Source organism: Enterovirga sp. GCM10030262, assembly GCF_042666435.1.
In the GTDB taxonomy this organism is placed as follows: Bacteria; Pseudomonadota; Alphaproteobacteria; order Sphingomonadales; family Sphingomonadaceae; genus Allosphingosinicella.
Window position 1 is genome coordinate 167,687 of sequence record NZ_JBHTDC010000001.1, and the last position, 57,671, is coordinate 225,357.

At 66.2% G+C, this 57,671-nt stretch carries 49 protein-coding genes, 3 tRNA genes and 1 pseudogene (2 of these 53 running past the window's edge); 26 read left to right on the forward strand and 27 right to left on the reverse strand.

From position 1 onward, the window contains the following. From ACFQRC_RS00810 to ACFQRC_RS00825, 4 genes are all read left to right on the forward strand, one after another. A protein-coding gene (locus ACFQRC_RS00810; protein WP_379956751.1) for a heme lyase CcmF/NrfE family subunit crosses the window boundary here: on the forward strand, positions 1-532 show its 3' portion. 1,292 nt of this gene lie to the left of the window's left edge; 532 of the gene's 1,824 nt are visible here — the last part of the coding sequence; the start codon falls outside the window, past its left edge; the stop codon is at positions 530-532. Continuing rightward, a complete protein-coding gene (locus ACFQRC_RS00815; protein WP_379956753.1) occupies positions 529-1,056 on the forward strand; it encodes a redoxin family protein in 528 nt (175 codons plus the stop codon). The genes ACFQRC_RS00810 and ACFQRC_RS00815 overlap by 4 nt, the downstream gene beginning before the upstream one ends. 122 nt (positions 1,057-1,178) lie before the next feature. Continuing rightward, positions 1,179-1,574: a cytochrome c-type biogenesis protein CcmH gene (locus tag ACFQRC_RS00820; RefSeq protein ID WP_379956755.1), complete on the forward strand. Its 396-nt coding sequence runs from the start codon at positions 1,179-1,181 to the stop codon at positions 1,572-1,574. Further along, positions 1,574-2,206, forward strand: a complete 633-nt coding sequence (locus ACFQRC_RS00825) for a tetratricopeptide repeat protein (RefSeq protein WP_379956757.1) — start codon at positions 1,574-1,576, stop codon at positions 2,204-2,206. Before ACFQRC_RS00820 ends, ACFQRC_RS00825 begins: the two co-directional genes overlap by 1 nt. Before the next feature lie 104 nt (positions 2,207-2,310). On the opposite strand, the gene ald is transcribed toward ACFQRC_RS00825, so the two are convergent. After that, positions 2,311-3,411 carry an alanine dehydrogenase gene (ald, locus tag ACFQRC_RS00830; RefSeq protein WP_379956759.1) on the reverse strand — a complete coding sequence of 367 codons (1,101 nt, stop codon included), beginning with the start codon at positions 3,409-3,411 and terminating at the stop codon, positions 2,311-2,313. Between the two features lie 159 nt (positions 3,412-3,570). Between ald and ACFQRC_RS00835 the strand changes: the two genes are divergently transcribed. Both ACFQRC_RS00835 and ACFQRC_RS00840 read left to right on the forward strand, forming a co-directional pair. Beyond that, positions 3,571-5,490: a potassium transporter Kup gene (locus ACFQRC_RS00835; RefSeq protein ID WP_379956761.1), complete on the forward strand. Its 1,920-nt coding sequence runs from the start codon at positions 3,571-3,573 to the stop codon at positions 5,488-5,490. 29 nt (positions 5,491-5,519) lie between these two features. Continuing rightward, positions 5,520-6,032 carry a 2'-5' RNA ligase family protein gene (locus ACFQRC_RS00840; protein ID WP_379956763.1) on the forward strand — a complete coding sequence of 171 codons (513 nt, stop codon included), beginning with the start codon at positions 5,520-5,522 and terminating at the stop codon, positions 6,030-6,032. A gap of 36 nt (positions 6,033-6,068) precedes the next feature. Here ACFQRC_RS00840 and ACFQRC_RS00845 read toward each other — a convergent pair whose 3' ends face one another. From ACFQRC_RS00845 to yaaA, 5 genes are all read right to left on the reverse strand, one after another. Then, positions 6,069-6,497, reverse strand: coding sequence for a hypothetical protein (locus ACFQRC_RS00845; RefSeq protein ID WP_379956765.1), 429 nt, complete (start codon positions 6,495-6,497; stop codon positions 6,069-6,071). A gap of 51 nt (positions 6,498-6,548) precedes the next feature. Continuing rightward, positions 6,549-6,926: a hypothetical protein gene (locus ACFQRC_RS00850; RefSeq protein ID WP_379956767.1), complete on the reverse strand. Its 378-nt coding sequence runs from the start codon at positions 6,924-6,926 to the stop codon at positions 6,549-6,551. Between the two features lie 82 nt (positions 6,927-7,008). Further along, positions 7,009-7,563, reverse strand: a complete 555-nt coding sequence (locus ACFQRC_RS00855; RefSeq protein ID WP_379956769.1) for a GbsR/MarR family transcriptional regulator — start codon at positions 7,561-7,563, stop codon at positions 7,009-7,011. A 93-nt stretch (positions 7,564-7,656) separates the two neighbouring features. After that, the gene (gyrA, locus tag ACFQRC_RS00860; protein WP_379956771.1) at positions 7,657-10,434 is read right to left on the reverse strand and encodes a DNA gyrase subunit A; all 2,778 of its coding nucleotides are present in this window, start codon (positions 10,432-10,434) and stop codon (positions 7,657-7,659) included. A 145-nt stretch (positions 10,435-10,579) separates the two neighbouring features. Further along, complete coding sequence (gene yaaA / locus ACFQRC_RS00865; protein WP_379956773.1) at positions 10,580-11,338, reverse strand: peroxide stress protein YaaA; 759 nt, start codon at positions 11,336-11,338, stop codon at positions 10,580-10,582. A 203-nt stretch (positions 11,339-11,541) separates the two neighbouring features. Here yaaA and ACFQRC_RS00870 point away from each other — a divergent pair, with 203 nt between their 5' ends. From ACFQRC_RS00870 to ACFQRC_RS00895, 6 genes are all read left to right on the forward strand, one after another. Further along, a complete protein-coding gene (locus tag ACFQRC_RS00870) occupies positions 11,542-12,762 on the forward strand; it encodes a hypothetical protein (RefSeq protein WP_379956775.1) in 1,221 nt (406 codons plus the stop codon). 37 nt (positions 12,763-12,799) lie between these two features. Beyond that, positions 12,800-14,035, forward strand: coding sequence for a tetratricopeptide repeat protein (locus ACFQRC_RS00875; RefSeq protein WP_379956777.1), 1,236 nt, complete (start codon positions 12,800-12,802; stop codon positions 14,033-14,035). Positions 14,036-14,224: 189 nt separating this feature from the next. Beyond that, positions 14,225-15,886, forward strand: a complete 1,662-nt coding sequence (locus ACFQRC_RS00880; protein ID WP_379956779.1) for a histidine kinase dimerization/phospho-acceptor domain-containing protein — start codon at positions 14,225-14,227, stop codon at positions 15,884-15,886. A gap of 8 nt (positions 15,887-15,894) precedes the next feature. Next, a complete protein-coding gene (locus ACFQRC_RS00885; RefSeq protein WP_379956781.1) occupies positions 15,895-16,938 on the forward strand; it encodes a polysaccharide deacetylase family protein in 1,044 nt (347 codons plus the stop codon). 48 nt (positions 16,939-16,986) lie between these two features. Beyond that, a tRNA-Ile gene (locus tag ACFQRC_RS00890) sits at positions 16,987-17,061 on the forward strand. Positions 17,062-17,218: 157 nt separating this feature from the next. Further along, positions 17,219-17,295, forward strand: a tRNA-Pro gene (locus tag ACFQRC_RS00895). A gap of 17 nt (positions 17,296-17,312) precedes the next feature. Here ACFQRC_RS00895 and ACFQRC_RS00900 read toward each other — a convergent pair. Beyond that, complete coding sequence (locus ACFQRC_RS00900; RefSeq protein ID WP_379956783.1) at positions 17,313-21,047, reverse strand: S8 family serine peptidase; 3,735 nt, start codon at positions 21,045-21,047, stop codon at positions 17,313-17,315. Positions 21,048-21,127: 80 nt separating this feature from the next. Further along, a complete protein-coding gene (locus ACFQRC_RS00905; protein WP_379956785.1) occupies positions 21,128-22,519 on the reverse strand; it encodes a M20/M25/M40 family metallo-hydrolase in 1,392 nt (463 codons plus the stop codon). A 102-nt stretch (positions 22,520-22,621) separates the two neighbouring features. On the opposite strand from ACFQRC_RS00905, the gene ettA reads away from it, so the two are divergent. Then, the gene (ettA, locus tag ACFQRC_RS00910) at positions 22,622-24,301 is read left to right on the forward strand and encodes an energy-dependent translational throttle protein EttA (protein WP_379956787.1); all 1,680 of its coding nucleotides are present in this window, start codon (positions 22,622-22,624) and stop codon (positions 24,299-24,301) included. A 580-nt stretch (positions 24,302-24,881) separates the two neighbouring features. Here ettA and ACFQRC_RS00915 read toward each other — a convergent pair. Next, positions 24,882-25,442, reverse strand: a complete 561-nt coding sequence (locus tag ACFQRC_RS00915) for a hypothetical protein (protein ID WP_379956789.1) — start codon at positions 25,440-25,442, stop codon at positions 24,882-24,884. 97 nt (positions 25,443-25,539) lie between these two features. Next, entirely contained in the window at positions 25,540-26,250 is a 711-nt protein-coding gene (locus ACFQRC_RS00920) for an NYN domain-containing protein (RefSeq protein ID WP_379956791.1), read from the reverse strand. Between the two features lie 161 nt (positions 26,251-26,411). Here ACFQRC_RS00920 and ACFQRC_RS00925 point away from each other — a divergent pair, with 161 nt between their 5' ends. Next, on the forward strand, positions 26,412-27,335 hold the full coding sequence (locus ACFQRC_RS00925) for a sulfotransferase domain-containing protein (protein ID WP_379956793.1): 924 nt from the start codon (positions 26,412-26,414) through the stop codon (positions 27,333-27,335). 6 nt (positions 27,336-27,341) lie between these two features. Here ACFQRC_RS00925 and ACFQRC_RS00930 read toward each other — a convergent pair whose 3' ends face one another. Then, on the reverse strand, positions 27,342-27,980 hold the full coding sequence (locus ACFQRC_RS00930; RefSeq protein WP_379956795.1) for a carbonic anhydrase: 639 nt from the start codon (positions 27,978-27,980) through the stop codon (positions 27,342-27,344). Positions 27,981-28,128: 148 nt separating this feature from the next. Here ACFQRC_RS00930 and lipA point away from each other — a divergent pair, with 148 nt between their 5' ends. Then, positions 28,129-29,049 (forward strand): lipoyl synthase, encoded by a 921-nt coding sequence (lipA, locus tag ACFQRC_RS00935; protein WP_379956797.1) that lies wholly within the window; start codon positions 28,129-28,131, stop codon positions 29,047-29,049. Between the two features lies 1 nt (position 29,050). Beyond that, entirely contained in the window at positions 29,051-29,527 is a 477-nt protein-coding gene (locus ACFQRC_RS00940) for a type II toxin-antitoxin system RatA family toxin (RefSeq protein ID WP_379956799.1), read from the forward strand. Here the strand turns inward: ACFQRC_RS00940 and ACFQRC_RS00945 are convergent. Together ACFQRC_RS00945 and ACFQRC_RS00950 are read right to left on the reverse strand one after the other, a co-directional pair. Continuing rightward, positions 29,473-30,000, reverse strand: a complete 528-nt coding sequence (locus ACFQRC_RS00945; RefSeq protein WP_379956801.1) for a CinA family protein — start codon at positions 29,998-30,000, stop codon at positions 29,473-29,475. The two genes, ACFQRC_RS00940 and ACFQRC_RS00945, sit on opposite strands and share 55 nt — an antisense overlap. Positions 30,001-30,027: 27 nt before the next feature. After that, a complete protein-coding gene (locus ACFQRC_RS00950) occupies positions 30,028-31,194 on the reverse strand; it encodes a bifunctional 2-C-methyl-D-erythritol 4-phosphate cytidylyltransferase/2-C-methyl-D-erythritol 2,4-cyclodiphosphate synthase (RefSeq protein ID WP_379956803.1) in 1,167 nt (388 codons plus the stop codon). A gap of 65 nt (positions 31,195-31,259) precedes the next feature. On the opposite strand from ACFQRC_RS00950, the gene dusB reads away from it, so the two are divergent. The 5 genes from dusB (at position 31,260) to hflX (ending at position 37,895) form a co-directional block, all read left to right on the forward strand. Beyond that, positions 31,260-32,258 (forward strand): tRNA dihydrouridine synthase DusB, encoded by a 999-nt coding sequence (dusB, locus tag ACFQRC_RS00955; protein WP_379956805.1) that lies wholly within the window; start codon positions 31,260-31,262, stop codon positions 32,256-32,258. 79 nt (positions 32,259-32,337) lie between these two features. Beyond that, complete coding sequence (locus ACFQRC_RS00960; protein WP_379956807.1) at positions 32,338-34,587, forward strand: ATP-binding protein; 2,250 nt, start codon at positions 32,338-32,340, stop codon at positions 34,585-34,587. A 4-nt stretch (positions 34,588-34,591) separates the two neighbouring features. Next, positions 34,592-35,980, forward strand: a complete 1,389-nt coding sequence (locus ACFQRC_RS00965; protein ID WP_379956809.1) for a sigma-54-dependent transcriptional regulator — start codon at positions 34,592-34,594, stop codon at positions 35,978-35,980. A 113-nt stretch (positions 35,981-36,093) separates the two neighbouring features. Next, entirely contained in the window at positions 36,094-36,591 is a 498-nt protein-coding gene (gene hfq / locus ACFQRC_RS00970) for an RNA chaperone Hfq (RefSeq protein WP_379956811.1), read from the forward strand. A gap of 65 nt (positions 36,592-36,656) precedes the next feature. Beyond that, a complete protein-coding gene (gene hflX, locus ACFQRC_RS00975; RefSeq protein ID WP_379956812.1) occupies positions 36,657-37,895 on the forward strand; it encodes a GTPase HflX in 1,239 nt (412 codons plus the stop codon). On the opposite strand, the gene mazG is transcribed toward hflX, so the two are convergent. From mazG to ACFQRC_RS01020, 9 genes are all read right to left on the reverse strand, one after another. After that, positions 37,892-38,659, reverse strand: coding sequence for a nucleoside triphosphate pyrophosphohydrolase (mazG, locus tag ACFQRC_RS00980; protein WP_379956814.1), 768 nt, complete (start codon positions 38,657-38,659; stop codon positions 37,892-37,894). The two genes, hflX and mazG, sit on opposite strands and share 4 nt — an antisense overlap. A gap of 37 nt (positions 38,660-38,696) precedes the next feature. Then, the gene (locus ACFQRC_RS00985) at positions 38,697-39,296 is read right to left on the reverse strand and encodes a TIGR02281 family clan AA aspartic protease (RefSeq protein ID WP_379956816.1); all 600 of its coding nucleotides are present in this window, start codon (positions 39,294-39,296) and stop codon (positions 38,697-38,699) included. Continuing rightward, positions 39,293-40,057, reverse strand: a complete 765-nt coding sequence (locus ACFQRC_RS00990; protein WP_379956818.1) for an MBL fold metallo-hydrolase — start codon at positions 40,055-40,057, stop codon at positions 39,293-39,295. Before ACFQRC_RS00990 ends, ACFQRC_RS00985 begins: the two co-directional genes overlap by 4 nt. Further along, positions 40,054-40,830, reverse strand: a complete 777-nt coding sequence (locus ACFQRC_RS00995; RefSeq protein WP_379956820.1) for a TatD family hydrolase — start codon at positions 40,828-40,830, stop codon at positions 40,054-40,056. Before ACFQRC_RS00995 ends, ACFQRC_RS00990 begins: the two co-directional genes overlap by 4 nt. A gap of 27 nt (positions 40,831-40,857) precedes the next feature. Further along, positions 40,858-42,417 (reverse strand): methionine--tRNA ligase, encoded by a 1,560-nt coding sequence (gene metG, locus ACFQRC_RS01000; RefSeq protein WP_379956822.1) that lies wholly within the window; start codon positions 42,415-42,417, stop codon positions 40,858-40,860. Then, a complete protein-coding gene (locus ACFQRC_RS01005; RefSeq protein ID WP_379956824.1) occupies positions 42,410-43,393 on the reverse strand; it encodes a DNA polymerase III subunit delta' in 984 nt (327 codons plus the stop codon). The genes metG and ACFQRC_RS01005 overlap by 8 nt, the downstream gene beginning before the upstream one ends. After that, entirely contained in the window at positions 43,390-44,013 is a 624-nt protein-coding gene (gene tmk / locus ACFQRC_RS01010) for a dTMP kinase (RefSeq protein ID WP_379956826.1), read from the reverse strand. Before tmk ends, ACFQRC_RS01005 begins: the two co-directional genes overlap by 4 nt. A gap of 1 nt (position 44,014) precedes the next feature. After that, positions 44,015-45,187: a D-alanyl-D-alanine carboxypeptidase family protein gene (locus ACFQRC_RS01015; RefSeq protein ID WP_379956828.1), complete on the reverse strand. Its 1,173-nt coding sequence runs from the start codon at positions 45,185-45,187 to the stop codon at positions 44,015-44,017. 90 nt (positions 45,188-45,277) lie between these two features. After that, positions 45,278-46,327 (reverse strand): lytic transglycosylase domain-containing protein, encoded by a 1,050-nt coding sequence (locus tag ACFQRC_RS01020; protein ID WP_379956830.1) that lies wholly within the window; start codon positions 46,325-46,327, stop codon positions 45,278-45,280. A 168-nt stretch (positions 46,328-46,495) separates the two neighbouring features. On the opposite strand from ACFQRC_RS01020, the gene ACFQRC_RS01025 reads away from it, so the two are divergent. Then, a tRNA-Ser gene (locus ACFQRC_RS01025) sits at positions 46,496-46,585 on the forward strand. Between the two features lie 21 nt (positions 46,586-46,606). Continuing rightward, positions 46,607-48,424 (forward strand): tetratricopeptide repeat-containing protein, encoded by a 1,818-nt coding sequence (locus ACFQRC_RS01030; RefSeq protein ID WP_379956832.1) that lies wholly within the window; start codon positions 46,607-46,609, stop codon positions 48,422-48,424. Between the two features lie 56 nt (positions 48,425-48,480). On the opposite strand, the gene ACFQRC_RS01035 is transcribed toward ACFQRC_RS01030, so the two are convergent. Beyond that, on the reverse strand, positions 48,481-50,457 hold the full coding sequence (locus tag ACFQRC_RS01035) for a tetratricopeptide repeat protein (RefSeq protein WP_379956834.1): 1,977 nt from the start codon (positions 50,455-50,457) through the stop codon (positions 48,481-48,483). Between the two features lie 95 nt (positions 50,458-50,552). On the opposite strand from ACFQRC_RS01035, the gene ACFQRC_RS01040 reads away from it, so the two are divergent. The 3 genes from ACFQRC_RS01040 (at position 50,553) to ACFQRC_RS01050 (ending at position 54,847) form a co-directional block, all read left to right on the forward strand. Further along, complete coding sequence (locus ACFQRC_RS01040; protein WP_379956836.1) at positions 50,553-52,322, forward strand: calcium-binding protein; 1,770 nt, start codon at positions 50,553-50,555, stop codon at positions 52,320-52,322. A gap of 99 nt (positions 52,323-52,421) precedes the next feature. Beyond that, positions 52,422-53,612, forward strand: a complete 1,191-nt coding sequence (locus ACFQRC_RS01045; RefSeq protein ID WP_379956838.1) for an acyl-CoA dehydrogenase — start codon at positions 52,422-52,424, stop codon at positions 53,610-53,612. Positions 53,613-53,707: 95 nt separating this feature from the next. Next, positions 53,708-54,847 (forward strand): CaiB/BaiF CoA transferase family protein, encoded by a 1,140-nt coding sequence (locus ACFQRC_RS01050; RefSeq protein ID WP_379956840.1) that lies wholly within the window; start codon positions 53,708-53,710, stop codon positions 54,845-54,847. Here ACFQRC_RS01050 and ACFQRC_RS01055 read toward each other — a convergent pair. The 4 genes and pseudogenes from ACFQRC_RS01055 to ACFQRC_RS01070 form a co-directional block, all read right to left on the reverse strand. Further along, complete coding sequence (locus tag ACFQRC_RS01055; protein ID WP_379956842.1) at positions 54,820-56,196, reverse strand: alginate export family protein; 1,377 nt, start codon at positions 56,194-56,196, stop codon at positions 54,820-54,822. The genes ACFQRC_RS01050 and ACFQRC_RS01055 overlap by 28 nt on opposite strands. After that, positions 56,196-56,956 (reverse strand): annotated as a pseudogene (locus ACFQRC_RS01060) (sulfite exporter TauE/SafE family protein). Before ACFQRC_RS01060 ends, ACFQRC_RS01055 begins: the two are co-directional and overlap by 1 nt. Positions 56,957-57,014: 58 nt before the next feature. Beyond that, on the reverse strand, positions 57,015-57,188 hold the full coding sequence (locus tag ACFQRC_RS01065; RefSeq protein ID WP_379956844.1) for a YezD family protein: 174 nt from the start codon (positions 57,186-57,188) through the stop codon (positions 57,015-57,017). 137 nt (positions 57,189-57,325) lie between these two features. Continuing rightward, positions 57,326-57,671 carry the 3' portion of a GNAT family N-acetyltransferase gene (locus ACFQRC_RS01070; protein WP_379956846.1) on the reverse strand. Its footprint extends 233 nt past the window's final position, so the window shows 346 of its 579 coding nt (coding positions 234-579); its start codon lies off the right edge, out of view — the gene reads right to left on this strand; the stop codon is at positions 57,326-57,328.

Sequence of the window (57,671 nt, forward strand, 5' to 3'; positions counted from 1 at the left end):
GGCCCCGCTCTGGAAACGCAACCTGCGCCGCACGCCGCTCTTCACATGGGGGATGGTGATCGCCCATCTCGGCATCGCCGTCAGCCTCGCCGGCATGGCGTCGGAGACCGCCTTCACCAAGGAGACGCTCGTCGCCGCCCGCGTCGGCGACACGGTGACCGTCGGGCCCTGGTCCGTCCGCTTTGATGCGGTGGAGCCGATCGCCGGGCCGAATTGGACGGCGATCCAAGCGAAGCTCACCGCCCGGCGCGGCGACGGCGAGCCGTTCGTCCTCGAACCGCAGGCGCGGATGTTCACCTCGCCGCCGACCGAGACGAGCGAAGCCGCCATCGCGACGCGGCTCGGCGGACAACTCTATACGGTGCTCGGCAAGGGAGACATGCGGGGGCGCTGGCAGCTGCGGCTGTGGTGGAAGCCGTTCGTGACCCTGATCTGGCTCGGGGGCGTCCTGATCGCGCTCGGCGGCCTGCTGTCGCTGCTCGGCCGGCTGCGGCGCGAGCGGAAGGCGAAGCCCCAGGAGGCGTGGGCGTGAAGCGATATATCCTGTGGGCGCCGCTCGCCGTCTTCGTCCTCTTCCTGGCGATCGTCGGCATCGGGCTCTACAGCCCGTCGGATCGGACGATCCGGTCGAAGATGGTCGGAAAGCCCGTTCCCGATTTCGTCTTGCCGGCGATGCTGCCCGGGCGGCCAGGACTCGACAGCGCGGAATATGGCAAGGGCGAGGCGAGGGTCATCAACATCTTCGCGAGCTGGTGCGTACCGTGCATCGCCGAGGCGCCGCAACTGGAGGCGATCGCCCAGCGGGGCGTCCCCATCGACGCGGTAGCGGTGCGCGACCGACCGGAGGATGTCGCGGAGTTCCTCCGGCGCTGGGGCGATCCCTACCGCCGCATCGGATCGGACGCCAACAGCCGGGCGCAGATGGCGCTGGGCGCCTCGGGCGTGCCCGAGACGTTCATCGTCGATGGCGAGGGGGTGATCCGCTATTATCATTTCGGCCCGATCAACGCGCCGGACGTGCCGGACATCGTCGCGGCTTACGAGGCGGTGAAGTGATCATCTTCCCTCTCATCCGTTCGTGTCGAGCGAAGTCGAGACATCCTGCCGAGCGCAGGCGAGGCAATGAACATCTCGGCTCCGCTCGATGGCGCCCCTCGACTTCGCTCGGGGCGAACGGTTTGCTGCTTGCTCTCCTTCTCGGGACATCTCCCGCCCTCGCCGACTCGCTTCTCCCGCCCGCCGAATATGCCTACACACAGCTCCCCGATCCGGAGCGGGAGGCGGCGGCGCTGGGGTTGATGGAGACGTTGCGCTGCCTTGTCTGCCAGGGCCAGTCGATCGCCGACAGCGACGCGGAGATGGCCGGCGACATGCGGGCGCTCGTCCGCCAGCGCATCGCCGCCGGCGAGGAACCCGAGGCGATCCGCGACTGGCTGATCGACCGCTACGGCAATTGGGTGAGCTACGATCCGCCCCTCGAGCCGGTGACATGGCCGCTCTGGGCTGCACCCATCTTGCTGCTCGCCGCCGGCGCCTGGCTGGCGCGCGGGCGCTTTCGGAGGAAGAAAGGCTGATGGGTTGGTTGCTGATCCTCGCGCTGGCGGCGCTGGTGTTCCTGGCGCTGTGGCGTCTGGGGCGCTTCGACAAGGGCGCGCTGCAATTCCTCGGCGCGGCCTTGCTCATTGCCTGCGCCGGCTATGCCTGGCAGGGCCGGCCGGGGCTTGAAGGCAAGCCGGTGCCGCCGCCGGCCCGCGAGAAGCTGCCCGACACCGCCTTCGCCGAGGTGCGTGGCGACATGCTCGGCGAGTTCGACACCGCCGGCCGCTGGCTGACCATCGCCGACAGCTATCATCGGAGGGGAAACACTCTGGACGGAGCCGGCGTTATCAACGCGGCGCTTCGCGAGCACCCGAACAATGCCGACCTGTGGGTGGGGCTCGGCAACGCCCTCGTCATCCATGCCGACGGTCTGATGACACCGGCTGCCGAGCTCGCCTTCCAGCGCGCCGCCGCCATCGCGCCGGATCATCCGGGGCCCAAATTCTTCTACGGCCTGGCGCTGGCCCAGGGCGGCAAGTTCGACGAGGCCGAGGCGATCTGGCGCGACATCCTCGTCACCGCGCCGCCGGGCGTGTCCTGGCGGCCGATGATCGAGGAGCGGCTGATGATGCTGGAGCAGGCCAAGGCGATGGGGATGGTGCGCTAGGTTCCCCTCCCGCGAGCGGGAGGGGCTGGGGGAGGGGTTGTGGACCAACCATTGGCGACAGGCCCTCCCCTCAATCCCCTCCCGCAAGCGGGAGGGGAGGTTAGTCAGAAGGCGACAAATTCCTCGCCGAGTGCTTCGGCTACGGCCTGATGCCGAATCTTGCCGGCCATCACATTGAGGCCATTGGCGAGATGCGGGTCGGCTTTCATCGCGGCTTCCGCGCCGTTGTTCGCCAGCTTCAGCACGAAGGGCAGGGTCGCGTTGTTGAGCGCGAAGGCGGAGGTGCGGGCGACCGCGCCGGGCATGTTGGCGACGCAATAATGGATGACGCCATCTATCTCGAAGACCGGATCCTCGTGGGTCGTCGCTCGCGACGTCTCGAAGCAACCGCCCTGGTCGATCGCGATATCGACCAGCACCGAGCCGCGCTTCATCGTCTTCAGCATATCGCGGGTGACCAGCTTGGGCGCAGCGGCGCCCGGCACCAGCACGGCGCCTATGACGAGATGCGCGTTCGACACCGCCGCCGCGATCGCCGCCTTCGAGGCATAGGCCGTCTTGATCTGGCTGCCGAAAACCATGTCGAGCTCGGCAAGGCGGGCGTTCGAGATGTCGTAGATGGTGACGTCGGCACGCATGCCGACCGCCATCTGGGCGGCGTTGACGCCGGAGACGCCGCCGCCAAGGATCGCCACCTTGGCCGGCGCGACACCGGGAACGCCGCCGAGGAGAACGCCGCGGCCGCCTTGCTCCTTTTCGAGATAATGGGCGCCGACCTGGACCGACATCCGGCCCGCGACCTCGCTCATCGGCTTGAGAAGCGGCAGCGAGCGGTCATGGGCCGTCACCGTCTCATAGGCGATGCAGGTCGCCCCGGATTTCATCAGTCCCCTGGCCTGCTCGGGATCGGGCGCGAGGTGCAGGTAGGTGAAGAGCAGGTGCCGCGCCTCCAGCATGGCGATCTCTCCGGCCTGCGGTTCCTTCACTTTCACGATCATATCGGAATCGCGGAAAACCGAGGCCGCGTCGGGCACGATCCGCGCGCCGGCGTCGATATAGTCCTCATCGTCGAAGTCGATGCCGCCACCGGCCTTCGTTTCGACGATGACTTCATGGCCCGCTGCCGTCAGCTCCGCCACCGAAGGCGGGGTGAGACCGACGCGATATTCGTGATTCTTGATTTCCTTGGGCACGCCGACGCGCATCTTCGACTCCGTGGAGAAGGTTGAACGGCGCGTCTATAGTCCGCGCGGAACCGTTTGTCGCCATTGCCGAGCGCTTGGCCGCCATGCTAAGCGCGGCGGCTCTGGCCGTGCCGGCGACGTTGAACAAGGGATTGCTGGGCGCTTCGCGTCCGCCTGGAAATGACCGACACCGCCGCAGCATCGGATCTCCCAGACTCGCGTCCAGCCGGTCATGGGCAGCATCAGGCCAGCCTCGCCAAGCTGACGCTGGGCGCGATGGCCGTCGTGTTCGGCGACATCGGCACCAGTCCCCTCTACGCCTTTCGCGAGACTTTCGCCGGCGCGCATCCGCTGACTCTCGACCGACTCCATATCTACGGCGTCCTCAGCCTCATCTTCTGGTCGATGATGCTGGTCGTGACGGTCAAATATATCATGATCCTCACCCGCGCCGACAATAAGGGCGAGGGCGGCAGCCTGGCGCTGCTGGCGCTGATCTCCCGCCAGATAGGGCGCGAGAAGCGCTGGACGGCGGGCATCGTCCTGCTGGGCGTCTTCGCCTGCGCGCTCTTCTACGGCGATTCCATGATCACGCCCGCTATCTCGGTGCTGTCGGCGGTCGAGGGTCTGACGGTGGTGCAGGATTCGCTGGAGCCGCTCGTCATACCGATCGCCATCGGCATATTGATCGCCCTGTTCCTGATCCAGCGCCACGGCACCGCCCGGGTGGGGGCATTGTTCGGGCCCGTCGTCAGCGTGTACTTCCTGACGCTGGCCGTGCTCGGCACGATGAGCGTGCTCCGCGACCCCACGATCTTCCTGGCCCTGAACCCCTGGTATGCCTTCAACTTCTTCCTGATGGACAAGTGGCTCGCCTTCCTGGCGCTGGGCTCGGTCGTGCTGGCCGTGACGGGCACCGAGGCGCTCTATACGGATATGGGCCATTTCGGCCGCAAGCCGATCCAGAGAGGGTGGTTCTATTTCGTGCTGCCGGCGCTGATGCTGAATTATCTGGGGCAGGGCGTCCTGTTGATCGGGGATCCGGAGGCGATCAGCAATCCGTTCTTCATGCTGGCGCCGGATTGGTTTCGTCTGCCGCTCGTCATCATCGCCACCCTGGCGACGATCATCGCCAGCCAGGCTGTGATTTCCGGCGCCTTCTCCGTCACCCAGCAGGCGATCCAGCTTGGCTTCGTCCCCCGTCTTCGCATCCTCCATACCAGCGCGTCCGCGGCCGGGCAGATCTATATCCCGATCGTCAATTGGGCGCTGATGGTGATGGTCATCGCCCTCGTTCTCACCTTCGGCAATTCCAGCAATCTCGCCGCCGCTTACGGTATCGCCGTCACCGGAGCGATGTTCATCGACACCTGTCTGCTCGCCATCGTGCTGCTGTCGTTGTGGAAATGGAAGCCGTGGCTGGCGATCCCGCTGCTGGCGGTGTTCTTCATCGTCGACGGCGCCTATTTCGCCGCCAACCTCACCAAGGTGCCGGACGGGGGTTGGTTCCCATTGCTCGTCGGCCTCGTCGTCTTCACCCTGTTGACCACCTGGGCGCGGGGGCGGCAATTGATGCTCGCCCGGATGCGCGAGGCTTCGATGCCGGTCGAGATATTCGTCAAATCGGCGGCGAGCAGCGCCACCCGCGTGCCGGGCACCGCCGTCTTCATGACCACCTCGCCCGACGGCGTGCCGCATTCGCTGCTCCACAATCTGAAGCACAACAAGGTGCTGCACGAACGGGTCATGCTGCTCACCGTTCGGATCGAGGACGAGCCGTTCGTGGCCGAGGCGGAGCGCGTCGAGCTGACCAGCCTCGGCAGCGGCTTCTACCGGCTGGTGCTGCGCTACGGTTTCATGCAGGATTCGGACGTGCCGGCGGCGCTGGCGCGGGTCGAGAGCTGCGGGCCGGAATTCAGGATGATGGACACCAGCTTCTTCCTTGCGCGCCAGACCCTGCTCACCTCGAACAAGCCGGGCATGGCGGTGTGGCGCGAGCGATTGTTCGCGTGGATGCTGCGCAACGCCGAAAGCGCGATGGAATTCTTCAAATTGCCGCCCAACCGGGTGGTCGAGCTCGGCAGCCAAGTGGAGATCTGAGTGGTGTCTGGTTACGGCCGGTGCGGGCTTTGACTGACAAAAACACTCCCATCCTCGTCACCGCTTTGTTCGGCGACGGCGACAATGGCTGGCTGCAGCATCTGCGCCGGACCCATTATCCGCCGGAGCGCAACCGCGTGCCCGCGCATCTGACCCTGTTCCATCACCTGCCGCCGAGCATCGAAGCGGAGCTTGGTGGCCGCCTTGCCGTCCATGCGGCGACGCCGCGACCGGCCGCGCAGCTGGCGGGGGTGATCGATCTCGGCGCCGGCACCGCCCTTCGCGTCGAGAGCGCGATGCTGGAGGATATCCGCGCCGATCTTGCCGAGGCCTTTCGGGGGCTGCTGACGCCGCAGGACCGGGCGCCGTGGCGGCCGCACGTCACCATCCAGAACAAGGTCGATCCGGGTGAGGCAAAGCAGCTCCAGACAAGTCTGCGCGCGATCTTCGAGCCGCGGCCGCTCAGCATCGTCGCGCTGGCGTCCTGGCGCTATCGGAACGGTCCGTGGGAGCCGATCCGGAAATACAGCTTTCGCGGTTGAGAACTGAAAGACCGAGCCAGTCCGGCGGGATAGATGTCAGAGCGCGGCATCCCAGTCGAGGGACGTCCGACACAGGCGCGCCGAGATCGCGGAGGCGATTGTCAAGCCGAATGCCAGTTCCGGCTCGGTGGGATAGACTTTGAAGACGAGAGCCAGCGCCATGCCTATGCCCGCACCGACGATCGTCCACACAAGCGGCGGGCGGGCGAACTCTACGCGCTCGGCGAGCGCCGTCATGAGAGCCGCGCCCACGCAATTGGGTACCAGCGCGATAATGAAGCCCAATGCTATCGCCGGGACAGCAACGAGCGCAAAAGCAATGATTTTGTTTGCGTCCAGAACCACCGGCGCCGGGATCGTCAGATAGAGCGATGCTGCGTAAGCGCTGACGATAAAGACCGGGCCCGCAACGATCGATGCCAGCATGACGCCGGTTCGGATCGATCCAGTTCTTTGCATGATCATGTTCTCCCGGAATGGTGAGAGGCGGGCGCGGGAAGCGCCCGCCCCGTATCACTATGAGGCGGGAACAGCCGCCTGTCGGTCGTCAAGCCAGCCGTTCACCTTCCGGCCGAAATGGGAGATCGCGGCCATGTTGAAGAAGTGCATTCCGCCCAGCACGAGGACCGCCGATCCGACCTTGCCGCTGAGGAAGCGGATGGCTTCGGGCATCGTCGTTGGCTCGGCGCCGATGCTCAGGGTAAGCGTGATGAAGCCGATATTGACGAGGTAAAAGCCGACCACGAGCAGGTGATTGGTCGAGCGCGCGAGCACTTCATCGTGGCCGAAGCACTGGACGAGGAAAACCTCGCCATTCTTGGAGAGCGTGCGGGCGACCCAGACGGTGATGGCGATGGTGATCGCGAGATAGAGAAGATAGGAAATCTCGGTCATTATACTACCTTTCGTTCCTGTTGTTTCTGTAAATCCAGAAGATATATGGCGCAATTCAGGGCGGACATGACATGGCGTCCTCCTAATCCTGCTTGGATTTGGCTCGGCCCGGGGCGACGAAGCGCGCGACCCTGCCGCCGAGTTTCATGAGAGTGACGAGGGTGGGCTTGGGCAGGCTCCGGACCTGCTCATACCAATTGCCGAGCGTGGAGATGAATTCGTACATGCGGGTGACCCGTTCGCGCACGTGTGGCGGGGCGGATTCATCCCGCGCCAGGCGCGTGGCCAACTCGCTCAGAAGCGCGATCGTCGGGTCGATCTCCCGGCGCTTGCGCTCGGCCGCGATGCGCAGAAGCATGTCCCAAAGATCGGTTTCCGCGACGAAATGGTCGCGCCTGTCGCCCTCCACATGGACGCGCCGGACGATGCCATAGCCCTGCAATTCCTTGAGCGCCGTCGAAACGTTGGACCGCGCGAGACCAAGCTGGTCGACGATGTCATCCGCAGGGATCGGGTGGTCGGACAAGTAGAGAAGAGCATGCACCTGCGAAACCGATCGGTTGACGCCCCATTGGGTGCCCATCTCTCCCCAGTGCAGTATGAACGCCTTGGCATCCGGATGATCGAGAAGCGACATTGCCGTCCTTTCTGTAATTACAGAAATAGCCGATGACAACGATCGATGTCAAGCTGCTTTGAGCGACAGCGCGGCCCCTGGGGCTTGGCCGGATCAGTCCTCGTCGCCCGGCTCCTCCTCGATCCGCTCGTCCAGAGTTTCCGGTCCGGTTCCATCGTCCAGCGCAACGCCCTCGGCGGGCCTGGTGCCTTCGCCGTCGCCCAACTCGGCCTCGGCCTCGGCCTCGCTCTCTTCGATACGGGCGGCGGAGACGACGTGTTCGCCTTCGGCGACGCGGAAGATGGTGACGCCCTGGGTGTTTCGGCCGAGCGGCGTCCGGCCGATGCTCCCGACGCTGGTGCGAATGAGCTTCGCCTGATCGGTCACCAGCATCAGCTGTTCGCCGGGATGCGCCGGAAAACTGGAAACGACCGGCCCGTTTCGATCCGAGGCAACGATGTTGGTGATGCCCTGGCCGCCCCGATTCGTCCGGCGGTATTCATAAGCCGAGGTACGCTTGCCATAGCCGTTCGCGGTGACGGTCAGAATGAACTCCTCGGCTTCGGCGAATGCCTGCATTCTTTCCGGGGGCAGAGTGGGCTCATTCTCATTCTCCTTCCACGGCGCGGCGCGCAGATAGGCTTCGCGCTCGTCCGGGGTGGCGGGAAATCCGCCCAGGATCGACAGGGAAATGACCTCGTCGCCGTCCTTGAGCGTAATGCCGCGCACGCCGGTCGACGTGCGGCTCTGGAACTCGCGGACCGCGGTCGATTCGAACCGGATCGCCTTGCCGTTGCGGGTGGCGAGGAGGACATCGTCCTCCTCGGTGAGCAAGGCGACGCCGATCAAGCGATCGGCCGCGTCCTCGTCGAAACGCATCGCGAACTTGCCGTTGGAGGGCACGTTGGCGAAAGCGTCCATGGAATTGCGGCGGACGCTGCCATGGGCGGTCGCGAACACGACGTGGAGATTCTTCCACTCGCTTTCATCCTCGGGCAGCGGCAGGACGGTGGAGATGGTCTCGCCGTCGGCGAGCGGCAGCAGATTGACCATCGGCCGGCCCCGCGCCTGCGGGGCGCCCTCGGGAAGACGCCAGACCTTGAGGCGATAGACCTTGCCGGCGGTCGAGAAGAACAGGACCGGCGTGTGGGTCGAGGTCACGAACAATTTGGTGACCGCGTCCTCCTCCTTGGTGCCCATGCCGGCGCGGCCCTTGCCGCCGCGATTCTGGGTGCGGAAGGCGTCGAGCGGGGTGCGCTTGATATAGCCGCCGTGAGTCACGGTCACGACCATGTCCTCGCGCTCGATCAGGTCCTCGTCGTCGATGCCGTCGGCGGCGGGCGCGATCTGGGTCTTGCGCGGGGTCGAGTAAGCGGCCTCGATCTGCTCGAACTCCTCGCGCATCACCTGATAGAGCCTGACCCGGTTGCCGAGGATTTCCAGCAATTCGCCGATCGAGGTGGCGAGCTGGCGCAATTCGCCGGCGATCTCGTCGCGGCCGAGCGCGGTGAGGCGGTGGAGCCGAAGCTCGAGGATGGCGCGGACCTGGATGTCGCTGAGCTGGTAGGTCGACCCTTCGACCTCATGTTCGACCGCTTCGACCAAAGCTATGTAGGCGGCGATCTCCGCCACCGGCCACTCGCGGGCGAGCAAAGCGGCGCGCGCCTCGGCGGGGGAGGCGGAGGCGCGGATGATCCGCACCACCTCGTCGAGATTGGTGACGGCGATGACCAGGCCGAGCAAGATGTGGGCGCGGTCGCGCGCCTTGGCGAGTTCGAACTTGGCGCGGCGGGTGATCACTTCCTCGCGGAACTTGACGAAGGCCTCGATGATGTCGCGAAGGTTGAGCGTCTCGGGCCGGCCGCCGCGGATGGCGAGCATGTTGGCGGGGAAGGAGGATTGCGCGGGCGTGTGCCGCCAGAGCTGGTTGAGCACGACCTCGGGGGTCGCGTCGCGCTTGAGCTCGATGACGACGCGGACGCCCTCGCGGCTCGATTCGTCGCGGATGTCGGAGACGCCCTCGATGCGCTTGTCCTTGGCCGCCTCGGCGATCTTCTCGACCAGGCCGTTCTTGCCGACCTGATAGGGAATCTCGGTGAGGACGATGGACCGGCGGTCTCCGCGGCCTTCCTCGACGACGTGGCGCGAGCGCATGATGATCGAGCCGCGACCGCTATGATAGGCCGAGCGCGCCCCGTGGCTGCCGAGGATCAGGCCCCCGGTGGGGAAATCGGGGCCGGGGATGATTTCGATCAGCTCGTCGACGGTGATGGCGGGATTGTCGATATAGGCGTTGCAGGCCCTGATCACCTCGCCGAGATTGTGCGGCGGTATGTTGGTAGCCATGCCCACGGCGATGCCGCCGGCGCCGTTGACCAGCAGGTTCGGGAAGCGGGCCGGCAGCACGGTCGGCTCTTCGCGCGAGCCGTCGTAATTGGGAGCGAAGTCGACCGTGTCCTTGTCGATATCCTCGAGCAGGCTCATCGCGACCTTGGCGAGCCGCGCCTCGGTGTAGCGCATCGATGCCGGAAGATCGGGGTCCATCGACCCGAAATTGCCCTGGCCGTCCATCAAGGTGACGCGCATCGCCCAATCCTGGGCCAAGCGAGCGAGCGCGAAATAGATCGAGGCGTCGCCATGGGGGTGGTAATTGCCCATCACGTCGCCGACGATCTTGGCGCATTTGCGATAGGGCCGGCCGGGAACGAAGCCGCCTTCGCTGCAGGCGTAGAGGATGCGGCGGTGGACCGGCTTCAGGCCGTCGCGCACGTCTGGCAAGGCGCGGCTGACGATCACGGACATCGCGTAATCGAGATAGGAGGTCTTCATCTCCTCCACGATCGAGATCGGGGTGATGTCGCTGTTTTCGATGGTCGGCGGTGCGCTGGCCAATGGGAATTCCTGAGCTGTCAGAATGGAGCGCTTCTCGCGCTTTGGGGGATGGCGAGTCTCTAGCCGATGGAACCGCCCAGCGCCACCCCCGCGCGGGCGCACACGCGCGTACGCGAGGACGCCGCTCGTTCATTCATGGCGAGGGTCAGGTTCGGCTGAAGCGCCAGCGTTTCGCGTCGCTGTGAACGGGGTCGTAGGCGTAGCCGTCGATGTCGAAGCCTTTGAGCGCCTCCGCATCGGACAGCCGGTTCTCGCAAATGTAGCGCGCCATCATGCCGCGGGCGCGCTTGGCCTCGAAGCTGTTGAAGCGGAGCCCGTTCGGCCCTTGCTCCCGAAAATCGATCTCGATGACGCCGATATTGGAATGGAGCCGGCCCTCCACCGCGCGCCAATATTCCTTGCTCGCCAGGTTGACGATGACACGATGCCCCGATTCCTCGAGATCCTGCTCCAGCCGCCGCGCGATGCGGTCTTTCCAATAGCCGTAGAGGTTCTTCGCCCGCCCGGGCGCCCAGCGTGTGCCCATCTCCAGCCGATAGGGCCGGATTGCATCGAGCGGTCGAAGCAGGCCGTAGAGGCCGGAGAGGATGCGGACATGGTCCTGGGCGAACAGAAGCGCCTCATCGTCCAGGCTGCGGACCTCGAAGCCGACATAGACGTCGCCGGCGAAGGCATGGATGGCCGGGCGTCGCGGCGCTTCCTTAAATCCGCGGAAGCGATCGACGTTGAGCCTGGCGAGCTTGTCCGAAATCCCCATCAGGGCGCGCAGCTTGTTCGCGCTCAGCTTCGCGGCGGACGCGGCGAGCGCGCCGGCGTCCGCGTCGAACGCCGGTTCGGTGACGGGGAGGAGCGGGAGCGGCCGTTCGTAATCGAGCGATTTGGCCGGCGACAGGATGGCGAGCATGGGCCTCGCCCGTTAGAGGCGGCGGCGGGCCGGGTCAAACCTTCCCCGGCGCGCCGGATTCTCCTGCCTCCGCCGATAGTTGCAGTTCAAGCCCCGTTCAGCGCAACGGCGCTAGAAAGGAGGTGCGATTGGCGATAGAAGCTCGCCTTCCCGGCGATACGGGCTCGCGCCCGATCCCGCGGCTAACAGGAGGCTCCACGCATATGAATTCGGTTCCCAGCATCGCGCTCGGCCTTGCCCTGGCGCTCGGCGGAGTATCGATAGGCGCGCCGGGTTTCGCCCAGCAGCCCGCCGAGATCAGCCTCGGCGAGCAGGAGCGCGAAGCGCTGCAGGCGCTCAAGACCGCGCTGGATGCGAGGAACTATCCCGCCGCGACCGCCGCGCTCGCCACCGCCCAGGCGGCCGCGCGATCGGGCTATAGCCGCTATCTCGCCTCCGCCCTCCAGCTCCGCCTCGGCGTCGAAACCGGCAGCTACGGCCTTCAGACCACCGCGATCGATTCGATGATCACGAGCGGTGCCGTGCCCGCGGCGGACATGCCGCAGCTCTACAAGAGCCAGGGTGCGCTGGCGATGAGCGCCGGCGAATATAAGGATGCCGAAGCCTCCTTCACGCGCTGGGTAGAGGCCGCCCCGAATGACCCCGAGGCGTTGCTGGCGCTGGCCGAAGCCAAGAACCTTCGCAAGAAGACGCCTGAGGCCGTCGCCCTCATCGGTCGCGCCATCGACCTGCGGACGGCCGCCAACCAGCCGGTTCCCGAGTCCTGGTACAGGCGCGGCCTCAAACATGCCTTCGACGCGCGGGCGGTGCCGCAGAGCATCGCGCTGAGCCGGGGTCTCGTCGCCACTTATCCGACCGCCGAGAATTGGCGCGACGCGTTGCTCATCCGCCGCGATCTGGGACAATTGGACCCCGCCGCCACCATCGACCTGCTGCGCCTGCTGCGTAGCGCCGGCGCGCTCGCCGGCGAACGCGACTATGAAACCGTGGCCCAGGCGCTTCTCGACGCCGGCTTGCCGGGCGAGGCCAAGGCCGTGCTCGACGAGGGTGTCGCGAAGAAGATGATCGATCCCGCCAAGGGCAGCTTCAAGGCGCTGATGGCGACCGCCTCCAAGAAGGCCGCCGCCGAGCGCGGGGCGCTGAAGGGGCTGGAAACCAAGGCCATGGCGGCCGCCACCGGCGCCGCCGCGCTGAGCGCCGGCGATGCTTTCCTGAGCTATGGCGACCATGCCAAGGCCGCCGAACTCTATCGCGCCGCGATCCAGAAGGGATCGATCGACGCCAACGTCGCCAACACCCGCCTCGGCATGGCGCTGGGAATGGCTGGCCGGAAGGTCGAGGCCGAAGCCGCTCTTCGCGCGGTGACCGGAGCGAGGGCCGACCTCGCTTCCCTCTGGCTGCTCTGGCTCGCGCAGCGCGGCTGATCCCGCTACACTCACGAACGCTACAGGAGAAAAACCCATGAAATCCATCTCGACCTTCGCGCTCGGCGTCGCGCTCGCCTTGGGCGGCGCCATGGCCGTCGCTCCTTCCACCGCGGCCGCCCAGGAAGAATCCGAGGCTTCGGCCCGCAAGTTCAAGTTCAGCAAGGAAGGGCAGCCGGCGCTCGCGGCGGTGCAGAAGGCTCTCAATGCGGGTGACGAAGCCGGCTACCAGACCGCCTTGGCGGCCGCGAAGGCGGCCGTGCAGAATACCGACGACCGCTACGTCCTTGCGCAGCTCCAGCTATCCCATGCGATCAAGGCCAATGACGACGCGCTGAAGCTCGCCGCGATCGACGCCATGATCCAGAGCGGCGGCGCGACCGCCGCGGAGCTCCCCGCGCTTTACCAGAATCTCGGCGGCATCCATTACAATGCCGGGAAATACGATCTCGCCGCGGCCGCCTTCAAGAAACTGGTCGAGCTGCAGCCGGGGAACAAGGACGCGGCGAACAATCTCGCGGCGGCGCTCGCGCAGAGCAATCCCGCCGAAGCTGCGGCGGTGCTCCAGCAGCAGATCGCCGCGGCCAAGGCCGCCAACCAGCCGGTCTCGGAGGAACTCTACAAGCAGGCGCTCGGCCTAGCCTATGATGCGCAGTCGCCGAACAGCATCGAACTCAGTCGCGAGTTGGTCGCCGCCTATCCCAGCGCCGAAAACTGGCGGAACGCTTTGACCATCTATCGCGAGATGAAGAATCCCGCCGGCGACGCGAACCTGGACGTCCTGCGGCTGATGCGCGTGACCAAGGCGTTGCAGGGTGAGCGCAACTATTTCGAACTCGCGGACGCGCTCAACGATGGCGGCCTGCCGGGTGAAACCAAGGCCGTGCTCGACGAGGGCGCCGCCGCCAGGCAGGTCAATCTGTCCGAGGCGGGCTTCAAGGAACTCCACGCTCTCGCCAGCGGCCGCATCACCGAGGACAAGGCATCGCTTCCGGGCCTCGAAAAATCCGCGATGGCGGCGGCCACCGGCAAGGCGGCGCTGACCACCGGTGACGCTTATTACGGCTATGGCGATTATGCCAAGGCGGCCGCCCTCTACCGCGCCGCGCTCCAGAAGGGATCGATCGACGCCAATCTGGCGAATACCCGGCTCGGCATGGCGCTCGCGCTCGCCGGGCAGAAGGCGGAGGCCGAAGCGGCCTTCAAGGCCGTTACCGGACCCCGCGCCGATATTGCGGGTTACTGGCTGGTCTGGCTCGGCCAGTCGGCCTGACCGAAGCAACACGCAAGGGAAGGGCGTCGACGAAAGTCGGCGCCCTTTTCACATGGTCGGTCGCGACGCGACGCGTCGTCCCATATTGCGACGCGCCCGTATTTCGCACTTCCTGATCCGGCCTCCGCGCGGTAACGACGATGCGTGAGATCCAGCCGGGGCCGGCGTCTCGCGGATTGGGGACGAGGCGTGCGTTTCGACGATAGAATCGAGACCGTGATGGCGCTGCCCGCGACCGGCGCCGCCGCGCGCGCCGTCAAATGGCGTCAGCTCGTCGATCTCCTCGCCCAGCGCCGCGAAGGCGAGGGGGGCAGGCCGCTTCACGAGGCCTTCGCTTGGCTCGCCGACCATCGCGACGATATCGACCCATCGGTTCGCCGAGATATTGCCCGGTCTCTCGCCGGGCGTGGCGTCTCGCCCGATCTGCTCGCCTTCTTCGCGAGCGACCATGCCTCGGTCGCGGCGCCGCTGATCGCCGGCGCCCGCCTCGATCGCGACGAGTGGCTCGATCTCCTCCCCATGCTGACGCCGACGGCGCGCGCTCTGGTCCGCCACCGCCGTGATCTCGACCCCCGGGTGATGCAGGCGCTGACCAGCTTCGGTTCCAGCGATTTTGTGATCGCCGGCGCCGTTTCGGCTCCCGCGGTCGGGGAAGGGCCGGCGCTGAATCCCGCCGCCGAGGAAGGCGAGGCGCAGATACGCGACCTAGTCGCCCGCATCGAGGCTTTCCGCAAGCATCGCGCGGCGACCGCGCCGCTGCCCGCGCCGGAGGCGTCAGGCCCGGTCGAGAGCTTCCGTTGGGAGACCGGCGCCGACGGCGTCATCATCTGGGTCGAGGCGGCGCCACGCGGGCCGCTTGTGGGCCAGAGCCTCTCCAGCATCGCCGGGCGAGGCGATCACGGCGTCGACGGGCAGGCCGCCGGCGCGTTCGAGAAGAGGTCGCCGTTCCGCGATGCGCGCTTCAGCGTCGCCGGCTCCGGACCGGCGGCGGGGGACTGGCGCATTTCGGGCGTCCCCTTCTTCGATCCCGCGACCGGCAGCTTTCTTGGCTATCGCGGCGGCGCCCGGCGGCCCCGGGTTGACGAGGTCGCCCGCACCCAATCGTCCCGGGCGGATGGCGGAGGCCTGTTCGGCACCGACCTACCCGCCGATTCCCTGCGCCAGCTCATCCACGAGCTGCGTACCCCGCTCAACGCCATTGTCGGCTTTGCCGAGATGATCGACGGCCAGTATATGGGACCGGCCGGAATCAGTTATCGATCGCGCGCCGGCGAGATCGTAGAGCAAGCGAGCCGCCTCCTTTCGGCGGTCGACGACCTCGACACCGCCGCGCGGATCGAGACGAGCCGCCTCAATCTGGAGGAGAGCTCGGTCGATGCGGTGGCTTTGCTCTGCCGTCTCCACGACGCCTATGAGCGCGTCGCGAGCCAGCGTCACTCTCGCATCGCCATCGAGATCGCGCGCGACCTGCCCCTGGCCCGGGTCGAACTGGACGCGGCCGAGCGCATGTTCGCGCGCATGCTCGCCGCCACGATCGGCCTTGCGCAGGAAGGCGAGACCATCTCCGCGACCATGACCATGGGTCGGCTCGGGCCCGCGTCGATGCTGTGCCTTTCGATCGATCGTCCGCGTACGATCGACGGGCTCGACGAAGCGGCCTTGCTCGATCCCGGCTACAGCCCGGACGGAGACTGGCCCGGGGCGCCGGCGCTCGGCCTCGGCTTCGCGCTCCGTCTGGTTCGCAACCTGGCGGAGGCGGTCGGGGGCGGACTTGTCATCGGCCGCGAACTTTTCTCGCTCTATCTCCCGCCAGTCGATGCCGCCGAGCGGTCCACCGGCCAGAGCGTCTGACCGGCACGGTGCCGGCCGGCTTCCTCACCGACTGGGCCGCCTGCGGCAGGCTCGACCGGCCGCCGCACGAGAGCTGCTATCTGGAGCTGCCCGAGGATTTCGGGCGCCGTTTCGCCGTGTTCGTGGACACCGAGGAGGAGTTCGACTGGACCCGGCCGCTGAGCCGGGAATCGCGCTCCACCAAGTCGGCGGAATCGCTGCCGGACATCCATCGCCGCTTCAAAAGCCAGGATGTGCGGCCCGTCTATCTGGTCGATCATCCGATCGCGACGGACGACCGCTGCGTCGCCATGCTGCGCCAGTTTCAGGAAGATGGCGAATGCGCGGTTGGAACCCAGCTCCATCCCTGGGTCAATCCGCCTTTCGAGGAGCGGGTCGGCGGCGCCAACAGCTACGCCGGCAACCTCCCCGAAGCGCTTGAGCGGGCCAAGCTCACCGTCCTGACCGAGACGATCGAGGAGGGATTTGGGCGGCGGCCGATCGTCTATCGCGCAGGCCGCTATGGGGTCGGGCCGAACACCGCCGGGATCCTCCGCGACCTTGGCTATGAGGCCGATGTCTCGGTGCGGGCGCTGTTCGACTATAGCGGTGAAAGCGGGCCGGATTTCAGCGCGGTGAAGCCTCTTCCCTACAGGATCGGCGACGGCGCGCTGCTCGAAGTCCCGCTGGGCGCGGCTTATGTCGGGCCGCTGCGACGCAAGGGCAGGGGGCTTTACCGGGCCGCCGGGCGGATACCCCATATGCGCGGCGCCCTCGCCCGCAGCGGCCTGCTCCAGCGGGTCGCGCTGACGCCCGAGGATATGACGCTGGCGGAAGTAACGAGCGCGATCGACGTGATGATCGATGACGGCGTTCGGCTTTTCTCCATTTCCTTCCATTCGCCGTCGGTCGAGCCCGGCCACACGCCCTATGTTCGCGATCAGGCCGACCTCGACATTTTCCACGCCTGGTGGGACGGTATATTCGACCATCTCGCGCGGCTGGGAATCGCGCCCGCTTCCCTCGACGAAATCCTCGCCGCCGCGAAAAGGGCGGGGCCGCTCGCAGGATAGCTTGCCAAGCCGCGCCCTGCTCCGCTATCGCGCGGGCACGCTTGGCAGGGGCCTGTAGCTCAATGGTAGAGCCGGCCGCTCATAACGGCTAGGTTGGGGGTTCGAGTCCCTCCGGGCCCACCAGCCTTCGCTCCTGTCGGAGCTTCGGCTGGCAGGCCAGCCTGGGTTGGTATAGGGCGCGGGCCTGGCGGTTTGCCGCCAAAGCCTCGGTTGGCAGGCCAGCCTGGTTTGATGCAGGCGATGGATTGGCGGGCTTGCCCGCCGAAGCCTTAGGCGAAGGCGGGGAGTGGCGCAGCCTGGTAGCGCATCTGCTTTGGGAGCAGAGGGTCGCAGGTTCGAATCCTGTCTCCCCGACCATCTTCGAATAACCGAATTCAGGCGATGCCGGCCGGCGGGGCGAGGATCATGTCGTCCGTCGTCAGCTCCGAAAATGGGTTGAGCAGCAGAAAATCAGTCAGCGTGATGAGCAGGAAGCCGGGATCGTTGGGGTCGGGATCGACGTAGACGTAAACATTGTGATCGTCGGGGAAGAAGACGTTCTGTGTGTAGATGCTGATGAAAAGGGAGGGGCCGAACGCTGTCAGGTCGATCCGGTCGGAGCCGTCGACGAAGTCCGCTATCGCGTCCGCGTCGCCGACCGCGGCGAAGGTGAAGATGTCGCTTCCCATCCCTCCGGCCAGCGTGTCGCCGCCGGCGCCGCCAAGGAGGATGTCGTCGCCCGCTCCCCCGGCCAGGAAATCGTCTCCGTCGCCGCCGTCGAGCCGATCCGCGCCAGCGAGGCCGGATAGGCGATTGGCGCCCGCGTCACCGATCAGCGTATCGGCGTGGGCCGAACCGGTAAGCCGCTCGATGCCCGACAAGATATCGAGCCCGGACCCGAGCGTGTCCTGCGCGAAGAGGAGGCGCAGATCCACCACGACGCCGGCCGCGCTTCCCGCGTAGCTGGCCCTGTCGCCGGCGCCGTCGCCGCCCAGGAGCCGGTCGTTGCCCGCGCCGCCATTCAGCAGGTCGTTGCCGTCGCCGCCGATGAGCCGGTCGGCGCCGCCGGAGCCGCGGAGCGCGTTGGCCCCGGCGTCGCCGGTGAGCCGGTCGGCGAAATCGCCTCCGGCGAGCCCTTCGATGCCGATGAGCAAGTCGGCGCCGTCGCCGCCGTCCGCCTGGCGTCCGGTCAGCCGGAGATCCGCTACCACCCCCGCGGCCGCGTCGGCGAAGCTGGCGATGTCGGTCCCGCCGCTGCCATCGATTATGTCGTCGCCCGCGCCGCCCGCGAGGAGATCGTCGCCATCGCCGCCGGACAGATGGTCGCTTCCATCCCCACCCCGGAGGAGGTTGGCCGCGCTGTCCCCCGTCAGGGCGTCGTCATGATCCGAGCCCAGCAGCCGCTCGATGCCGATCAGCCTGTCCATGCCGGCGCCGACCGTGTCCTGGGCGCGCCGCACGCCGAGATCGACGGTGACGCCCATGATCGCTCCGCCATAATCCGCCGTGTCGCGCAGGCCGGCGCCGCCGGCGATCCGGTCGGCTCCGCCGCCGCCGGTGATAAGGTCATCGCCGTCGCCACCGATCAGCCGGTCGTCGCCGTCGCCGCCATCGAGCCTGTCGTCGCCGGCGGCGCCCCGGAGGCTGTTGGCGCCGCCATCGCCGCGCAACCGGTCGGCAAAGGCGGAGCCTTCCAGGGCCTCGATCCCGGCCAGTGTATCGATTCCGGCGCCGAACGTGTGCCGTGGGCCCGAAAGCGAGAGGTCCACCACTACGCGTGACAGGCTTCGGGCATAACTGGCAACGTCCAGCCCCTCGCCGCCGAAGAGCGAATCGTGACCCTCGCCGCCGATCAGGCGGTCGTCGCCATCGTCGCCGACCAGAACATCATTGCCGCGGCTACCTGCAAGAAGGTTGGCGACAGCGTCTCCTCGCAGTTCGTCGGCGAAGGCGGAGCCATGGAGGCGCTCGATACCGTCGACTGAGTCGATGCCGGCGCCTTGCGTGTCCTGCGGCCCCTCCAGGCCCAGGTCGATCCGAACCCCGGCGGGCGCGCTTCCATAAGCGGCCGCGTCGTCCAGGCCGGCCCCGCCCGACAGGAAATCGTCGCCGGCGCCGCCTTCCAGCCAATCGCCGCCGTCGCCGCCGGCCAGGGAATCGTCGCCGTCGAAGCCCCGGATCAAATTGGCGGCGGCGGAGCCGGTCAGGCGGTCGCTATGATCCGACCCCAGCAGCCGCTCGATTCCAATCAGAGTGTCGAGGCCGACGCTCCCGCTATCCTGGGCGCCGGCGAGATCGAGGTCGATGACGACCGCCCCGGATGCGTGGCGGTAGCTCGCGGCGTCGCCGAGGCCGTCTCCCCCGTCGAGAAGGTCGTTTCCGGACCCTCCGTCGAGGCGGTCGTCGCCGCGGCCTCCCTCGAGGATGTCGTCGCCCTCGAAGCCGGTTATCCGGTCGCCGCCGCGCTGACCGCGCAGATGGTTCGCCGCGAAATTGCCGGAGATCCAGTCGCCGCCGTCGCCGCCGATCGCATTCTCGATAAGGGTGTCCTCCGCGACCGTCAGGACCTGGCCGTTGATCTCGCTGGCCGCACCGCCGTGCAGATCGATGCGCGAGGCCGCCGAGACCGCGGCGGCATTGATCGTGTCGAGGCCGCCTTCGTCGCTGAGAGTCGCCCCGTGGATGGCTCCGGCGAGGATTCCGAACTCGTTGGTGTAGAAATAAGTGTCGTCGGGGCTTTGCGCCTCGCCATATATGTCGAGGGCGAGGAAGCCGAGCGTGCCCGTGCCGCCGGCCACGGTATCGGCGACGCGCACGGTCCAAATGCCTTGCGCATCCTCGCCGGCGAAGGCGTTCGATCCGAAGGTCCATCCCTGGAAGCGGCGCGGTATGCCGAATTGATCGGGATTCTCGCCGCGGTGGAAAAACAGGATGCTCTCGGTGCCGCTCGGCGAGATGATCGTGATCTCGACCTGGCGGGCGTCGCCATGGGTGAGGCCGACCCGCAAGTCGATGCGCTCGGTGGAAATCCCGGCTCCGACGGTGAACTCTACCTCGACACCACCGGAATCGGCGTCGGGGACGGCGAGGCTGCCGGTGAACTCGGCCGACGCCGCCAGCTCGTTCGCCGAGGTCTGCTGGCGGGTCCAGGTCTCGGCGAGACGCACGGCGGCGAGCGCGTCGACCAGCCCGAAGCCATAATCGTTGGAGAAATGGTAGCCGCCGCCGTTGACATAATCAGCGTTGTTGATCGTCCAGGCGAAGCGTTCGGTATCCTGGATGGTGCCACTGATGTCGCTACCGGTATGGCGGGCGGTGATCGCCAGTATTTCCTGAACGTCGCGCCAGCCGAGATCGGGATTGGCTTCGAGCATCAAGGCGACGACTCCGCTCACCATCGGCGTGGCAGCGGAAGTGCCGCCGAAATTGGAGGTGTAATCGCCATGATCCGCGCCGGCGGAGCCCTGAAGGTCGGTCGTGGTGATGCCGTTGCTTCCCCCTGGAGACGATGAAGGCGCGACCACCGTCAGCGTCGCTCCCTCCGAGGAATAGTCGCTGACCAGTCCCGACTTGCCGACCGCGCCGACCACGATCGTATGGCGGTGCGCGGTGAAGGGCGACAGATTGGCGTCGAGATTGCCCATGCGGTTGTTGCCGGAAGCGACGACGACGATCGTGCCTAGGCCGTCGCGGCCGTTGTCGGCGGCATTGGCATATTCGTCTTTCCAGTCGGTGGTGCGGTCCCATATGAACAGGGTGCCGAGCGAGATGTTGGCGACGTCATATTGCGCGGCGTCGATCACCGCCGAGGTGGAACCGCCGAGGCCGGTTATCACCGCCTCATAGGCGACGCCGACTCCGCCCTCGCCGTTGCGCTCGGCGGCGATCAGCCCGGCCACCTGGGTGCCGTGTGCATGGCCTTCCGTTGGAAAGGTGATGCCGACATAATTGCCGTCGAGATCGGGATGGGTGGATTCGACCGGGCGGTCGATCACCGCGACACGCACCCCGCGCCCGGTATAATCGTCCCAGACGGGAACCACGTTGAGGTCGATCAGCGCGTCGAGCGTGGCGGTCCGATCGAGGTGCCATTGCCGAATGAAGAGGGGGTCGTCGGGACCGGCCGTCATATATCAGCTCTCCGCTATGGGGCGATGCTTCCCAATCTAGCGGATTCGGCGATCGAATGATTGCGAAATAATCGCGAGGATCATTGCGCGGCGGGCGGTACCTTCCCGATCTCCTCCGGCGCATTGGCGACCACCGACAGCATCGCCGTCCAGGCGGCGACATTCTGCCTCAATTCCTCGGGGTCTATCTTGTCGAGCGTGTCGTCGGGCGTGTGGTGGTAATCGAAATAGCGCGTGCCGTCCTGATTGAGGTCGATCGCGGCGACGCCGGCCTGCGCGAACTCGCTCAAGTCCGCGCCGGCATTGGCTCTGCCCCGGCCGCGTGTGATGCCCAGCGGCGCGAGGACCTGCGCCACTCGGTCCCCGAGGTCCTTGTTCGAATCGGCGAGGCTGGTCTGCATCCGCCAGACCTCGCCGGCACCGAAATCGGATTCGCCGACCAGGACGATATTCTCGTCCTTATGCGCCTCGAAATAAGCGTCGCTGCCGAAGCCGCCGACTTCTTCCGAGCCGAACCAGACCACGCGGATCGTCCGGCGGGGCTGGCCCGCGTCCATGATCCGCTTCGCCGCCGCCGCGGTGATGGCGACGCCGGCCGCATTGTCCACGGCGCCGGTCGCGAGATCCCAGCTGTCGAGGTGGCCGCCGATGACGACGATGCCCGCCGCTGGATCGGTGCCCGGAACCTCCGCCACGACATTGCCGGAGGGCTGGTTCTGAAGCGTTCGGGGGGTGAGAATGAGGCGCATCGTCACTTCGTCGCTGCGCTCCAGCATCCGCGCCAGATTTTCCGCGTCGGGGATCGACAACGCGCCGGCCGGGATCGGCGTCACCCCCTCGGCAAAGGTGGTGAGGCCGGTATGGGGATTGCGGTGATAGTCGGTGCCGACCGAACGGATCACCGTCGCCACCGCGCCCTTGCTCGCCGCGACAGACGGGCCGACGAAGCGCGCGCCGCCATAATAGCCATAGCCCGAGCCGTCCTGGGTCGGCTCCATGGCGTGGGAGATGAAGACGATCTTGCCTTTCAAGCTTCCGTCTGGCGCCGCACGAAGCGCATCCAGCGTTTCAAAGCCGACGATCTGCGCGGTGATGCCCTCGGGCGGAGTCGCGCCGCTTCCACCCAGCGCCGTGACGTGGAGCTTCTGCGGGAAGGGCGACACGATTTCGGCCGTTTCGGCGCCGCGCACCCAGACGGGCATGCGGTAATCCTCGACATGGACGTTATGGAAGCCGAGCGACTTCAGCTTCGCCACCGCCCAGTCCCGCGCTCGCGCTTCGCCCGGTGTTCCCGCTGCGCGGGGTCCGACCTCGGTGGTGAGTCCTTCGGCTATGTCCCAGGCTATGTCGTCATCCAGCGCCGCCTCGCGAAGCTGCGCGATCCGTTCTTCCGGAGCTTGGGCCCATCCGGAAACCGGGACGGCGACGATGAGGAGGGGGAGGGCGGAGGCGGCGAGGAGAAGCTTTTTCATTGCGCCCGCTTAAGGACCGTGGCGCCGTTTGCCAATATCGGGAAACAGCACTAGGGAGGCGCCAAATCCATGCAGCTTTGATTTTCTCGGAGACCGCGACCGATGGCCGCCCAATATAGCTACGTCATGAAGGGCCTGACCAAGACCTTCCCGGGCCAGCCCAAGCCCATCCTCAACAACATCCACCTGCAATTCTATCCGGGCACGAAGATCGCGATCATCGGCGTCAACGGCGCCGGCAAGTCGACCCTGATGAAGGTGATGGCCGGCTACGACACCGAATTTTCAGGCGAGGCCTGGGCCGGCGAAGGCATCCGCGTCGGCTATCTGCCGCAGGAGCCGCGGCTCGACGAAACCAAGACGGTCAAGGAAAATGTGATGGACGGCGTCCGGCCGGTCGCGGACCTGGTCGATCGCTTCAACGAGATCAGCACCCTGATGGCCGATCCGCCCGAGGATGCCGATTTCGACGCGCTGATGACCGAGATGGGCGAATTGCAGGAGAAGATCGACGCGGTCGACGGCTGGACGCTCGACAACCAGCTCGAAATCGCGATGGACGCCTTGCGCTGCCCGCCGAGCGACAGCCCGGTGACCAACCTTTCAGGCGGCGAGAAGCGCCGCGTCGCGCTCACCAAATTACTGCTCGAAAAGCCGGAAATCCTGCTGCTCGACGAGCCGACCAACCATCTCGATGCCGAGAGCGTTCAGTGGCTCGAGCGCCATTTGATCGATTACAAGGGCAACGTCATCCTGGTCACCCACGACCGCTACTTCCTCGATAATGTCGTCAATTGGGTGCTGGAGCTCGACCGCGGCCGCGGGCTGCCGTTCGAAGGCAATTATTCCGATTGGCTGGAGGCCAAGCAGAAGCGTCTAGTCCAGGAGTCGCGCGAGGACGAGGGCCGCCAGAAGGCGATCGACCGCGAGCTCGAATGGATCAGGCAGAGCCCCAAGGCGCGTCAGACCAAGTCCAAGGCCCGCATCAAGCAGTTCGACGAGCTGGTCGAGGCGCAGGAGAATCGCACTCCGGGCAAGGCGCAAATCCTGATCCAGATCCCCGAGCGGCTCGGCTCGAACGTGATCGAGGCTAAGGGCCTGACCAAGGCCTATGGCGACAAATTGCTGTTCGAGGATCTGAGCTTCAACCTGCCGCCCGGCGGGATCGTCGGCGTGATCGGCCCCAACGGGGCAGGCAAGACGACGCTCTTCCGGATGATTACCGGCCAGGAGCAGCCCGACGGCGGCGAGATCAAGGTCGGCCCCACCGTCAAGCTCGGCTATGTCGACCAGAGCCGCGACGCGCTGAACCAGAACAACAATGTCTGGGAGGAGGTTTCGGGCGGCCACGACATCTTCCGCTTCGGCAAACATGAGGTCGCCACCCGCGCCTATGTCGGCGCGTTCAACTTCAAGGGGCCGGACCAGCAGAAGAAGGTCGGGCAACTCTCGGGCGGCGAGCGCAACCGCGTCCACATGGCCAAGATGCTGAAGGAGGGCGGCAACGTCCTCCTGCTCGACGAACCCACCAACGACCTCGACGTCGAGACCCTGCGGGCGCTGGAGGAGGCGCTGGAGAATTTCGCCGGCTGCGCCGTGGTCATCAGCCACGACCGCTTCTTCCTCGACCGCCTCGCCACCCACATCCTCGCCTTCGAGGGCGACAGCCACGTCGAATGGTTCGAAGGCAATTTCGAAAGCTACGAGGAAGACAAGAGGCGGCGATTGGGGGATGAGGCGGATCGCCCGCACCGGATGAGCTATAAGAAGCTGACGCGTTAGTCAGACCGTCGACCGCGGATGAAGCCTTTGCAACCTTGCGAACGTCTCTTTCGTGGTCACGTAAATGAAAGGAGCGGGCTCTAGATTCGTGTCTACGTCTACGGATATCCCGCCGAGGTAGACGCCACAGCCCCGAGCGCGGAATTCAGCGATGAACGGCGAGAGCTCTTTGGCTGGTCGGACGCGATAATGTTGGGTTTCGAAAGTCACCTCCGTCTTACCATGTTGTCGTTGCCGGACGCGCTCGGCACTTTCGGAGATGTTCAGTGTGCATCCGACGGTTCCGCAGATTAGTTGGGCGACGTAGAACTTGACCGAGCTATGGACCCGAAACCGACGGTCGCCCTCTGGTAGCTGCTGCTTGTCGCGCGAATAGAAGACCGCCGATCGATCGGTGTCATTGGAACCATGGACGCCATCGCGAGCCATCAAATCCCGTCCGTCTCCACTGCCAGCCCCTCGATCGTCACCGCTTTTGCCCGCTCGCCTAGCGCCACCTCGCCTTGCTCGGCATAGCCCTCCAGTCACTTGCGAACGGAACGTAACTCGCCTCGTTTCCTAATGGCGATCTCGCCGAACTCTACCGCCGCCGCAGCGCCGAAACCTGCTCGTCATATTCGTCCGCCATCAAGGTCAGCGTGTGGACGGTTCGCGGGTCGTCGACCGATTGCGCGAGTTGGCGGCAGCGCAGGGCCTGGGCCTTGAGATAATCGACCTGCTTCGGGTCGGCCGCGCCGATCAGCAGGTTAAGCGCACCGATCATCTCGCCGGCATCGTTGAGCAGCGGGGTAGGATAGGGCATGAAGGCGACGCGGCTGCCGTCCGGCCGCTCGGCGATCGCGCCGGTGCCCCTGACGGCTCGCTTGCGCCTGACCGCGACGGCCATCGGGCACTGGTCGTGCGGAAGAAAGGCGCCGTCTTCGGTGTAGAGCTTCCAGGTCACGCACCATTGATCCCGGCCGACCTTCGGCGAGCGGCCGGCGAAGCCGATGCAGGCTTGGTTGAAATAGGAGATTCGGCCTTCCGTGTCGGTCGTGTAGGCAGGGGCCGGCAGCGCATCGAGCACCTCGCGGGCGCCGGCTCCGCCCCTTTGGAGGGCGGCCATGGCGGCGCCCAGCATTTCATCCGGTGTTGCGGTCATATGTCCCCGTCTGACGCTCGCGGCCAATACCGCTTTCGCCCAAGCGACAATCCTTAACGTCCCCGTGCCCCGACAGTTCCCGGGCGCTGCGACCAATTCACCGCACGCGCTTCACGAAGATCGCGCCGCCTTCGCGCTTTTCAGTAACGAAATTGGGCAGGGCCTCGATCAGCTCCGCCAACCGCGAATAGCCGTAATTGCGGGCGTCGAAGGACGAGCGGTTGCCGGCGCGCTGGCCCATTTCGGAAAGGCTGGCGAAGCCGCGCTCGTCGCGCTTCGAAGCCTTGAGCGCCGCGCCCAGCAGGTTCAACAACTCGTCGTCCACCTCCCGTTTGGCCTCAGCCGGCGCGTCCTGCTTCGCCGCGTCGAGCGCGCTGACGTCGATGAAGCGGGTGCAAGCCTGCCGGAACGATTCCGGCGTGGTCGCGCGGCCGAAGCCGTAGACCGGCAGTCCGTCCTGGCGAATGCGCATCGCCAGCGGCATGAAATCGCTATCGCTCGACATGATGCCGAAGCCATCGACGCGGCCGCCGAATAGCAGGTCCATCGCATCGATCGTCATCTTCATGTCGGTCGCGTTCTTGCCCTTGGTGATGTCGAATTGCTGGTGCGGCTCGATCGCGTGGAGGTGGGTCATGACCGACCATCCCTTCAGCGCCGGTTTGCTCCAATTTCCGTAGATCCGGCGGATATTCACCGTCCCAAGCTCGGCGAGCACGGTCAGCACCGGGTCAAGCGATTCGGGCGAGGCATTGTCGGCGTCGATCAGCAAAGCGATGTTGGCGGCGGGGGAGGGGGAGTCGGGCATGGGGCGGCTTTCTTGTCGTGCGATTTGGTCGCTTCCCTAGCGGCTTTTGTCGCCGGGTTGGAGCCTCGTCGTTTCACCCGCCGCGCCTATCGCAAGCGGCTGCGGATTTCGAGGAGGGTCCGCCATGGGGCCTCATCCCCAACGATCAGCGAGGACCAGAGATGATCGAAGGCAAGATCGAGGACGCCGCGGCCTGGCCGCGCAAGACGCGCGAGCTGCACAGCCACCATTTCGATTCCACTATCTGGAACGACTTCACCTTCCGCGACGACGACATCGTCATCGGCACCTACGCCAAGTCCGGCACGACCTGGACCCAGCAGATCGTCGGACAGCTCCTCTTCAACGGGGCGGAAAATGTGAACGTCGCCGATCTGTCGCCCTGGCTCGACCTGCGCGTGCCGCCCAAGGCGGTGAAGCTGCCGATCGTCGAGGCGCAGACCCACCGCCGCTTCATCAAGACCCATCTGCCGGTAGACGCGCTCGTCTTCTCGCCCCAGGCGAAATATATCTATATCGGCCGCGATGGGCGCGACGTCATCTGGAGCATGTACAATCATCACTCCAAGGGCAACGAAGCTTATTATGCGGCGCTCAATGACACGCCCGGCCGCGTCGGGCCGCCTATCGACCCGCCGCCGAGCTCGGTCGTCCAATATTATCACGAATGGCTCGACGGCGATGGTTATCCCTTCTGGTCTTTCTGGGAGAATATCCGCTCCTGGTGGGAGATACGGCATCTGCCGAACGTGATGCTGCTCCACTTCGCCGACCTGAAGGCGGACATGCCGGGGCAGATACGCCGCATCGCCCAATTTCTGGATATCCAGATCGATGAGGCGCGCTGGCCGCTGATCGTGGAACATTGCGGCTTCGACCATATGAAGCGCAACGCGGCCCTCGCGGCGCCGCTGGGCGGAGCCTTCTGGGATGGCGGCGCGAGCACCTTCATCCACAAGGGCACCAACGGCCGCTGGCGCGATGCGCTGAGCGAGGAAGAGGCTCGCAAGTACGAGATTCTCGCGCGGGAGAAGCTTGGCGAGGAGTGCGCCCGCTGGCTGGCGGTGGGAGAGCGGGAGGGCTGACGCCCGTCAGGCAGGCGAGAACATCCCGGTCGCCTCGTCGAGAAGGTGAAGCTCCCCGCTGGCGATCGCGAACCAGGCGCCGCGAAGCCGGAGGCGGCCTTGCGTTTCGCGCGTGCGGACGCAGGGGAAGGTGCGCAGGTTGGCGAGGCTGACCTTGACCGTCTCATGCTCCATGGCGCGGAGCACGGGCCGCTCGTCCGCTTCGCCATGCTCGGCGACCACGCGCTCGCGCGCTTCGTCCAGAAGATCGATCCAATGGGCGATGAAGCCGCCTTCGCCCGGCGGCGCGCCTTTGAAGGATTGCGTGAGGGCTGCCCGGCAGCCGCCGCAGCGGCCGTGGCCCATCACGACGATCTCCTCCACCTCCAGCACCGTCACGGCGAATTCCAGCGCGGCCGAAACGCCGTGGCGCCCGCCGCCCAGCTCGAGGGGCGGGACCAGGTTGGCGACGTTGCGGACGGTGAATATTTCTCCCGGGGCGGTGTCGAAGATTGTCGCCGGATCGGCGCGACTGTCCGAGCACGCGATGACCATCACCTGCGGGCTCTGCCCTTCGGCCAGTTCGGCCCAGCGGTCGCGCTCCGCCGTCCAGCCGGTTTCGCGGAAGCGGCGATAGCCGGCGAGGAGGGCGTTGAAATTGGCCACGAACGAATACTCCTACCCCTCATTCCAGCGACAGCTGGAATCTCTCTTTCGTCCCTGGCTCTATAGGCAAGAGGAAGAGAGATTCCAGCTTTCGCTGGAATGACGGAGAGGGGTGGCGAGAAGGCGGTTCAATCGCTATCTGGCGGCCATGACCGAAGCACTCGCCCCGATTGGAAGCCCCAAGCAGCGCAAGCCCGACTGGATCCGCGTCAAGGCGCCGACCAGCACCGGCTTCGCCGAGACCAGGAAGCTGATGCGGCGGCTCAACCTCGCCACCGTCTGCGAGGAGGCGGCCTGCCCGAATATCGGCGAGTGCTGGACCAAGAAGCACGCGACGGTGATGATCCTCGGCGATACCTGCACGCGGGCCTGCGCCTTCTGCAACGTCAAGACGGGCATGCCGCGCGCGGTCGATCCGCTCGAGCCGCAGCACACGGCCGATGCCGCCGCCGAGCTCGGGCTCAGCCACATCGTCATTACCTCGGTCGACCGCGACGACCTTCCCGACGGCGGCGCTAGCCAGTTCGTCAAGGTGATCGAGGCGCTGCGCCGGACGACGCCCGAGACCACGATCGAAATCCTGACGCCGGACTTTCGCAACAAGTCGCAGGCCGCGGTCGAGAAGATCGTGGAGGCGGGACCGGACGTCTACAACCACAATCTTGAGACGGTGCCGCGCCTCTATCCGACGATCCGGCCCGGTGCCCGTTATTATGCGTCGCTCCGGCTGCTGGAGAGCGTGAAGCGCCACGACCCCCGCATCTTCACCAAGTCGGGCGTGATGGTTGGCCTCGGCGAGGAGCGTCTGGAGGTGCACCAGGTGATGGACGACATGCGCTCGGCCGACATCGATTTCCTGACCATGGGCCAGTATCTCCAGCCGACGCCCCGCCACGCCAAGGTGATGGAGTTCGTGACGCCGCAGGCGTTCGGCGCCTATGCGGCCATCGCCCGCGCGAAGGGCTTCCTCCTGGTGGCGGCATCCCCGCTCACCCGCTCGAGCTATCATGCCGGCGACGATTTCGTGAAGATGCGCGCCGCCCGCGAGGCGCAGCTGGCGAAGGCGTAGGATGCCCCGGCACAGCGAGAAGCGAAATCTGCCCTACAGCCCGGAGCAGATGTTCGATCTGGTCGCGGACGTGGGTCGATATCAGGAATTCCTTCCCTGGGTCGCGGCCACGCGCATCCGCTCCGACAGCGAGACCTTGATGATCGCCGACCTCGTGGTCGGCTTCCGCTCGCTCAAGGAGACCTTCGCCTCGCGCGTCGAAAAGCAGCGGCCCCGGCACATCACCGTTGATTATATCGAAGGCCCGCTCAAATATCTGAAGAACGACTGGGAGTTCATCCCAGACGGCCAGGGCGGCACCGATATCGATTTTTGCGTCGATTTCGCCTTCCGGTCGCGCATCTTCGAAGCGCTTGCCGGGCAGATGTTCGATCGCGCGCTGCGCCGGATGATCACCGCATTCGAGGAGCGCGCCCACGCCCTTTACGGCGAGTCCTCCACCGGCATGAGCAGTTCGAGCGCGCAAAGCGCCGCCTGAAGCCTGACGCCGCCGCGACCGAGGTCGCCGAATTCCTTGAGGTCGGCGACGATCTCCTTGGGGTCCGCGCCACGCCGCGCGCGGGCGAATACCACTGTCCCCACCGGCTTCTTCTCGCTCCCGCCGTCGGGCCCGGCGATGCCGGTGATCGCCACCGCCGTATCGGCGTCGGAATGTTCGAGCGCCCCCTGCGCCATGCCCCAGGCGACGGCGATCGATACCGCGCCGAATGTCTCCAGCACGTCGAGGCTGACGCTCAGCATCGCCATCTTCGCATCGTTGGAATAGCTGACGAAGCCGGCCTGGAAGACGTCGGAGGAGCCTGGGATCTCTGTCAGCGCGGCCGAGACCAGGCCGCCGGTGCAACTTTCCGCGACGACGATCTTCTTGCCGCGCGCGCGGTTCGCCTCGATCACCGTGCGGGCCGCCTCGATCAGCTCGATGGGAAGCGTGAAATCCCGGTTGTCACCCATGTTCGGGTACCAAGCAGAACAAAGAGATCATGATTCCTCCGGAGCTCGAACAGTGGCCACGGCCTGCGCCGCTATCCCTTCGCCGCGGCCGGTGAATCCGAGCCGCTCGGTCGTCGTCGCCTTGATGCTAACCCTGGGGAGAGGGAGCCGCAACAAGGCTGCGACGGATCGCCGCATCGCGTCCCGATGCGGGCCGATCTTCGGCGTTTCGCAGATGATCGTGATATCGACATGGTCGACGCGGCCGCCTCGTGCTTCGATGAGGTCGCGCGCATGTTCGACGAAGCGGGATGAGGCGGCGCCCCGCCATTGCGGATCGCTGGGCGGGAAATGATCGCCGATATCGCCCTCGCCGATCGCGCCGAGCAGAGCGTCCGTGAGGGCATGGAGGACGACATCGGCGTCGCTATGGCCGGAGAGGCCGCGGCTGTGCGGGATGAGCAGGCCGCCCAGCCAGAGCTCATCGCCTTCGGCGAAGGCGTGGACGTCGAACCCAAGGCCGGTACGGCTGACCAGGTTGGCGTCGAGCCGCTGCTCGGCGCGACGGAAATCCTCGGCATAGGTAATCTTGTCGAGCATCGCGTCTCCCGGCACCGTGGCCACTCTCAGCCCAGCCGCCCGCGCGACCTGGGCGTCGTCGGTGGCACCTGTATCGCCGGTCCAGCCGCGGTGGGCGGCCAATATCGCGTCGAAGCGGAAGGCTTGGGGTGTCTGCACCCGCAATAGATTGTCGCGCGGCACGGCGTCTCCGAGAGTCCCGCCGCCAAGAGCGAGGCTGTCGACCACGGAAAGCGCCGGCGCGGCCCCGTCGGCGGCGTCGAGCGCGTCGAGGAGGGCGTCGACCACCCGCGCCGGTAGGAACGGCCGCGCCGCATCGTGGATCAGCACGGCGCCGACGCCGCCAACCGCCGAAAGCGCTTCGAGGCCGTTGCGCACGGAATCCTGCCGCGTCGCGCCGCCCACGATCGGCGATGGGAGGGCAAGCTCCCCGACCGCCTCCGTGTACAAGCTTTGCTGGCCGGCGCTGATCACGACACGGATCTCATCGATGCGAGGGTGCCGGAGACGCTCGACGGCGTGCCGGACGAGCGCCTTGCCGGCGAGCTTCGCATATTGTTTGGGCGCCTCTCCGCCGGCGCGGCTGCCGTGCCCCGCCGCCACGACCAAAGCGATGATCCTGCCCTCGATCCCCATGGCCGCCCCCTAGCCGAGCCGGACCTTGCCCGCCAGCGCCTTTGAGATTAAGGGCTTGCGGCCCTATGCCGCGCCTGTCCCCCATCTCCGTCGGACCCGTCCGCATCGATGCGCCCGTGATTCTGGCGCCGATGACGGGCGTCACCGATCGCCCGTTCCGCAAGATCGTCAAGCGCTACGGCGCTGGCCTCACGGTGACCGAGATGATCGCCAGCCAGGCGATGATCCGCGAAACCCGGCAATCGCTCCAGAAGGCGGCCTGGGATCCGGTGGAGGATCCGGTGTCAATGCAGCTTGCGGGCTGCTCGCCTATGGAAATGGCCGAAGCGGCGAAGCTCAACGAGGATCGCGGCGCAGCGATCATCGACATCAACATGGGCTGCCCGGTCAAGAAGGTCGTCAACGGCGACGCCGGCTCCGCCTTGATGCGCGATCTGCCGCTCGCCGCTTCGATCATCGAGGCGACGGTCGCGGCAGTGAAGGTGCCGGTGACGCTGAAGATGCGGATGGGCTGGGATCATGCCAGCCTCAACGCGCCGGAGCTGGCCCGCATCGCCGAGGATCTCGGCGTCCGGATGATCACGGTTCATGGCCGCACCCGCTGCCAGCTCTACAAGGGGGAGGCCGACTGGCGCTTCATCCGCAAGGTGAAGGAAGCGGTGCGCCTGCCGGTCATCGCCAATGGCGACATCAATTCGATCGACGATGCGGAGACGGCGCTGGAGCAATCCGGGGCGGACGGCGTGATGATCGGGCGCGGCGCTTATGGCAAGCCGTGGCTGCTCGGCCAGGTGATGCACTGGCTGCGGACGGGCGAGCGCCTGCCCGATCCCGGTATCGACGAGCAATATTACCTTATCACAGAGCAATATGACGCGATGCTCGAACATTATGGCAGCGTCATCGGCGTCAATGTCGCGCGCAAGCATATCGGCTGGTACACCCGCGGGCTCCATGGCTCGGCGGAATTCCGCAATGCGTTCAACCAAGAAGCGGATTCCCTGCGAGCGAAGGCCATGCTCGGCGCCTTCTATGCGCCATGGCTATCCAAGGCGGCCGCCTGAGCCGAATCAACGCGCGTCCGGGCCGAATCGAAACATCCGTTGTGTTCTTTATGCCACAATCTTGTGGTAGGGCCGCAACGTGAACGCTGAATTGCCGATCATCCGCATGACACGTCCCCGCTGGCGCCGGCGCCTTTCGGTCGCGCTACGCCGCAGCCGCTTCGTTCCCTTGCTCGAAATTCTGAGCGTCGTCGCGCTGATCGCCATGGTGACGATCAGTTATTTCATCATCACCCAGCAAGGATCTCCGCAAGCCCTGCTGACCCCGCCGATGGTGGCGATGCTGCTCGTCGCCAATCTCGTTCCGGCGATGGCTTTGATGGTATTCGTCGCGCGGCGGGTGGCGATGGGACGCGCCGCTCGGTCGGCGGTCGGGGGGAGGGGGCGCCTTCACGTCCGTCTCGTCGCCTTGTTCTCCGTCATCGCCAGCGTGCCGACATTGCTGGTGGTGATCTTCGCCTCCTTGCTGTTCCAGCAGGGCGTGCAATTCTGGTTCTCGGACCGGGCCCGCACCATTCTCGAAAATGCCGACACCGTTTCGCAAGTCTATGCCAATGAGAACAGGGAGAGGATCTACCGCGACGTCCAGGCGATGACCCTCGACGTGGTTGCGGACATCAACCAGTTCGGGATCGAGACACCGGCATTCGCCGAGGCTCTGTTCCTGCAGACGGTCTATCGTGATCTGACCGAAGCGGCGGTCATTTCCGTCTCCAACGCCGGCGAATTGCAACTCCGCGCCGGCGTCAACCTCGACGATCGCCCGCTGGAGCGCCGTTTCTCGGCGCCGGTCTTGAGTGAGCTGAGGGGCGGGGAGACAAGGGTCGTCACCGACGCGGGGGACCGGGTGGAGGCCGTCGTCCGGCTCGATCCCGAGGAAGAGGTCTATCTCTACGCGTCCCGCAAGGTGAACCCGGCGGCGATCCAGCAGATCGAGGAGGCGAGGAGCGCGGCGAGCGACTATCAGAAGACCCTTCTCACCAGCCGCACACTGCAATTCCGTTTCAACGCGGTGCTGCTGCTGGTCTCGCTGATGATCGTGGCGCTCTCCATCTGGATCGCGCTGACCCTGGCCGACCGGCTCGTCCGTCCGGTCGGTCAGCTCGTCGATGCCGCCCGCCGCGTCACCGCCGGCGACCTCTCGGCGCGGGTGCCGACGTCCAGGGTGAACGACGAGGTGGCGACGCTCGGTAATGCGTTCAACCGGATGACCCGGCGGCTCGAGGAACAGACCGGGGCGCTGGTCTCCGCCAACAGCCAGCTCGAAAACCGCCGCGCCTTCATCGAGGCCGTGCTCTCCGGCGTGTCGGCGGGCGTGATCTCGGTCGACAGCCAGCGCCAGGTCAGCCTGATCAACAGCTCGGCCGAGGGACTTCTCAAGACGGGCGGCAAGAGCGCGATGGGCCGCAAGCTCGCCGATCTGGCGCCTGAGCTCGACAGGCAGCTCGACAGCGAGGAGCGCGAGGACATCATCCAATTCTCCTCGGGCGGCGAACCGCGCACCCTGGCGGTGAAGCGGGTCAAGGTGGAAGGCGGCCACGTCCTGACCTTCGACGACATTACCGAGCAGCTGCTCGACCAGCGCCGCGCCGCATGGTCGGACGTGGCGCGGCGCATCGCCCACGAGATCAAGAATCCGCTGACGCCGATCCAGCTCGCCGCCGAGCGGCTGCAACGGCGCTACGGCAGCGAAGTGACCTCGGATGCGTCGACCTTCGAGCGGCTGACCGGGACCATCGTCCGCCAGGTCGGCGACCTGAGGCGAATGGTCGACGAATTCTCCTCCTTCGCCCGGATGCCCAAGCCCATCTTCCGGGAGGAGGCGGTGGTCGATATCGCGCGGCAGGCCTTGTTCCTGCACGAGGTCGCCCATCCCGACATCGCGTTCAGCCTCGACGCGCCCGATCCGTCGCCGCTTCTCACGTGCGACCGACGGCAGCTGGGGCAGGCGCTGACCAACATCGTCAAGAACGGCGTCGAGGCGATCCAGCAGAAGCATGAGGAGGGCGGCGAGGGCGGCCCCGACCGGATCGGCATTGAAATCAGCGAAACCGAGGGCCGGGTCTGCATTGAAATCGAGGATACCGGGATCGGTCTTCCGATCGACCGGGGCCGGCTCACCGAGCCTTATATGACGACACGCGTGAAAGGCACCGGCCTCGGCCTCGCGATCGTCAAGAAGATCGTCGAGGAGCATTTCGGAATCGTCGAGTTCGGCGACTCACCGGAGGGGGGAACCCTGGTCCGTCTCGTCTTCGATGCCGAGACGCTCGCGCGGCTCGGGGGAGGCGGCATCCTACATCCTGAAGGCACGGCAGTGAACGGTTGATGATATGGCTCTAGAAATTCTCGTCGTCGACGACGAACAGGACATTCGGGATCTCGTGTCGGGCGTGCTCGAAGATGAGGGCTATGCGACGCGCGCGGCCGCCAACAGCAGCGAGGCTCTCGCCGCTCTGGTGGAGCGGCGCCCGTCGCTGGTTCTGCTCGACGTGTGGCTCCAGGGCTCGAAGCTCGACGGACTGCAATTGCTGGAGGAAGTGAAACGGCGGGACCCGACGCTCCCCGTGCTGATGATTTCCGGCCACGGAAACCTCGACACCGCCGTGGCGGCGATCCGCCAGGGAGCGGTCGATTTCATCGAGAAGCCGTTCGAGGCCGGGCATCTTCTCCATCTCGTCGCCCGCGCCACCGAAACCGACCGGTTGCGCCGCGAGAATGAGAAATTGCGCGCGCAGATCGGCCAGGAAACCGAACTCACCGGATCGAGCGTCGCCATCAACGCCGTTCGCGCGACATTGAAGCGAGTCGCGGGAACGGGAAGCCGGGTGCTGATCACCGGGCCGGCCGGCGTCGGCAAGGAAGTGGCGGCCAGGCTGCTCCACAATTGGAGCCCGCGCGCCAACGCGCCGTTCATCGTCGTCAGCGCCGCGCGCATGACTCCGGAGCGGGTCGAGGAGGAATTGTTCGGCGTGGAGGAGGGCGGCGAGCTCGCCCGGCCCGGCCTGCTCGAACAGGCCCATGGCGGCACTCTGTTCCTGGACGAGATCGCAGACATGCCGATTCCCGCCCAGGCCAAGATCCTGCGGGTCCTCACCGACCAGAGCTTTACCCGCGTCGGCGGCCAGACGATGGTGAAGGTCGATATGCGCGTCGTCTCCTCGACCGCCCGCAATCTCGCCGAGGAGATCGCCGAGAGCCGTTTCCGCGAGGATCTCTTCTACCGCCTCAACGTCGTCCCGGTGCATCTCCCCGCGCTCGCCGAGCGCCGCGAGGACATACCCGAGCTGGTCGCCCACTTCGCCGCCCGCTACGCCGCCGAGCAGCGATTGCCGACGCCCGGCCTTTCGGACGACGCCATCGCCGCGCTCCAGGCCTATGACTGGCCGGGCAACGTGCGCCAACTCCGCAACGTCATCGAGCGCACGATCATCCTCGCCCCGAGCACACGGGTCGGCTCGATCGAGATCGACATGCTGCCGCCCGAACTCCTCAACGAGCAGGCCTCGCTCAGCCCCGGCGAGGCGGTCAAGGCGATCATGGGAACCCCCCTTCGCGAGGCGCGCGAGACCTTCGAGCGCGAATATCTGAGGGTCCAGATCCGGCGCTTCTCCGGCAATATCTCGCGCACGGCGACCTTCATCGGCATGGAGCGCTCGGCGCTGCATCGCAAGCTGAAGGCGCTCGGCATCGGCGATTCCAAGGGCGGCGACGGCGAATAGCGCTGATGGCGCGATTCGCCCGGCCATGCTATTGAAGAGTGGGGCGGCGCTTCTAACTTGAGAAACGCTGCGACCGCGCGTGCGGAACCGTACGCCAATAAGGAGAGCAGGAGATGGCCGACAAGGTCAACAACCTCCAGGATATGTTCCTGAACAACCTCCGGCGGTCCAAGGCGCCGGTGACGATGTTCCTCGTGAAGGGCGTGAAGCTCCAGGGGATTATCACCTGGTTCGACAATTTCTCGGTCCTGCTGCGCCGTGACGGACAGGCCCAGCTCATCTACAAGCACGCCATATCGACGATCATGCCTTCGCAGGCGATCGACCTGGGCGAGGTGGAGCAGGCCTTCGCCGAGCAGGTCGACAAGAAGAAGCCCGCCTTGCTGCAGGAGGTGTTCCTCGGCGCGGTGAGGCGGTCGAACGAGCCGGTCACGATGTTCCTCGTCAACGGCGTGATGCTCCAGGGCCGTATCGCCGCCTTCGACCTGTTCTGCATGCTGCTGCAGCGCGAAGGGCTGTCGCAACTGGTCTACAAGCACGCCATCTCGACCGTGCAACCGGAAAATCCCGTGAGCTTTATAGAGGCTGGCGACGAGGAGGCCGGCGCCTGAGCGTTTTCGACAGAAGCAATGACGACGTAGCCCGCGGCGCCCGCGCCATTGTCGCTTTTCCCGAAATGGGCGGCGACGGGCGACGGGACACGGAGGCGCGCCTCGCGGAGGCGGCCGGGCTCGCCGAAGCAATCGGGGTGGTCGTCGCTGAAAAGCTCGCGTTCAGGGTAAGGGCGCCCAAACCCGGAACGCTGTTCGGTTCCGGTCAGGTGCAGGCGATCGCCGACGCGGCCGAGCAGGCGGGGGCCGAGCTCATCATCGTCGATGCCGCGGTGACGCCCATACAGCAGAAGAATCTGGAGAGCGCGACCAAGGCCAAGGTGATCGACCGCACCGGGCTGATCCTCGAGATTTTCGGCGAGCGCGCCGCGACGGCCGAAGGGCGGCTCCAGGTCGAGCTCGCCCACCTCGATTACCAGGCCGGGCGGCTCGTCCGCTCCTGGACCCATCTCGAACGCCAGCGCGGCGGCTTCGGCTTCCTTGGCGGCCCCGGCGAAACCCAGATCGAGGCCGATCGCCGCCTGATTCGCGACCGCATGGCCAAGCTGCGCAAGGAATTGGACCAGGTAACCCGCACGCGCAGCCTTCACCGGGCGCGGCGGCAAAAGGCACCGTGGCCGGTGATCGCCCTGGTCGGCTATACCAATGCGGGCAAATCGACCCTGTTCAACCGGCTCGCCGGTGCCGATGTGATGGCCGAGAATCTTCTCTTCGCGACGCTCGATCCGACGATGCGCGAGATCGCCATGCCCGGCATCGACAAGGCAATCCTGTCCGATACGGTCGGCTTCATCTCGGATCTCCCGACCCAGCTCGTCGCCGCGTTCCGCGCGACCCTGGAGGAAGTGATTTCCGCCGATCTCATCATCCACGTCCGCGACATCTCGCACCCGGACACCGAAGCGCAGCGTCTCGATGTCGAGCAGGTGCTGGCCGAGATCGGCGCGGGAGGAGAGGGCGGCGCTCCCTTGATCGAAGCGTGGAACAAGATCGACGCGCTCGGCGCGGACGAGGCCGAACGGGTCGAGGCCGAGGCGGCGCGCAAGGACGATGTCGTGATCTTGTCGGCGCTCACCGGGCAGGGAGTCGACGACCTCGTCCACTGCGCGGCGGAGAAGTTGCGCGAAGGCAGCCACGTCCACACGATCACTTTGCCTTATTCGGCCGGCGAGGCGATCGCCTGGCTTCACGCCAATAGCGAGGTGATCGAGCAGCGGAGCGAAGGGCTTGAGACCCAGCTGGAGGTTCGGATTTCGGATGCCGCCTGGGCGCGGTTCCGGTCGCACCACGGCGCCTTGCTCTAAATATCCTTCTTGGCCCGCCGCCAAAGCGATTCCAGAGTATCTATATTCATTTCGTTCAAAGGTTTGTCGGCAATATCTTCGACCTTGCGAAAACGCGCCTCGAAGCGTTCCGAGGCGCCGCGCAGGGCGGTTTCGGGATCGATCCCGAGGTGACGCGCGTAATTGACGGCCGAGAAGAGCAGGTCGCCCATCTCGGCTGCGCGCTCTTCGTCGTTCGTGGCCGCGTCGATCTCGGCGAGTTCCTCGGCGATCTTGGCGCGCGGGCCGGCGGCGTCAGGCCAGTCGAAGCCGACGCGGGCAGCGCGCTTCTGGAGCTTCTCGGCGCGCTTCAACGCGGGCAACGCATGGGCGACGTGGGCCAGCGCGCTCTTGTCTTCGTGGCGGCCGCGTTCCTGGGCCTTGAGCGCTTCCCAGCCCGGACTCTCCGCCTGATCGCCGAAAATGTGCGGATGCCGGCGGATCATCTTGGCCGAGATCGACGCCATGACGTCATCGATGGTGAAAGCGCCCAGCTCCTCGGCGATGCGGGCATGATAGACGACCTGGAGCTGGAGATCGCCCAGTTCGTCGTTGAGGTCGGCCATGTCGTTCCGGCGGATGGCGTCGGCAACCTCATAGGCTTCCTCGATCGTGTAAGGCGCGATCGTCTCGAACGTCTGGACGCGGTCCCATTCGCAGCCGGTTTCCGGGTCGCGGAGGCGGCGCATGATCTCGACGAGATCGGAGAGGGTGGAAGCAGGCAAAACCGCCTCGGGGCGCGTCATTCTCAAAGTCCGATAATATACATTATGTAAAACATTATCATGGCCGGAGGACCAGCCAACCCCCCTCGACGCTCCAACCGGATAGCGACGAGAGGAAGTTCATGCCCAGCACGTTGATCTCGCCGAAGCCATCCGACACGTGGACGGCGAAATCTTCGCGCTCGATCGTACCGACCCGAAGCCGCCCGGCGCGACCGCGCTGGACGGATATGGTGCCGTTCGCCGTCTGGACCATGACGGGGAATCCGCCGCTCGGCTCGATGCCGGTGCGGCGCGCGGTGTTGCCGGATATGCTGGTCGTTGTGGCGCCGCTGTCGACCAGGAAGCGCACATCCTCGCCGTTGAGGCTGCCGTCGACCCAGAAATGCCCGTCCGACGCCTGGCGTATGCGCAAGGTCTCGCCCGCGACGATGGGAACGCTGTCTCCTCGCACCTCGCGCACGACTCGCTCGCCCAAAGCGAGGAAGTCGTCCCGCAGCGTGAAGACGACGAACACCGCGGCGAAGATGAGCACCCATCCGGCGAACATCTTGAGACCCTGGCCGATCGGGATCCGGCGGACCACGAGCGCGCTGGCGACGAGCACCAGCACGCCGATCAGGTAAATGAAGTCAGCAGCCTGGTTGCCGTCGCTCACACGATCACCTCGAGTCCGTCATAGCCCGGCTCGACGCCGTCCGGCAGCTCCGCCACCAGCCTCGCATAATCCATCGAATTGTCCATGTGGGTCAGGATGGCCCGCTTGGGCTGAACGCGGCCTATCCATTCCAGCGCCTGGTCGAGATGGGGGTGGGTTGGATGCGGAAGGCGGCGCAGAGCATCGACTACCCAGACGTCGATCCCTTCGAACAGAGCAATCATCTCGTCCGTCAGGCGATTGAAATCAGTGGAATAACCGATGGATTTTCGGTTAGCGTCGAAGCGGATGCCGGCCGAAATGATCGCGCCGTGCGGCTGATCGACGACGCGCACGGCGATGCCACCGGCCTCAAATGCATCGGGAAGCGCTTGGCCATCGACGACCGGGGGATAGTCTCCCTTCCCCTCAAAGGCATAGCCGAAGCGCCGGCGAAGCGTTTCGAGCGTGTCGGGACGGGCAAAGCCGGGAACGGCGGCGCGCCGGGCGTGGTAGAGCTGCCTCAGATCGTCGATGCCGTGGCAATGGTCGGCATGGTCGTGGGTCCAGATCAGGGCGTCGATGTCGGCGACGCCGGCGTCGAGCAATTGCTCGCGCAGGTCCGGGCTGGTGTCGACCAGGATGCGGCGATCGCCCTGTTCGACGAGGATTGAGACGCGGCGGCGGCGGTTCCTCGGCTCCGAAGGGTCGCACGCTCCCCAGTCGTTGCCGATCCTCGGCACCCCGGATGACGTTCCGCAGCCAAGGATGCGAAGCTTCACGCGGCCGCCTTGGCGAAGAGCGCACGGAAGTTGGCGCTGGTGGCGCTGGAAAGCTGCTCCAGCGTCTCGCCTCGCAATTCGGCGAGGAAGCGGGCCGTGTCGGCGACATAAGCGGGCTCGCAGGGTCGGCCGCGGTGCGGGACCGGCGCCAGGAAAGGCGAATCGGTCTCGATCAGCAGGCGATCCAGAGGCACGGTCCGAGCCGCGGCATGCAAGTCCTTGGCATTCTTGAAGGTTACAATGCCGGAGATCGAGATATAGAGTCCAAGATCGAGGGCTTTGCGGCCAAATTCGGCGCTGGCGGTGAAGCAGTGGATGACGCCGGTATAAGCCCCCTTCCCCATTTCGTCGGCGAGGATCTTATGCGTGTCCTCCTCGGCGTCGCGGGTGTGGACGATGATCGGAAGCCCGGTCTCGCGCGCGGCGGCGATATGGGACCGAAAGCTCGCCCGCTGCCGGTCGCGATCGGACTTGTCGTAATAGAAATCGAGGCCGCTCTCGCCGATGCCGACAACGCGCGGATGGCGCGCGCGCTCGACCAGGGTCGCGGTCTCGACGTCGGGATGGGTGTCGGCGTCGTGCGGGTGGACGCCAACCGAGGCCCAGACGTCGGGTTCACGCTCCGCGAGACCCACTACCTGGTCCCATTCGGAGGCGCGGGTCGAGATGTTGAGCATCGCCTCGACGCCGGCCGCCCGGGCGCGGTCCAGCACGTTCTGCTGGTCCTCGACCAGGCCTTTGTAGTTCAGGTGGCAGTGGCTATCGACGAACATCGTTTCTCCTCGCAATGACGACGAAGCTCAAACCTCCGCCGGCATGTCCAGCCTGGGGAAGATGGGGCTGGGAAGCGCGAGGATAAAGCCCGAGGCGGCGTGGCGGTCGTAGCGGCCGTCGTCGGCCAATGCGGCGTAGCTGCGTTCGTCTTCCGCGATGCCGAGATGGTCGAGCAGCCTGCCGGCCGATTCCGGGATGACGGGCTGAATCGCGATGGCGAGATCGATAATCGCGCGGACCAGGGTGCCCAGCACGGCGGTCATCCGCTCCGGGTCGGTCTTGCGCAGCGCCCAAGGCGCCTGGGCGTCGATATATTGGTTGCAGGCGAACACGGCCTTCAGCCAGGCCTCGATGCCGTGCGACAGCGCCAGATCCTCGAAATGGCGCGGCATGTCGATGCGGGTCGCCTCCGTGACGGTGGCGAGCAGTTCGGTATCGGCGGCCTCCTTCTTCCCTCCGCTCGGCAGGATGCCGTCGCAATTCTTAGCAATGAAAGACAAGGTCCGCTGGGCGAGGTTGCCGAAGCTGTTGGCGAGGTCGGCATTGACCTTGGCGACGATCGCCTCGGCGCTGTAGCTCCCGTCCTGGCCGAACGTGACTTCGCGGAGCAGATAGTAACGGAGCTGATCGACGCCGAACGCGCTGGCTAAGTCGAGCGGGTCGATGACGTTGCCGAGCGATTTCGACATCTTCTCGCCGCGGTGGAGGATGAAGCCGTGGCCGAACACCTGGCGCGGCAGCGGCAGCTTGGCGGACATCAGGAAAGCGGGCCAATATACCGCATGGAAGCGGATGATGTCCTTGCCGATGATATGGATATCGGCCGGCCAGTATCGCTTGTAAGCCTCTGTTTCTTCGGGATAACCGACGCCCGTCAGATAATTGGTGAGGGCATCGACCCAGACGTACATCACATGGCGCTCGTCGCCCGGAACCTTGACTCCCCAATCGAAGCTGGAGCGCGAAATGGAAAGGTCCGACAGGCCGCCCTCGACGAAGCGCATCACCTCGTTGCGGCGCGCCTCGGGGCGGATGAAATCGGGATTGGCCTCGTAATGGCGGAGCAAGGGCTCCTGATATTTGGACAAGCGGAAGAACCAGCTCTCCTCGACCGTCCATTCGACGAGCGTGCCCTGCGGCGACAGTTTCTCTCCGCTGTCGGCGGTCACCAGTTCCTTTTCATCGTAATAAGCCTCGTCCCGCACCGAATACCAGCCTTCATAGCGGCCGAGATAGATGTCGCCGGCATCGGCCATCGCCTGCCAGATTGCCTGGCTTGCTCTGTGGTGCTCGGCCTCGGTGGTGCGGATGAAGCGGTCGCACGAGATATTGAGGCGCTGGTCCATCTCGCGGAAATAAGATGACATTTCCTCGGCGAGCGCGGCCGGCTCGACGCCGCGGTTGCGCGCCGTCTGGGCCATTTTCAGGCCATGCTCGTCGGTCCCGGTGAGGAAGAAGACGTCGCGTCCCATCAGCCGCTGGAAGCGGGCGATGGCGTCGGTCGCGATCGCTTCATAGGCATGGCCGATATGCGGGCGGCCATTGGGATAGTTGATCGCGGTGGTGATGTAGAAAGGGTCAGCCATGGGCCTGTTCGGGTGCGAGCGCGGCGAGCATCCCGGCGAGCTCGAAGACGACGCTCTGGGGTTCGAGCGAGAGGCGGGTGGCGCTCCCGGCCAGGTCGGAGGCCCTTTCCCACAAGCGGAGCGCCTCGGCAAGCTTGGGCCCACGGCGCTGGCGGGCCATCGAGGCGATGAAGGACGGCGCGCGGGCGAGAAACGCCTCGTAGCGCGGTTGGGCGGCCTTCAGCGACAGGCTCTGGGCGAGCGCGCCGCGGCGGGCATTGGCAGGGTCACCCTTGTCGGCGAGCTCGCGCATCGCCTCGTCGAGCTTGTCGATCTCCAGCCCGCGAAAGGCGATGGCGCGGCCGGGGGAACCCTCCCCCACCTGGCGCAGGCTCGCGATCTCCGCTTGATCGGCGTCGGGAAGAGCGGCCTGAAGGGCCGACGTCATGGCGTCATCGTTGAGGATAGAAAGACGGAGCTGGCGGCAACGCGAGCGGATCGTCGGCAGCAGCCGCTCTGGCGCGTGGCTGACGAGCAGGAAAAGGCTGTTGGGCGGCGGTTCCTCGAGATTTTTGAGCAGGGCGTTGGCGCCGCTGCGTTCGAGGTCGTCGATCGAATCGATGATGACCATCCGCCATGGCGACAGGGAGGCGGTGGTCGAGAAGAGCCGCTGGAGTCCGCGCACCTGATCGACCGATATGCTCCGCGCCAGATCGCCGCCATTATCCTTGGGCAGGCGCTTCAGGCGCATCAAATCCGGGTGGCTGCTGGCCTCGACCAGCCGGGCGATGCGATGCTCGTCGGGAACGTCGAGCCCGGGCAGGTCGACCGGCGGCCCCGCGCCTTCGGCCAGCACCCGCAGCGCGGCCTTCTGTGCGAACAGCGCCTTGCCGATGCCCTGTGGGCCGGCGATCAGCCAGGCATGGTGGAGTCGGCCGCCGGCGAGCCCGGCGCGAAAGGCGGCCACGGCGGCGTCATGGCCGAAAAGAGGCGTCACAGCAGATCCTCCAGCGCGACGAGGATGCGGCCCGCTACCGCATCCGTGGAACCGGTCGCATCGACGATGCGGAAGCGATCCGGTTCCGCCTCGGCCATCGCTTCGAACGCCGCCGCGACTTGCGCGTGATAGCCGGCGCCCCGCGCCCCGATCCGGTCGCCGGCATGACCGTCTCGCTTCATCGCGCGGGCGGCGGCGGCCTCCGCCGGGAGCTGGAGGAGCAAGGTCCGGTCCGGCATCAGCCCGCCGCTGCCGATCGCGTGAAGCGCGCGGATCGCCCCGGCCCCCACCCCGCCGGCGCCGCCCTGATAAGCGAGCGAGCTGTCAAGGAAGCGGTCGGAGAGAACCCAGGCGCCGCGTTCCAGCGCCGGACGGATCAGCTTGGCGACATGATCGGCGCGGGCGGCGGCGAAAAGCAGCGCTTCGGACTGCGGGCTCCACCGCTCGGCCTCGCCTTCGAGCAGGAGCGCGCGAATCGCCTCGGCGCCTGGGCTGCCGCCGGGCTCGCGGGTCTCGACGACGTCATGGCCCCGCGCCCGCAGCGCCCCCGCGAGCCGGCTCAACTGGGTCGACTTGCCGACCCCCTCCCCGCCTTCCAGGCTGATGAACCGGCCGGCCACCTCAGCCGATGAGGTGGCCGAAGCCGGCCATGATCCGATCGAAGAAGCCGGCTTCCTCGACCGCCTCGGCGGCCACGAGGGGCATGGTCTGGGGCGGCGTGTCGCCGGTGGTGACGACCAGGTTGGCGACATGCTGCCCGGCCTTGATCGGCGCCTTGACCGGCCCGTCATAGACGATCTTGACCTTGATATTGTCCTTAAGCGTGCCGGCGGGGAGCGTGACGGCGAGGTCGCGCGGCGCGACGACTCCGACACTGTCCTCGCCGCCGAGCTGGACATGGATCGCGCCGACCGCCTTGCCCTTGGCGAAGAGCGGCTGCGACTGCCAGGCGCGGAAGCCCCAGTTCATGAACTTGACGCTCTCGTCGATGCGCTGGTTGTAGCTGTCAAGGCCGGCCAAGACCATGACCAGGCGCCGCCCATTCTGCTCGGCCGACCCGGTGAAGCCATAGCCGGCTTCCTGGGTGTGGCCGGTCTTCAGCCCGTCGGCGCCGGCAACCTTGCCGAGCAGGGGATTGCGGTTGCCCTGGGTGATCGGCTCGCCGCCGCCCAGCGTCTTGCCCCAGGTGAAGCTCTCCTGGCTGTAAAATTGCTTGTAGAGTTCGGGCGTCTCCTCGGCCGAGGCGCGGGCCAAGGTCGCGAGGTCGCGGGCGGTGGTGTAGGTCACGCCCTCGTCCGGCCAGCCGTTGCTATTGCCGAAATTGGAGTTGGTCATGCCGAGGCGCCTGGCTTCCTGGTTCATCAGGGCGGCGAAAGCCGGCTCGGTGCCGGCGATGCACTCGGCGAGGACGACGCTGGCGTCATTGCCGGACAGAGTGACGATGCCGTGGAGGAGATTGCCTATGCTGACCTGTTCGCCCGGCGACAGGAACATGGTCGACCCCGCCTGCGGCCCGTGCCACTGGCGCCAGGTCTCGGGCCGGACGGTGCACATCTCGTCGAGCTTCTTTTCGCCCTTCTTGATGAGGTTGAAGGCGAGATGCGCGGTCATCATCTTGGCCATCGAAGCGGGCGGGATGCGGCGATCCGCATCCTTGGAATACAGCACGGCGCCGGACGAGAGATCGACCATATAAGCGACCGGCGCCGGCGTGTCGAAGGGCGGCGCCGCGGCGATGGCCGGAATGGCGACGGCGATAGCAACTATGCCTGAAAACAGCGCCTTACGCTTCATAACTGAGAACCGTTCCTAAATATCTATGAAGTTCCCGCCCGCGGGCAGGCTGCGAGTCTTAACGAATGGGGCCGGCCTTCGCCAGCCCGTTCAGCGGGATACCGCGTCGGCCAGCAGCCCCACCGACAGAGCGTAGAAATTGGAGCAATTATAATCGAGGATGGTCCGGTAGTTGGTGGTGAGGAGGTAGGCGGTCTGGCCGGGGCCGTCGGGCTCCAGCAGGCTGGCCATTTCGTCGTCGGCCGGCCAGCGGCCGCGCTGCGGGACGAGGCCCAGGCGGCGCCATTCGGCCATCGTCTTCCACGGACTGTGGCGTTCGTGGACGCGCGGGCAGCGGGGCGATACCAGGCGCGTGTCGAGCCCCGAGCGGTTGAAGCCGGCGGGCACGTTGACCGCGATCCCCCACGGCACGTTGGGCTTCCAGCCGGCGTTGCTCAGATAATTGGCGATGGATGCGAGCGCGTCGGGCTGGCTCGACCAGATGTTGGCGCGGCCGTCGCCGTCGCCATCGACGGCGAGGCGGAGATAGACGGACGGCAGGAATTGCGGATAGCCGGTGGCGCCCGCCCAGCTTCCCTTGAGCTGGCTGCGGGGGATGCCCCGGTCGATCAGCTTGAGGGTGGCGACGAATTCCTCGGAGAAAAGCTGCCGGCGGCGACCTTCATAAGCGAGGCTGGCGAGCGAGTTCAGCAGGTCGAAATCGCCGGTGACGGCGCCGTAGCTGGTCTCGTGGCCCCAGATCGCGACCAGTACCGACGGCGTGACGCCATAACGGCGGCCAATCGCGTTCAATTGCCCGATATTGCCGGCGTAGCGGTCCTGGCCGCGGTTGATGAGGGCGGAATTGACGTGGCGCTCGCGATAGGGGGCGAAAGGCGGGATCGCGCTGCTGCCGCTGGCGCCGCCGGGCTGGCCCTGGTCGAGCTCGACGGTGCGGGCGCTGAACTGAAGGGTGGGGAAGACGCGATCGATGGTGGCGCGGCTGACTCCCGCCGCCTGCGCCTGGGCGCGGAGTTGTGGCAGATAGGTCTCGAAGCCGGCCTGGTTGAGCCCGGCACGCTGCGCCCAGGCGGTGCCGGTCGCGCTGTAGGGCGGGAACGCGGCCAGCATCAGGGCCATCATCTGATAAATGAAACGCATGGACTTCCCCTTCTCGCTCGGCCTCATGCCATAAGCGCGCGGGGAATGGCACGGGTTCCGTCGCGCCGCTTGCACGAACCGCCGCCGCGCGCTTAAACGCGGGCCAAGAACTTGATGCCGCGCTTTTCCGAGCGGCCGGATGATTTCATCCGGCTGGAAAAGCGCTCAGGATGGGTGGCCGAGTGGTTTAAGGCAGCGGTCTTGAAAACCGCCGTGGGTTCACGCCCACCGTGGGTTCGAATCCCACCCCATCCGCCAGGCCCATTGGGGGAGATGGCGGTGCCCGCACTGGCTTCGGGGACGGACGTGGTCGCGGCGGCCGAGGCGGCGCGGCGCAAGGCCGATCCGTTGACCGTCTACGACCTCGCCGCGAGCGCGCTGGCGGCTGGGCGGGACGAGCCGCGGCTCAAATATCTGCAGGTGCTGGCGCTGGCGCAACTCGGCGATACCGGGCGGGCCGAGCGGCTTTACCGCCAGCACGGCCTCGACAAGCTCGACGACGAGGATGCGCTGGCGCTGAAGGGACGGCTCGCCAAGGAACGGGCGCTGGCCGCCTCGGGCGAGGAGCGGCTCGCGCACTTCCGGGCGGCGAGCGAGGCTTATCTGGCCGCCTTCGCGTTGCGCTCGGGCTATTTTCCCGGAATCAACGCCGCGACGACGGCCTGGGCGGCGGGTAACCACGACACAGCGCGCGAACTGGCTTTGGCGGTATTGGACAATCCCGACGTCATCCGCCCGGCAAGCTTCTACGCGGCGGCAAGCCGGGCCGAGGCGCTGCTTCTGCTGGGACGGACGGCGGAAGCCGGCGACGCAGTCGGGGCGGCGCTGGCGCAGGGCGACGCCGGCGCGGGAGACCGGGCCTCGGCCTATCGCCAGTTCGCCTGGCTGCACGAGAGCGAGGGTGTCGGCGACGAAGGGATGGCGGCATTGCTGGCGCGGCTGCGGCCGCCGCCCGTGCTCACCTTTTGCGGCCACATGTTCCGCGCCGACGAAGCGGCGGAGAACGCCCTCGCCACCCGGATCGCCGCGGAGATCGACCGCCTCGGCGCGACCATCGCTTATGGCGCGCTCGCCTGCGGCGCCGACATATTGATCGCCGAGGAGATATTGCGGCGCGGCGGCGAGCTCAATGTCGTGCTCCCCTTCGCGCTCGACGATTTCGTGCGGGCGTCGGTGCTTCCCGGCGGCCGCGAGTGGATGGAGCGTTTCGAGACATGCCTTGCCGGGGCCGCGTCGACATTGCTGGCGACGCGGACGGCCTATGTCGGCCATGACGAGCAATTCAGCTATGGCAGCATGTTGTCGATGGGCCTCGCCCGCCTCCGCGCCGGCCAGCTTTCCACCTACGCCGTGCAGCTTGCCATATGGGATGGCGAGGAAGCGGGCGGCGGCGCCGGCACGGCGGTCGACGTCGCCGCCTGGAGCGCGCAGGGTGGCGCGGCGCGGACCATCCCCCTGCCCGACGTCGACCGCGATCTTCGCCGGGCGCGGCCGGAGGCGGCCTATTCCGGGCCGGCGCGGGCGATGCGGTCGATCATCTTCACCGATTTCGCCGGTTTTTCCCGGCTGTCGGAGAGCGCGCTGCCCGAATTCTGGCGCGAGGTGATGGGACGGATAGGCCGGGTGCTGGACCGGCAAGGCGCCGCGGTGTGCGGGCGCAACACCTGGGGCGACGCCCTGTTCGCGGTGATCGACGATATCGCGACGGCCGCCGAGATCGCCCTCGACATCCGCGATTCGATGCGCGAGGCCGTGTTCACCGACCGCGATCTCCAGGCGGGCGAAGGGATGCGGATCGGCATCCATTTCGGCCCGATCTACCAGGATGTGGACCCGGTCACTTCGGCGCCGACCTTCTACGGGTCCGAGGTCACCCTCACCGCGCGCGTCGAGCCCAAGGTGCCGACCGGCAAGATCTACGTGACCCAGCCTTTCGCCGCGATGCTGGCTTCCGCCGCGCCCGACCGTTTCGCATCGCGCTATGTCGGCCGTATCGAGCTCGCCAAGAATTACGGCCAGCTGCCGATGTATCAGTTGGAGCGCGCGTCGAAGGCGTCCGGCTGCTCGAGCGAGTCGACCAAGGTTGAATTGCTCTAGGTCCTCAAAACCGCGTTTTCCGAGCCGTTGGCTGTCCCAGCCAACTCGAAAACGCTCTAGCCGAGCAACGCCAGGCGGCGTTCCAGTTCGTCGCGGAAATGGGTGCCGACGGGCCAGCGGGCGCGCAGGATCGGCGCGCTTTCGTTCAGCAGGGGGATGGCGGCGGCGCGGCGACCGCGGCGAAGCTCGCAACCGCCGATGACGCTCTCGGTCCAGGCGATCTCCCAACTGCCCGGGGGATAGGTCTCGGCCAGCCGCCGCCGCGCCTCGTCGAGCAGCGGCATGCCCTCCTCCGGGCGGCCGGTCAGGCAGCGGATTTCGCCAAGATCGGTGAGGACGAACGGCAAGGTCCAATGGTCGTGCCGCCGCGCCGCCGCCAGCGCCTTGCCCAGCAACGTCTCGGCCTCGGCCAGGCGCCCCGTCCCCCGCCGCGCCATGGCCAGGTTGGCGAAGATGAAGGCGAGATCGTCATGCGTCGCCTCGCGCTCCTTGAGGTTGATGGCGAGCGCCCGGTCGAGCAGCCGGCCGGCCTCGGCGTAGCCGCGCTGCTGGAGCAGCACCCAGGCGAGATTGTTGAGCGTGCCAGCCAGGTCCGGATGCTCCGCCCCCAGCACCGTCTCGTCGAAGGCGAGATTGCGCCGGAAATAGCGCTCCGCCCCGGCAAGATCGCCGCGCGCCTGGGCGATGTTGCCGAGCATGTTGAGATTGTCGTTGACGCTGGGGCTCTGAGCCCCTTCCTCCCGCAGGCGCAGCGACAGGGCCTTGGCGACGTAGAGCCGGGCCGGCTCCAGTTCGCCACGGTCGAAGGCGTTGGCGCCGATCACCTCCAGGTCGCGAGCCACCTCGGACGGGCGCGGCGGCGCGCGGCGAAGATCGAGATAGAGAGCTTCGCGCGCCGCTTTGACCGCCGCGTAATTGTCGCCGACCGCCCTTTTCGCCTCCGCGAGGCTCACAAGCATTCTCGGCAGCAGGTCGGCGACCAGCGAATCGGCATTGCGGGCGAGCGGAATGGCCCGTTCATAGGCTTCGATGGCGCGCGCGTAATGGCCAAGCCGCGCCTGCGATTCGCCCCAGGCGAGGAGCTGCCGCGCCCGTACCGACGGCTGGTCGTGCGGCAGCCCGAACGTCCGGCGGATCAGCCTGTCGCCCTGGCGGTAGAGGCCGAGGCTGCCATAGACTTCGCCCAGAGTGACCCCGAGTTCGGCCTTAACCGCCGGTTCGTTGTCGAGCTCCTCCTCGATCTGGCGGGCGCCCCGGTCCAGCACTTCGCGCGCGGTGATCGTCGCGCCCCGAGCCTCCGAGGGATCGGAGACCTCGAACATCGACTTGACGAAATCGACGGTGCGCTCGGCGGTGATCGTGCGCTGGCGGGCGATGTCGCGCTGCTCGACCGCTTCGGCGCGGGAGATGAGGGCGAAGACTGCAAGTCCGCCGGTGACGACGAAGCCGAGGCTGGAGGCGGCGGCGAGGATCGCGAGCCGCTGCTGGCGCCGCACCGCCTCGCGCTGGCGCAATTCGTCATAAGGCACGCCGAGGATGCCGGCGATGATCTTGAGCTTCGCGCCGGCCTTGCCGTCCTCATTCTTGCGCAGGTCGGCCGCCAGCGGCTCGGCGCCGCCCCCCTCGAACAAAGCCGGGGGCAGGCATTCGCGGTCGGGGTCGTCGGCATGGGGCTCGCCGTCGGCGATCAGGCAACGGATGCGGTCGCGCCGGCCGAGAGCGGTAAAGGCGCGGATTTCCTCATTGACCCATTTCGAGCGGGCGGCGTGGGGCGAGCAAAGCACGATCAGCATCGCCGAGGCATCGAGCCCGTCGCGCACCGACTGGGCGAGGTCGGACGAGGCGGCGAGCTCGTCGCGGTCGCGGAAGACCGGCGGAATGCGGGCGCCTATGATTCCGAACGGCGCCTCGCGTCCCTGGAGGCGCTTCGGCACGCGATAACGCTCGAGCGCGCGGTGCAGCCAAATGGCCCAGCGCCGATCGCGATGATTGTAGCTGATGAAGGCGCTGTAGCCTATGTCACGCTCCCCCACGCTGTGATATGCCTTCCGCTCCGGTAAGATTATCACATCACTGCCGAACTTGCATACGCCCCGGGCTTCGGCCCGGCCCGTCACGGGAGTCGAGAATGACCAGGTCTCGCAGGATATTGACCCGCAGCGGCGATCAGTTCGAATCTTCGGGCGAAGAGTGGGCGACCGACCGGATCGGGAATTTCACGGCGGCGGACTTCGTCCTGGTCGATCTGACGGCCGATGCGGATGCCGATCAATATGCCTTCGCAATGGATTTTGGCGGGCCGAACCCGGTCACGAAGATCGTTATCTGGAAGAACGGGTTCATTTCGCTCGGCAACGTCACCCAGGCCCAGATCGACTGGGTTTCCACGCATACCAGCCAGGACAGCATCTTCGGCTTTCCGGGGCGGGTAATCGCGGCTGGCGTCCAGGATCTGGATTCGGTCAAATACACGTTCGGCCGGATCGACTTCGACGAACCCTTCACCGACGGAATCCCCATCCTGAGAATCACCTGGACGGACGCGAATTTCAACAATCTCCAGATCCAGCTGACGGCCGACGACTTCGCGATTGTCGACGCGCGGGTCAGCGATCCGGCCGCCGACCCGGGCCAGGTCGGTTTCAGGATCGGAGGATACACATTCGACGGCAACAGCGAGGCGGTCGCGGATTATTTCTTCAGCGATGATCGGGGCGGGGCCTTCGTCGGCGACGAAACCGCCAACATATTCTTCGGGACGCTGCGCGACGATTTGTTGGAGGGCCTTGGCGGCAACGACGATCTCAACGGGCGCCGCGGAGCCGATCGGATGTTCGGCGGCGCCGGCGACGATCGCTATGTTGTCGGTGAAGTCGGCGATAGCGTGTTCGAGGAGGTGGACGGCGGCGTCGACCGCGTGAGCAGCACGATCAGCTTCACGCTTCCCGACCAGGTCGAAACGCTTACCCTGAACGGTAACGGCGCGATCGACGGGACCGGGAACGGCCTCGCCAACATCATCACCGGCAACGACGCCGCCAACCGCATCAACGGGCGCGGCGGCGCCGACACGATGAAGGGACGCGGGGGCGACGATATTTATGTCGTAAACCACAGCCAGGACCGGGCGCTGGAATCCCTGGATGGCGGCGCCGACAAGGTGGTCGCCTCCGTAAGCTTCACCCTCGGCGGCCATGTCGAGATTCTCCAGCTCATTGGAACAGACGCCATCAACGGCAACGGCAACGCCCTTGCCAACCTCCTCGTCGGCAATGGCGCGTCGAACCGCCTCGACGGGCGCGGCGGCGCGGACAGGATGCGGGGCGGCGGCGGCAACGACATTTACTTCGTCGACAGCGGTCTCGATCGCGTGATCGAAGAATTGGGCAACGGAACGGACAGGGTCAGCAGCTCGGTCACCTTCAAGCTTGGCGACCATGTCGAACGGCTTTTCCTCACCGGCGCGGACGAAATCAACGCCACCGGGAACGACCTCGCCAACGTCCTCAGAGGCAACAATGCGGCCAACCGCATTGCCGGCGGCGCGGGAAACGACGACCTGACCGGTAAGAGCGGGGCGGACAGGTTCGTGTTCGACACGGCCCTCCACAGGACTCAAAATGTCGACGACATTCTCGATTTCGCGCCGGGCGCGGACAGGATATTCCTCGATCGCGATATCTTCGACGCGATCACTGTCAACGGGATGCTGAGGCCTTCCGCCTTTCGCGAAGGCATCGCGGCGCAGGATTCCAACGACCGCATCCTGCACGATAGCGCCACCGGAAGGATATTCTACGATGCTGACGGCACGGGCGCGGCGGCGGCGGTGCTGTTCGCTCGGGTCGATCCGGGCCTCGTTCTCGCCAATAGCGACTTCGCCGTGTTCGGCGGATGAGGCGGCTTGATCCGCGGCGAGTGCGAAAGTAGTCGCCTAGACGACGAGCCGGAGGGCGACCCGCCTTTTGCCGGCATCATAGCGGGAAACGAAACGAACATGGCCGAAGCGACCATCGCCCCCTTCGACTGGGCGGACCCATTCGCGATCGATGCGCAATTGTCGGACGAGGAGCGGCTCGTGCGCGACACCGCGCGCGGCTACGCCCAGGAAAAGCTCCAGCCGCGCGTGACCCAGGCCTATCTCGAAGAGGATTTCGACCGCGCGATCATGAACGAGATGGGCGCGCTCGGCCTGCTCGGCGCCACCATTCCCCCGGAATATGGCGGCGCGGGGCTCAATTATGTGAGCTACGGCCTGGTCGCGCGCGAGGTGGAGCGGGTGGATTCGGGCTATCGCTCGGCCATGTCGGTCCAGTCCTCGCTCGTCATGCACCCGATCCACGCCTACGGCACCGAGGCGCAGAGGAAGAAATATCTGCCCAAGCTCGCGACCGGCGAATGGGTCGGCTGCTTCGGCCTGACGGAGCCCGACGCGGGCTCTGACCCGGGCGGTATGCGGACCCGGGCGAAGAAGGTCGACGGCGGCTATTCGCTCTCGGGCGCCAAGATGTGGATCACCAATTCGCCGATCGCCGACGTGTTCGTCGTCTGGGCGAAATCGGACGCGCATGACGGCAAGATCAAGGGCTTCGTGCTGGAAAAAGGCATGAAGGGCCTTTCCGCGCCCAAGGTGAAGGAGAAGCTGTCCCTGCGCGCCTCGATCACCGGCGAGATCGTGATGGACGAGGTCGAGGTTCCGGAGGAGAATCTGTTGCCGAACGTCGAGGGCCTCAAGGGCCCGTTCGGCTGCCTCAACCGCGCCCGCTACGGCATCGCCTGGGGATCGATGGGCGCGGCCGAGGCCTGTTATCACGCGGCGCGGTCCTATACGCTGGAGCGCAAGCAGTTCGGGCGGCCGCTGGCTGCGACGCAGCTCGTCCAGATGAAGCTCGCCAACATGATCACCGAGATCACCTTGGGTCTCCAGGCCGCGCTTCGCGTCGGCCGTCGCATGGATGAGGGCGAGCTCATTCCGGAGACGATCAGCCTCATCAAGCGCAACAATTGCGGCAAGGCGCTCGATATCGCCCGGATCGCCCGTGACATGCATGGCGGTAACGGCATCTCGGCCGAGTTCCAGGTGATGCGCCACGCGGCGAATTTGGAGACGGTCAACACCTATGAGGGTACGCACGACGTCCACGGCCTGATCCTCGGTCGCGCGATTACGGGGATCCCGGCCTTTTGAGCGCTCATCGTCATTCCCGCGAAAGCGGGAATCCCACTTCTTCCTATTCTGAATCGAAGGAAGCGGGACCCCCGCTTTCGCGGGGGTGACGGAAATTGGATAAGCCCCTCGCCGGCATCAAGGTCCTCGAACTTGCCCGCATCCTCGCCGGGCCGTGGGCGGGGCAATTGCTCGCCGATCTCGGCGCCGAGGTGATCAAGGTTGAGCGGCCGGGCGACGGCGACGATACGCGCGGGTGGGGGCCGCCCTTCGTCGAGGGCGAAGGCAGCGCGGCCTATTTCCACGGCTGCAACCGGGGCAAGAATTCGGTCGCCATCGACTTGGAGAGCGCCGAAGGGCAAGCGCAGGTCCGCGCCCTCGCCGCTGACGCCGACATATTGATCGAGAATTTCAAGGTCGGCGGGCTTGCCAAATATGGCCTCGACCATGCGAGTCTCTCCGCGATCAATCCCCGCCTCATCTACTGCTCGATCACCGGCTTCGGGCAGGACGGTCCCTATGCCTCGCGCGCCGGCTACGATTTCATGATCCAGGGCATGGGCGGGATCATGGACCTGACCGGCGATCCCGAGGGCGAGCCGCAGAAGATCGGCGTCGCCTTCGCCGACATCTTTACCGGCGTCTATGCATCGACCGCGATCCTCGCGGCACTGCGCGGACGCGACGTGACGGGCCAGGGCTGCCACATCGACATGGCCCTGCTCGACGTTCAGGTGGCGGTGCTCGCCAACCAGGCGATGAACTATCTCGTCTCGGGCGATACCCCAACCCGTCTCGGCAACGCCCATCCCAATATCGCACCCTACCAGACCTTCGCGGTGGCGGACGGGCATGTGATCGTCGCCGTCGGCAATGGCGGGCAGTTCCGGAAGCTGTGCGGCATCCTCGGCCTGGCCGCCCTCCCCGACGACCCGCGCTTTACGACCAATGCGGATCGGGTAGGCAATCGGGAAGCGCTGGCCGCCGCCCTCGCCCCTGCCCTCCTCCAGCGGCACCGCGACGAATTGCTCGCCGCGCTGGCGTCGGCGGGGGTGCCGGCGGGGCCGATCAACGATGTCGCCCAGGTCTTCGCCGACCCCCAGGTGATCGCGAGAGGCATGCGGCTCGATCTGGACGGCGTGCCCGGAATCGCCTCGCCCATCGTCATCGACGGCAAGCGCCAAGTGGCCGAGCGGGCCAGCCCCGCGCTGGACAAGTCCGACACGCCTCAGAACGACGCGGTCAAATCGACATAGAAATAACGCGTGTTCCCGCTTGGATTGGCGTTCGGGGCGTTCTCCAGAAAGCCGCCCTTGACCAGCCACGCGCCGCCAACGTCCAGCTTCAGCAGCTTCGGCACCACCCAGTAACGCGCGCGGGCTTCGATCTGATGGCCGCCGAAGCCGCCCGAAGCGCCCTGCGGATCGCGGACGCCGGTGCTCGCGAAGCTGTCGGACCGCTCATCGAGCCACGCGGCGCGGTAGAATAGGAAGCCGTCCCAGCGTTCGTCGGGCTTGACCTCAAGGCGCACGCCAGGGGAGCTGATGTTGGATCGCCCGAGCGGGCCGTAGATGCTGGTCGGGCCGTAATCGGGACGCCGAACGCCATAAAGGCTGTCGAAACGTCCGAAATCTCCGCCCGCCCCGTCGCCGCTCGCCACATCATATTCGAACGCCAAACGGGGGCGCCATGCGCCCGGAAAGGTATAGCCGATCTCGGCATGGAGGAAGTGCGCCGAGACGTCCTGCTTCGCCGCGTCCGATGCTATGCCCGAGCGGATGTCGCCGAACTGCAACGCCGCCTCGAATTCGAGATCGAGCCGGCTGGCTTTGGGGTCCTTGAACAGGCGCAGGCCTGGGGTGAATAGCTTGCGGTCGCGCGTCGGAAAATTGTGTCGATCGTCCTCATCGAGCGCGAAAAGGTAGAAATCGCCGCTCACGCCGCCGATCAGGTCCGGACGGGTGTAGAAGCCTCCCCAAAAGGTGAGAGCATTGCTCTCGTCATCCCATTGTACCTCGTTGTCGAGGATCGATTCCTTGTCCGATGGCAGGCGGTTGTGAGGAAGCGTGTAGAACAGAGTGAGACTGTCGCCGCCGGCGCCGGCATATGCAAAGCGAGCGCCGGTGAACGCGTTGGTGGTGTTACGGAAATTGTTGCGGCCGATGAGGCGGCGGGAACCGAGATCCATCGTCAAGCGGCCGAGCGTCAGCGACGACCGGGAATCCTTGCCCAGCGCGTCGTCGAGATCGAAACCGATATAGGCCTGGACCGGCTCCAGCGTGTTCACCTCTCCGGTGCCGACGGGACCGCCCGGATCGGTGTCGTACGCACGCGAATCGATCAGCTCGCCGCCGATGCGGACCGGGCCGGCATCATATTCGGCAAACAGGCTCGCGCGAATGAGGACGATGTCGTCGCGCGCGTTCAGGCCGGGGCGGAACTGGCCTTCGACCTTTTCGTAGCGGGCGCGAAGGCTTCCGGAGATGGTCCAGTTTTCGGGCGAGCCCAGGGCTTGATGGAGGGTCCATGGCTGGCGCGGCTCGGCCGCGACGGGCGACGGCAGGAGTGCGGTCGCGAGGCCGGCGGAGAGGAGGGCGCACCGCATCAGGCGAGCGCCCGATAGAGGCCATAAAGGCTGGTCATCACGAGCACGATGCCCACCAGGATGAGCAGCGGCTTGGGCGCCAGCTTCTTAGCCGCGTAGCCGCCGAGCGGGGCCGCGATGACGCCCCCGATCAGCAATCCCACCGTGGCGATGGTGAAGGCGGCCAGACCCAGGGTCGCGATGAACGTCGCCGATATGGTGACGGTGAGGAAGAATTCCGCGGTGTTGACGGTGCCGATCACCTTGCGCGGGCTCGCGCCTTGGATCAGCAGGTTGCTGGTGACCACCGGCCCCAGCCGCCGCCGCCCGCCGCGTCCAGGAAGCCGCCCACCAGGCCGAGCGGCTCGATAACCCTTGGCTGCTTTTCCCGAGGCGGAAACTTAAGGCCCCGCCACAAGAGGTAAACGCCGATCAGCGAAAGATAGGTGAGCACTATCGGCCGCGCCGCATCGGCGTGTATCTGGGTCAACACATAGGCTCCGAGCGCGCCGCCGATGACGCCTGGCACCGCGAGCCGCGCGAACAGCTTCCAATCGACGTTCCGGTGCAACACATGGCTGATACCGGACACGCTGGTAGTGAAGCATTCCACCGCGTGGACACCGGCCGAAGTCGCCGCCGGCGGCACGCCGATGCTCACCAGCAAGGTCGAGGAAATGACTCCGAAGGCCATGCCTAGCGCGCCGTCCACCAACTGGGCGGCGAAGCCGACGGCGATGAATGGCAACAGGTCGAGGAGTGTGAGGTCGCTGAAATCCATGGTGTTTCCTTGGGATTACAAGCGCCTCCGGTTGTCCGGTCGGCCAGGTTAAGCGGCGTTATTGCCCAAACCGCCGCTTTTCGGTGATTTCCAATTGGGTCAGGCGGCCATCGTGGATGGTGAGGGAGATCGCGCCGAAGCGAAGCGCCCTCGCCTTCTCGCGGATGATGTTCAGTATGTCCTCCGATATGGCTTCGTTGCTTGGTCGCTTGCTGAGCTGGGTCTCGTTCATGCCATTGCCTCGTGCCGCGGGCCCCGATGCGGATTCGCATCGCCCGGGCAATCAATACTCTACCGATTTGATAGACAATAGGGTGGAGCCGAAACGTTCTTGAGAAACGGCGAGCCGATTTGGGATAGACTCGGGGCTTAGCCCTGAAGGGGTCGGCGGGATAGGCTGATCGGCGCGCCCTTGTAGCTGGCGTCGGTGACATGCTCGAACGCGAACTTGGCTGCCAGCTTCAGTGACGGGGCGTTGTCGGGATTGATGATGCAGGCATATTCGCGGGCGTCGAGCGTCGCCTCGCCCCAGGCGATTGCGGCGGCGACGGCTTCGCTGGCATAGCCCTTTCCGTGGCACCACGGATCGAGCACCCAGCCCATTTCGGGGATGCCTTCGATCGAGGGGGTGAAGTCGCGATGGAAATCGGCGAAGCCGACGTCGCCGACGAAACGCCCGGTCGCTTTGTCGTACACCGCCCAATAGCCGTAGCCG

Excerpts from the sequence above, each read along its gene's own strand:
- ACFQRC_RS00825 (WP_379956757.1), top strand. The coding sequence starts at position 1,574 with ATGGGTTGGTTGCTGATCCTCGCGCTGGCGGCGCTGGTGTTCCTGGCG.
- ald (WP_379956759.1), bottom strand. The coding sequence starts at position 3,411 with ATGCGCGTCGGCGTGCCCAAGGAAATCAAGAATCACGAATATCGCGTC.
- ACFQRC_RS00835 (WP_379956761.1), top strand. The coding sequence starts at position 3,571 with ATGACCGACACCGCCGCAGCATCGGATCTCCCAGACTCGCGTCCAGCC.
- ACFQRC_RS00845 (WP_379956765.1), bottom strand. The coding sequence starts at position 6,497 with ATGATCATGCAAAGAACTGGATCGATCCGAACCGGCGTCATGCTGGCA.
- ACFQRC_RS00850 (WP_379956767.1), bottom strand. The coding sequence starts at position 6,926 with ATGACCGAGATTTCCTATCTTCTCTATCTCGCGATCACCATCGCCATC.
- ACFQRC_RS00855 (WP_379956769.1), bottom strand. The coding sequence starts at position 7,563 with ATGTCGCTTCTCGATCATCCGGATGCCAAGGCGTTCATACTGCACTGG.
- yaaA (WP_379956773.1), bottom strand. The coding sequence starts at position 11,338 with ATGCTCGCCATCCTGTCGCCGGCCAAATCGCTCGATTACGAACGGCCG.
- ACFQRC_RS00870 (WP_379956775.1), top strand. The coding sequence starts at position 11,542 with ATGAATTCGGTTCCCAGCATCGCGCTCGGCCTTGCCCTGGCGCTCGGC.
- ACFQRC_RS00875 (WP_379956777.1), top strand. The coding sequence starts at position 12,800 with ATGAAATCCATCTCGACCTTCGCGCTCGGCGTCGCGCTCGCCTTGGGC.
- ACFQRC_RS00900 (WP_379956783.1), bottom strand. The coding sequence starts at position 21,047 with ATGACGGCCGGTCCCGACGACCCCCTCTTCATTCGGCAATGGCACCTC.
- ACFQRC_RS00905 (WP_379956785.1), bottom strand. The coding sequence starts at position 22,519 with ATGAAAAAGCTTCTCCTCGCCGCCTCCGCCCTCCCCCTCCTCATCGTC.
- ettA (WP_379956787.1), top strand. The coding sequence starts at position 22,622 with ATGGCCGCCCAATATAGCTACGTCATGAAGGGCCTGACCAAGACCTTC.
- ACFQRC_RS00915 (WP_379956789.1), bottom strand. The coding sequence starts at position 25,442 with ATGACCGCAACACCGGATGAAATGCTGGGCGCCGCCATGGCCGCCCTC.
- ACFQRC_RS00920 (WP_379956791.1), bottom strand. The coding sequence starts at position 26,250 with ATGCCCGACTCCCCCTCCCCCGCCGCCAACATCGCTTTGCTGATCGAC.
- ACFQRC_RS00925 (WP_379956793.1), top strand. The coding sequence starts at position 26,412 with ATGATCGAAGGCAAGATCGAGGACGCCGCGGCCTGGCCGCGCAAGACG.
- lipA (WP_379956797.1), top strand. The coding sequence starts at position 28,129 with ATGACCGAAGCACTCGCCCCGATTGGAAGCCCCAAGCAGCGCAAGCCC.
- ACFQRC_RS00940 (WP_379956799.1), top strand. The coding sequence starts at position 29,051 with ATGCCCCGGCACAGCGAGAAGCGAAATCTGCCCTACAGCCCGGAGCAG.
- ACFQRC_RS00945 (WP_379956801.1), bottom strand. The coding sequence starts at position 30,000 with ATGGGTGACAACCGGGATTTCACGCTTCCCATCGAGCTGATCGAGGCG.
- ACFQRC_RS00950 (WP_379956803.1), bottom strand. The coding sequence starts at position 31,194 with ATGGGGATCGAGGGCAGGATCATCGCTTTGGTCGTGGCGGCGGGGCAC.
- dusB (WP_379956805.1), top strand. The coding sequence starts at position 31,260 with ATGCCGCGCCTGTCCCCCATCTCCGTCGGACCCGTCCGCATCGATGCG.
- ACFQRC_RS00965 (WP_379956809.1), top strand. The coding sequence starts at position 34,592 with ATGGCTCTAGAAATTCTCGTCGTCGACGACGAACAGGACATTCGGGAT.
- hfq (WP_379956811.1), top strand. The coding sequence starts at position 36,094 with ATGGCCGACAAGGTCAACAACCTCCAGGATATGTTCCTGAACAACCTC.
- hflX (WP_379956812.1), top strand. The coding sequence starts at position 36,657 with ATGGGCGGCGACGGGCGACGGGACACGGAGGCGCGCCTCGCGGAGGCG.
- mazG (WP_379956814.1), bottom strand. The coding sequence starts at position 38,659 with ATGACGCGCCCCGAGGCGGTTTTGCCTGCTTCCACCCTCTCCGATCTC.
- ACFQRC_RS00995 (WP_379956820.1), bottom strand. The coding sequence starts at position 40,830 with ATGTTCGTCGATAGCCACTGCCACCTGAACTACAAAGGCCTGGTCGAG.
- metG (WP_379956822.1), bottom strand. The coding sequence starts at position 42,417 with ATGGCTGACCCTTTCTACATCACCACCGCGATCAACTATCCCAATGGC.
- ACFQRC_RS01015 (WP_379956828.1), bottom strand. The coding sequence starts at position 45,187 with ATGAAGCGTAAGGCGCTGTTTTCAGGCATAGTTGCTATCGCCGTCGCC.
- ACFQRC_RS01020 (WP_379956830.1), bottom strand. The coding sequence starts at position 46,327 with ATGCGTTTCATTTATCAGATGATGGCCCTGATGCTGGCCGCGTTCCCG.
- ACFQRC_RS01040 (WP_379956836.1), top strand. The coding sequence starts at position 50,553 with ATGACCAGGTCTCGCAGGATATTGACCCGCAGCGGCGATCAGTTCGAA.
- ACFQRC_RS01045 (WP_379956838.1), top strand. The coding sequence starts at position 52,422 with ATGGCCGAAGCGACCATCGCCCCCTTCGACTGGGCGGACCCATTCGCG.
- ACFQRC_RS01055 (WP_379956842.1), bottom strand. The coding sequence starts at position 56,196 with ATGCGGTGCGCCCTCCTCTCCGCCGGCCTCGCGACCGCACTCCTGCCG.
- ACFQRC_RS01065 (WP_379956844.1), bottom strand. The coding sequence starts at position 57,188 with ATGAACGAGACCCAGCTCAGCAAGCGACCAAGCAACGAAGCCATATCG.